Source organism: Halomonas sp. G11, from assembly GCF_001663515.1.
In the GTDB taxonomy this organism is placed as follows: Bacteria; Pseudomonadota; Gammaproteobacteria; order Pseudomonadales; family Halomonadaceae; genus Vreelandella.
Genome location: NZ_LYXG01000019.1, coordinates 56,620 through 114,137 on the forward strand (window position 1 = coordinate 56,620; position 57,518 = coordinate 114,137).

The window sequence follows — 57,518 nt, forward strand, 5'->3', positions numbered from 1 at the left end:
ATTGGATGGCTCATGGGGAGGCCGTGGCTAGTGATAATGCAATTTTGGGTCGCTATTTGGTCAGGACTTTTTATTCTCAATGATGAAGATGAACTGCAGTGGCGATGGCAAAAAACCTCCGCAAATGACTCATTCGATGGCGAAATCTAGGGGATATGTAGTATGTAGTAGTATGCTACTACATACTACACCAAACCAAAAAAGTAGAGTCGTGCTTAAGACTGTAGAGATGCGGTTTTAGCAGCTAAAATTTCTCTCTTATGGCGCGGCCTAACCCCGACGTCACCCCATCTTCAGTAACACCCGGGTTTAGAGTCAGAAGTAACTTTATCGTGTTTTACCACCAGTTGCTCGGCATAGGCTGACGGTGTCAGCCCTCCAAGACGCTTCTTCGGCCTTTCTTCGTTGTACTCCCGCTTCCATGCCTCGATGACAACCTGGGCGTGATGAAGGCTAGTGAACCAATGCTCATTCAGACATTCATCTCGAAAGCGCCCATTGAACGATTCGATGTAGGCGTTTTGGTTGGGTTTTCCAGGTTCGATTAAAAACAGGGCAACGCCCCGTAGATGAGCCCATGACAGCATGGCGCGCCCACAGAATTCCTTTCCATTATCCGTGCGAATGGCGCCAGGTAGGCCACGCTGTAAAGCCAGATGATCCAGAATACGTGTTAAAAACAGTCCGCTAATGGCACGTTCAGGCACGATCGCCACGGCTTCATGGGTAGCGTCGTCGACAATGGTGAGGCTCTTTATCACTCGCCCATCTGCCGTCCGGTCAAACACAACATCCATTGACCAGACCTGATTGGCGGCACCAGGGCGGCCAAGGGGCATCCGCTCAGACGTGGGAACCTTCTTGCGTTTGCGGCGTTTTACCTACAGCTGAGCCGCCGCGTAGAGGCGTTCGACGCGCTTATGATTGACCTGTTCACCGGCTTGACGCAGTTTCAGGTAGATCATGCCAGCGCCATAGCGACGATGCCGATGTGCCAAGGCAACAATGCGTTCACGCAATGCCTCATTGCGATCAGGGGCCGATTGATAGCGCAATGCACTAGCACTCATACGGATGACACGGAGCGCTCGGCGCTCGCTCAGGCCACGTGACACCATAAAGTGCACCACGTCTCGGCGTGCAGGGGCACTCACCACTTTTTTCTCAGCGCCTCGCGAGTGACCTCCATTTCCAGTAGCGACTCCGCGAGCAGCTTTTTCAAACGTGCATTTTCGGCTTCGAGTTCTTTGAGTCGCTTGGCATCGGGCACGCTCATACCACCAAACTTGCTCCGCCATAGATAGTAACTGGCTTCTGAGAAACCGTGCCGACGGCACAGCTCCTTGATGGGCAACCCCGCTTCGGCTTCGCCTAGGAAACCAATGATCTGTTCTTCGCTGAAACGCTTCTTCATGTCCAATCTCCTTACCCATAGGATCGGACTCTAAAGTGTAGCGCTACTCAATCAGGGGGTGACGTCGAAGGCATTCTGCAAGTTGTTCCATACCTTGCTCTGAACCGAATATGCCAATGTAATACTCAACTGTTTCTTCAAGCTTAGAGCGTGCCCGACTATGCATTTCTTGTGTTACTTCATCTCTTAAGCTAAGGAGCTCCATGTCAGTCATTTTTTCTAAATACATAACTTTCTCTTAAATAAGGTGATCTAAATTATTGCTGGTGACCAAGGCTCTTTGAGTAGGCTTTCACTACAGAACCAGAGCATCTTAGTCACCCGATATTGACAGCCCTGCTCAGACTCTTGCCCTGGTTCCGATAGTCCCTAAATGTAACTACTTCTTAAGTTTTCCGGTGGAGCGCTCGATAATTTGCAAATCATCTTCCGGTATACTGTCTATGTAACCAGAGTCAAGCACGACATTTTTGAGACCGAATGGAGTGCAGACTTTGGCAAGTTGCGCCTTTCTATCTAGCTTCGTAACCTCGGAAAAGACAGACAATACGCCCTCGCATAAAGCCCGGCGTTGATCATCGGTCCTGAATTGTTCTGCTGCAAGATCCTCTAAATTCCTTACAAGGGTGTCTGCCGTTTTCTCTCTGCCTTCTTGAGCAGACAAGATCTGCTGGAGGAGAGTGATGAACTGCTTATCAGAGATATACTTGATACTCTCGCGAATGCGATGATATAGGCGAACAGCCTGCTCATCGTTAGTACTTTCGCTGGCAAGTACGTCGAGTAAAAGCTGGGGGTCATGCTCTAATACTGCATTAGACCATCGCGCCAAAACCGAGTCCGAGGAGCCTTCGGCTTCCTGTGGAGGCTTTGCGAGAAGGTTCATAGTTGCTGTTTGAACGGCTTCCACATCGGCGAACTCAATTTCCTGTACAAGGACAATCCGTGAGTGGCCCGTATCATTATCATCGTTTGCGATGATCGTTTCGACCAGCTCTGTGAGCTGCTCAGGCGTACGATCGGCATCGGGATGGTTTCGGAAAAGCATCTCGCTTACTTCGGGATTGTACGCCCATAGCTGATAGGCACAGGCAACGAGTTTATCTTCGTTGTCTGACTGCTCAAGGCGGGCACGATGGTGGAGGCTATCGAGGCTTTCAAGCAAACCGGCGGCCTCGCTATCAGATTTCTCGATTTTGTGGAATACATTGATACCGGCGTTGAAAAGCTCTTGGGCCGCATAGTCGAGACCATCTTCATCAGCTGGTAACGGCCAGGTTTCGGTCAGCACATCATATACGCTTGCCAGGATTTTCGGCTGTGCCTGCAACTGGGCGAAGCTATTGAGCAGCAGCTTCGCCTTTTCAGGCGGTAGCTTTTCCAGTGTTCCAGAGAGCGCCTCCGTTTTTGAAGTAAGGTAATCACCGGGGTTCTGCGTGACAAGTTTGATGGTATCGTCGAGGAATTGTCCAAGCTGCTCGGCAAATGGACTACTCGAAAGTCTCGATTTCTCTAGTGTAGAGAGCAGGCGAGAGAGTGCCTCAATTTTATGGTTGTCAAGCGGTTTGGCGCCACGTAACGATGCGATAGTCGAAGCCAGAGAGGTGTGAAGTTCATCGGGCGCGTTCTTGCTGTTGGCCGTACGAAGGAGGGGCTGCTGGCACGCGGCTGGCAGGTCAGTGAATAAGCGCTTGGACCACTCCTGACCCAAAGCTGTCCGTTGTTCCGGATCAGCTTTGCCGAGAACCGCATAAAGCTGGGATGCGCTGGCGGCCCGCTCGGAAGATTTTGACCATTCCATGGCGAGCTGAAGCATATGCTCGATGCTGTCATCATCAAATGACACGCGTGCTTCGGCAAGGTTGGTAAAAATATTGCGCAATGCCTGTTCGTCATCAAGTGGCCTCGCGTCAGCATCTTCTTCATACCGCATAAGGCGGGCAGCCATAGTCGCAAAGACGGAATGGGCCGCACTGGTATCTGCATAATCATGCCAATCAGCGAATTTCGAGAAAGCAAGTGCTACAAAAGATGGCTCAGGCAAAGCGGCGAAATCCGCAAGATATCTCCACAATCTTTCTCGTGTCTGCGTTCCAAGATCGAAAAAATAAGTGAATACGACATCGAGACGTTTGGTCACAGTGGCCAGATCGATAGACTCTGGCTCCTTGTGTCTCTCAAGAGGGAATGATTAGCTACCATTCTCTCTGGCCAGGAGGGTAACCCGCCTGGCTCCTGATGGGCATTGACCCTGCCCTGTAGATGGGGCCCTTCTGGTTTCTTATCTCGTAAATTTGGACGGTATCCAAAGCCCTTCGCACGACGAAAGAGGCTGTACGAACAAGGCGAGACAACGAGATGGCATATATCGGCATTGATGTTAGCAAACAGAAACTTGATTGCCTGTGGGTGCGCGATCTGAGCAAGGGGAAAGTCAAAACGAAAGTTTTCCCCAACCGCCATCAGGACTACCCAGGTTTGCTCGACTGGCTTGTCAGGCAGACCGGCGAAGATATCAGCAACCTGCATGTCTACCTGGAAGCCACCAGCATTTACCATGAGCCTTTAGCTTACTGGCTGCATGACGTTGGTGTCACCGTGTACGTACTGAACCCTGCCCAGGTGCGCCATCACGCCAAGGGGATGGGCGTCCGCAGCAAGACTGACCGCAAGGACAGCATGATGCTCGCCCGCTATGGGATCGAGCGGAACCCTCAACCGTGGCAACCAGAGCCAACGGAGGTGAGAGAGCTAAAGCGTCTCATCAACCGGTTAGAAGCCGTAGAGGACGATCTGCAACGCGAGCGTAACCGCCTGGAGAAGGCCGAATTCAACACCGACACTCAAGCAAGCGAATCCATTAGCTATATGCTGGTCGCCCTTGAGCGAGAAGTACAGCGGCTACAGCAGGCGATCGCTGACCATTTCGAGGCGCATCCGCCGCTTAAACAGGATCGCAAACTACTCGAGAGTATTCCCGGTATCGGAAACGTCCTGTCAGCTCGCTTGGTCGCCACACTACGCAGTCGAGATTTTCGCAGTGCTCGACAGGCAGCCGCGTTCCTGGGCCTCGTACCGATACTAAAAGAGTCAGGTACATCGGTGAAGTTACGGTCCCACCTTTCCAAGACAGGGGCACCCGGCATCCGCCGGAAGCTTTATATGGCCGCCGTCGTATCGACCCGATGTAATCCTGATATCAGCGAGCAATTTGCACGACTCAAAGCCCGTGGTAAACCAACACTGTCGGCGTTGGGAGCGGCTATGCGGAAATTGGTGCATATCGCTTTCGGCGTGTTGAAGTCACAAAGTGAATATCGGCCGCAAGGGGTATAACCCCCTTGCAGCTGATATCGAGAGACGGTATCTCCTTGCTAAATTCTTCGGCGATGATTTTTGGATAGTCTTCGCGTAATAAGGGAAGCAGGAAGTTTTCGTGGGCAGCCAGCTTCTCCTCGAGCCAAATGAGCGATAGCTGGTCTGATTGCCCATTAATTTTTACCGAGCGGTGTAGTAGCCACTGACCAAAAGCAAATTGCGACTGTGGCGGCAGGTTGGCCTGCTGCATAAGGGTAATGACAAGGTCGGCTGCAGACTTAGTAAGATCACAGCCTTCCCGTAAGCTCGGTGCTTCAAGGCTTGGCAGCTGGACGTTCGTAGGCTCAGCCGTTATATCTTCGATTACCGCTCGCCCCAGTGCACGCAATTCCTCATTCTCTGCATAGGGCGAGAGGGCATGCAGTTTAGACGGGCCGAGACGCCAGCGTAGAGATTCGCTGTCGGCAGCGCGGCGTACGGCAAGTCCCAGGATGCGCCGCTTATCATTCTCGGGAATTCTCTCGTCAAATTGAGCAACGGTAAAGGCGACGTTGTCCTGTATGGTGGGTGTCTCGATACGCAGGTCATCAATAAGGTCGGCAAGCAGGGCACTAAAATCGGGCGGGAACGCTCCTGTGCTTCCTGTAAGGCCGGCCGCATCCAGGAGCGCGACCACATCCGAAGTTCGCAGCGCCTCTTCGACGGGCACCGCCTTGTCTCCATGCTGCCGCGATACCGGATCCTGGGAGAGAGCAAGAAGGGGCTGAAGGCTGTATGGACGCCGGATGTCCTGAATATGCGACATAAATTGGCGAAGGCCGCGGTGCTGAGGTTTAACGTCCCAGCGGCTTTCCTGATTTTCCTCGCCGCCGGTTGAATGGTCTGCTGAAAACTCTCCCAGCTGTTCGCGAACCTCTGCTGGTAAGGGTTCCAGAGGTTCCGGTCGAATGAACCTGTCAATGAAGTAATCGAATACGCGCGGGTTCTGTTGAAGTACCTGATAGAAATCAGGAAAGTCGGTTCTGATCACACATATGATGGCAAGTGTGAGCGGATTCTTTGTAACTACGCCCTCTCCCAACCCGCCTGGGTTGTCGCCACCGACAGCATTGCGTTCGCGTAGGTTGCTGAGCCACCATGATTGCGCAAATAGATTGACAATTTGAATGGCATTGCGTGGGCTTTGCACAGCCGGATGTATCATCCTGTCTACAAGCTCTTGCAGATCGATCCCTCGCTCTTTCAGGTCGGTAAGTAAAGCCGGGTATTCAGTTTCCAGCAAGCTGAGCGCAAAACTACGCATGTCTCGCTTGGGGAAGGGGGGGATTTCAAGGCGGAACTGAAAAATTCGATCAAGATAGCGCCGCGCGTCCTGTATGTTCGATACCGCTGCGGGAAGATCAGCCGTAGCGCGTCGCTTACTCAGGGCGTCAGCCACGCGCTCTTCGTCGCATGAAATAACAAAGACGATACCAATGTTATCGGGCATTTGATGCGAGGCCATCTCGATCAAGCTGCGAATGCCGTCAAGCCCGCTTACCATCTCGTCGGCGGTTAAGCGGTCGAGATCGTCAATGAAGACGACAATACGCCGAATATTCTTTTTGTTACCTTTTTTAAACTTTTGTATTCGGTTGAGAAAGAGGCCTTCGAACTCCTCGATAGTCTGACTCGGTGTCGAAGTTATGTTGACTGGAGTCCTTGAGGATAATATCGGAAGGCTGGAGAAGTATTTTTGGGCGAGTACCCAGATGATGCCGGAGGAGGCAATAAGACTGGCAGCGGCGGTGACCGGATCGTCGAACCCAAACCCCCACGCCATCAAAGCCAAAATGGTCACGAAAAAAGCAGCAAAAACACCAACTACGAGTAGTCCAAGGACGTACTGATCCACAAATTCGGCCCATATTTCTTTAAAGGGCTTTCTCTGTGACTCCGTAGACGAAACAGTCTTAAAAAGATGACGGTCTGCTTCTTCGGGCGTGCCACCGATTTCAAGAAAAATGTGGCGGAAGAGTGATTTTCGAATATCAGTCTCGCCGCCATATTTCCAGGCATTGAATGTGATCGTGTGGATACCATCCCGGCGCTTAACTTTAGCGCCATTTGTCGTCTCGTCAGTACGAAGGTGATCAAGATAAAGGCTTTTGACAGTAGACTTTCCGGTTCCCCATTTGCCGAGCAGGCCGATAGAATAGGGCGGGTAGTGCTTTTCATCTTCAACCAGCCCTTGTAGGGCTGCCGCAAGGTGGGCATGGCCGAATTTGTCCTGATCGACCGATGATATCTCCTTGTCGAGGTATGCGGGCATCTGTGCTTTATGTAATCTAAGGTCAGTCATACTACCCCTTTTTGATAGAAACCCTGCTAATGGTTGTAAGTGTTGCAAGTGATAATTATTGTTGATTATATCTGAGCAGCTAGTCTTATTTAGGTATCATGCTCTCTTCTACCATGTCTATCCCGCGACAATAGATGTATACATTTTAAATTTGCCTTGCCCTGTAATGCCTACTAGTTTCTGCATACCTTAAGCGGCTAGTGCTTGGTTGTTCGAGCCAATTGACTGATGCAGTAATTTTTTCTTTGTTGAGATCGCCCCAGCATTTGCCCCGCCTCGGTTTGGCACGCGACTCGAATCAATAAAGCCAGCCACACCCTTTTGCTCCATAACGGCTGTTCTGGATAGGCGTTCATAGTGTCACAAACTGCTGCACCAGCCCGTAGGTCTTCGCTGTAACAGTATAGTGAAGACTACTGAAGGGCAGGACGTTGTCTGAATCTGCTGAAATTTGAACCACAGCTCTGAATTGATGCACCAGAAGAGGGGGATCCAGGTGTGGTCTCGCAGCCTTCACATTATTCTCCAGCGTTGACATATACCCTGTATGCTCTGGAGGCAACTCTTTCGCCTGAGCTTGTCTCAGCAAATGAATCTGAATATCAAGGGTCTTCCGTAAACATAGGTTACCTGAATGAAAGGTAGCTGTGGGCGCGCCAAGGGTACACCATCGGTACATCCACTAGCTTCGCATGCTATCCTCTAACTTCGCTAAATTACTGATTCTAAACAACAGTACCTTTTTCTAAATTACGGCTACTTTCCTTTATTTGTCAGTAACTTATTGTTATAGTAGCCGACTCATAATCCCTTGGTCGTCCGTTCAAGTCGGACTGGGCCCACCATTCTCCCTCTTTATTGTCAGTAAGATATTAGGCTTTTGCAGCCTTTTTATTTTCGCTGCCGCGGTCAATCCATAGCGCTATTCTCCCCTTTTATTTTTTACTCTCCTATCCTATTAGTGTCGCTACCATCGCGTTATCTTGTTGAAAATTCGTGTGCGTTAATGGATTTCACAACGCTTTCGTGCATGCTCCTGTTGAACACATTAGGAATGTCTGGCCGATGCTGGTCTATAGCTCCACCAAACAGCAATTCATCGATGCCGTACGTGCAAACGCCATTAGCGACATCATAGAGAATGAAGTTTCACGCAAGCTGAGCCGCAACTCGCCCCGCAGCGAGGTGACGTCCTGGGAGAATTCCCTTCGTTTCATGATGAGCGTTCTGCTTGATGAGGGCATTCCCGCATCGGCGGGAGTGGCCATCGAGTACAACATTCCGCTGACCAATCGCCGTGTGGATTTCATCCTTACCGGCAAGAATCATCAGCGGGACGATGCAGCGGTCATCGTTGAACTGAAACAGTGGCAGTCCGTCGAGGTGACGAAGAAGGACGCCATTGTGCGTACCCAGTTGGGCGGCGGAATACGTGAGACTAACCATCCGTCTTATCAGGCATGGTCTTATGGCGCGCTGATAGAGGATTACAACGAGACAGTGCGTTCCGAGTCAATCCGTCTGGTGCCCTGCGCCTACTTGCATAACATGAAGCAGGCGGACGCTATCAATGATCCCTTTTACGAGCACCATACGAGCCGAGCACCGGTTTTCATTTCGCAGGAAGCCTTGAAACTCTCGGAGTTTCTGAGCCAGCACATAAAATTCGGTGACAGTAACAACATCATGTATCGCATCGAACACGGTGTGATCAAACCGAGCAAAAACCTGGCAGATGCGCTGGCGTCGATGATGCGGGGCAGTGCCGAGTTCCTGATGATTGACGAGCAGAAACTGGTCTACGAAACCGCGCTTGATCTAGCCCACCGGGCAGATAGTGGCAACAAGCAGTGCTTGATCGTCAAAGGTGGGCCGGGCACAGGCAAGTCGGTGGTGGCTATTAACCTGCTGGTGGAGCTGACTAACCGGGAGATGATGACGCAGTACGTGTCGCGCAACTCGGCCCCTCGAGAGGTCTTCAAGAAAAAACTGACCGGGACACGCAAGAAGACCCACATCGATAACCTGTTCAAGGGCTCGGGTAGCTACGTCAACGCTGAGCCAGACATCTTCCATGCCTTGATCGTGGACGAAGCGCATCGCTTGAACGAAAAGTCCGGCATGTATCAGAACCTGGGCGAGAGCCAGATCAGGGAGGTAATCGCCGCGTCACGGTTCTCCATCTTCTTCATTGATGAGGCTCAGCGCGTGACGCTGAAGGATGTGGGGACGGTTGAAGAGATTAGGCGGCGAGCAGCGGAGTGCGGAGCCGATGTCCACGAGCTAGAGTTGGCGTCGCAATTTCGCTGCAACGGTTCGGATGGCTACCTAGCCTGGCTTGATCATGCTCTTCAGATTCGCACTACGGCCAACACCGATCTGGATGACATCGACTACGAGTTCCAAGTGTTTGATGACCCGAGTGAGATGCGTCAGGCCATTCTCGACAAGAATCGTAAGGCTAACAAAGCGCGCATGGTTGCGGGGTACTGCTGGCCCTGGGCGAGCAAGAAGGACAAGCAGGCCATGGACATTGTCTTCCCTGAGTATGGCTTCGCGGCCCAGTGGAACCTCGACGATGACGGCATGCTGTGGGCCATCGCCGATGATTCTGTCGATCAAGTAGGCTGTATACACACCTGCCAGGGGCTCGAATTCGACTACGTCGGTGTCATCATCGGCGACGACTTTGTTATTCGTGATGGCCGCGTGGTGACAGATGCGGCTGAGAGGGCAGGTCAGGACCGCTCCGTTCATGGCTACAAGAAAATGCTCAAGGAACAGCCAGAGCATGCCCGTGCCCAGGCCGACCAGATCATCAAGAATACTTATCGCACCCTGATGACGCGGGGCCAGAAGGGCTGCTACGTATATGCCACGGACCCTGAGACTCGTGAGTACTTCGAGTCCTTTGTTCAATCTCAAGAAGCGACCGAGCGACTGGACGTGTCTGAGGATGACGAGATGCTGGATGGCTTGCATCTTTCCATCGTGACGCGTGACGAGGCCGCTCCGTTCGAGCGCCATGTGCCCGTCTACGACTTGAGCATCGCCGCCGGAGAGTTCAGCGATATGCAGATCGCAGAAGCTGAGCACTGGGTCGAGCTGCCGGACTATATAAGAGCGAGTTCTGACCTGTTCGTCAGCCGGGTGGTGGGAGAGTCGATGAATCGGCGCATCCCCAATGGCGCCTGGTGCCTGTTTCGTGCCAACCCAGGCGGCACGCGGCAGGGCAAAGTCGTTGTGGTGCAGCATCGCGCCATCGAGGACCCGGACCACGGTGGCAGCTTTACGATAAAGCTGTACCAGAGCGAGAAGGTCGAGGAGTACGGCGAGTTTGTAAACCAGCGCATCGTTCTGAAGCCCCAGACCAACGCCTTCGGCTACAAGGACATCGTGCTCGAGGACGAGCTTGAAGACCTGAAGGTCATCGGCGAATTCCTATCTGTGCTGTGAGGAGGTGGGCGATCTGATGAACACCTATTTCCTATGTCTGCTGGATAACCAGCAGCAGAGTAGGCATGCTCACAGCAATCCAATGCAGCAGAACCAGGTGAATCCCTCATGTCAGACACATTCAAAAAGCTCCACGACGCCATGGACCAGTTCGCTACTGAGCGAGACTGGGATAAATTCCATTCGCCCAAGAATCTTGCCATGGCGCTGACGGTGGAGGCGACTGAACTGCAGGAATGCTTCCAGTGGCTTACCGAGGCGCAGTCCAAAGAGCTGGACGAGCAGCAACTAGCCGCCGTGCGTGACGAAATTGCAGATGTGCAGCTCTACCTGATTCGGCTGGCGGGCAAGCTTGGCGTGGATATCGAAGCGGCATGCTGGGCGAAGATGGAGAAGAATGCGGAGAAATATCCCGCCGACCAAGTGAAGGGAAGTGCGAAAAAGTACACGCGCTATCAGGATTAATGTGATGTGTGGCCACTTTGTTCTCTGCAGCGGCCTTCTCTGCCTGGCTTCCTCCCGCTGAATTTGGGCTCAAGCAGGAACGGAGACTAAGCTTTCGGTTTAAATTCCTTTCTAAAAGCGGCCATTAATGGCGATTTTGTGTGTGAAGATAAACCGCTTTGGTTTATTATTCACTCTGAAGACGGAATTTAAGGCCGCTTTTTAACGTGAAAATAAACTATCTGCTGCAAAAGATCCCGTATGGCGCTGTCGTGACGACCGCCTGGCTGGCGTCGCACGGCGTCACATCTGATCAGGCGCGTAAGCTGGCCAGCAGTGGCTGGCTGCAACGCGTGGGGCACGGCGCCTACTGCCAAGCGGGGGAGCCTCTTACCTGGGAGAGCGCTGTTTTCGCCCTGCAGGCGAGCGACGGCTCGGGGATGCCACCATTTTGGCCGGGTGGCCAGACGGCCCTGGCCCTGCATGGCTTTGCCCACTATCTGCCCATGGGGGAGCGTACAACGCAACTTTATGGCAAGGAATCCGTTCGGCTGCCCCGGTGGTTGAGTGATGCCGAGTGGGCAGGGCGGATGGTGCTCCACTCTGAAAAGGGTCTGCCAGTGCAGCTTCCCGGTAGCTTCACGGACTACGCGCCGGATGGCAGGGCCTTCAACTTGCAGGTATCGACCCCCGAGCGAGCGGTCCTGGAGTGGATCGCCGTGACGCCGAATGAGCTGCTATTCGGCAGTGATCTGGTGGACACCTTCGGCGGCCTCAATACGCTGCGCCCGCGCCGACTTCAGGTATTGCTGGAGGGGTGCCGCTCGGTGAGAATCAAACGTGCCTTCCTTGTGTTGGCCCGCCACGCCGGGCATACCTGGTACGGTCGACTGGAACCGGGTCGACTGGACCTCGGCAAAGGCAAGCGGCAACTCTGCCAGGGGGGCAGGTTGGACAGGGAATATCACGTTACGGTGCCGGAGGCGTTCCTGCATGCCGATTGAAGCTCGCTACCACGAACAGGTCAGGCTGCTGGTCTCGCTGCTGACATTCCTCAATGACGAGCCTTGCTTCGCCCTGAAGGGCGGCACGGCCATTAACCTTTTTGTGCAGCCATTACCCCGCCGATCGGTCGATATCGACCTAGCTTACCTACCGCTGGAACCCCGCGACGAGGCACTGCGAAGCTGTCGCGGGGCGTTGCAGCTCCTGGCGGAGCGATCAGCATCAGCCGAGAGACGTACCAGAGACTGGCTTAACACCCCAACGCGTATAGTGACTGCAAGGAATGGTCGGATGGTGTGGATAACCGGAAAAAATGGTCCTATAATCCGTATTGCCGAATTCGCTTCCTGAGGAACCGCTGTGAACCAAGAAGAAATCAGTCGCTTCATCTGCCAAGAGCTGCCTCGCCACCACCTGCAGAGCATGCTTGAGAGCATCGAAGCGGCTTTCAACAAGAGTGACCGCCACCTCAAAGCTACCTATCAGAATGTGCCTTTGGCAGGGCCTGGTCCGCAATCCCACCACTACATGGTGCAGGAGGCGCTGCTGGGGTTGTCAGGAGGGGAGGGCTTCGAGGTGATCAACCGAGCCACACGCCCAGCCGGCGGTCACTACGCGCTTATACGTGCCGGTTCTCTACAGATCACAACCAGCATCGTGACGGTAGACAGGGTTCCTCCAGTCCGGGAGGCCAAGTTTCGGCGTGACCTTCGTGTGGAAAACGAGCGGTTGCAGCAGCAACATCCTGATTTTTTTGCTCCCTTTGTGCCACCCTTTGGTCCAAACGAAGACTCGCTTCATGCCTTGTTGTTACCACATTCGGCTAAGTGGACTGAAGGGGATCATAGCAGCCCGTTGGGCTATGTGATCGCCGTTCCTTATAGTGACCACCGGTCACGCTATCACCTATGGGCAGAAGTAGGTCAGCTCTGGCAGTACTATGATGAGGAAGGGGAGCTTCCTGATGTCGCCTACCCGACCCTGCGTGATAGGATGCGCCACGCCGAGTCTGAGGACCAAAGTGAAGAAGGTGGAAGCGAGTAACATGAGAACAGGGGTTGAGGGTTTCCAGGGCCAGCGGTTGAGCCAGTTGCGCACGGTCCACAATTTAACCCTAGCGGAACTGGGAGAGCAGGTTGGCCGCTCTTCCAGTACCCTTTCGGCTTGGGAAAAAGGTGCCCAGCTGCCTGAGGCTGAGTCATTTGATCGCCTGTGTCGCGTGTTTAGTGTTTCTCGCATGTGGTTTTTGAGGCCTGTGCCCACTGCAGTCGAAGAGAAACACCGCCCTTATTTTTTCCGTTCCCAAGCGACTGCTCACAAGCAGGCACGTGAAAGGTCCCAGCTATACTTGAATTGGCTCCAAGAGATCTCTGACTTCTTCCAGGATGCGATGGAGTGGCCGGAAGTCAATGTGCCAATGCTAGATGTTGACGATTGCCAGTTGATTAGCGACGAGGAAATCGAGGAAATCGCACGGGAGTGCCGCGAGAACTGGAAGCTCGGTACGGCTCCTATCCCGAATGTTATCCAAGTGATGGAGAATGCCGGGATCATTTGCACTCGTGCAACGCTGGGTCACGTCAAAATGGATGGTGTTTCCCATGTGTCTGTTTTGGATGGTCGTCCGTATGTGCTTATCGCTGAAGACAAAGCAAATCCGATTCGCAATCGCTTCGATGCAGCGCATGAGCTGGGGCATGTCGTTCTTCACTCCAAAATTCCGGCTGCCCAATATGTAAAAAAAGATCTTTATGACCTTTTAGAAACTCAGGCACACCGCTTTGCTAGTGCCTTTTTGATGCCGCCTGAAAGCTTCTCTCAAGAGGTGGTGTGGCCTACGCTCGATAATTTACTTTCACTTAAGCCGCGCTGGAAAGCCTCGGTAGCTTCAATGATCGTACGCTGCCGAGATTTGTCACTTCTCACTGAACAACTCGAATTAAGGCTATGGAAAGGGCGTTCGGCGCGCAAATGGACGAAAGGTGAGCCAGGAGATGATGCTTTTGCCTTCGAGCAGCCTAAGCTGATGATGCGCGGTGCTCACTTATTGGTTGATAACGGAATTTTTGAACGTGCTGAGCTGGTGCATCAGATTGGATTGCCGCCAGAAACCATTGAGATGCTTTGTAGCCTACGCCCTGGCTACCTGAGCGCGCAGCCTGAGGCTGGAGATAACGTGGTCCCTCTCAAGCTCAAGCATAATGCCGTAAGGTCAGGTCGAGCTACCCGAGCGGATATTCTACCGTTTCAGAAGTAGCATGGTGAATTTTGAGTCCTGAGCTACCGGAGGCACAGCAATTTGGAGCGGGGCATAGCAACGCAGGGGAAAAATTTGGTACACCACCGGTACACACATCAGCTTCGTATGCTATCCCCAACCTTCGTTAACCTACTGATTCCAAAGAACTGTACCTTTCTCTAGATTTCGGTCAGTTTTCCTTGTGTGTCAGTAACTTATTGTTTTAAAAGCGAACTTATAATCTCTTGGTCGTCCGTTTAAGTCGGACTGGGCCCACCATTTCAATATGCATATTCGAAAGCACGGGATTATGAGCCCTTGGTTCGCGGCCACCTGTCGCTCGTTGGACCCCATTCTTTTTTATTTTCCTGCTCTCGCTTCGCTACTGGGTAGCTCGTTGTTGGGTGAAGTGACCTCACCTCCCTTCAGCTTGAACAGCTCCACACTCTAGATTCTGCTCTTTGTATCCATGAGGTTAGACATGGCAAACGTTGCAGCCGACATAAATTCATTGAGCCTATGCTAGGCATCTAAGGAGGCTGGTATGGCATCAATTACCATTCGTAACCTTGACGAACAGCTCAAGTCCCAACTGCGTATACAGGCAGAGATGCATGGTCATTCCATGGAAGAGGAGGTTCGCATCATTCTACGCAAAGCACTTTACCAGCCACAGAATGCAGGGCTTGGGAGTCGCATACGGGATCGATTCGCAGACGCGGGAGGCATCGAGCTCAAAGTGCCTGCTAGAGCTGATAAGCCTCCTAATACGGATGGTTCTTGATAAACGCTTTCTTTCCCTACCCCTGATGCTGCGCACCAATCCCCTGAAAAATCTGGCGAAGATCGACACTCGAGCGCTCGCCGATGGTGTCGAAGTTGTCATCCAGCCAGTGGGTGACGGTTTCGCGGCCGAGGTCACGTAGCTTGGTGAGGAAGCTGCAACAGCACGTCGAGAAGGTGAGCTCGACTATCCCTAATAGTGCGAGCAGCTTCTAACAAATCTCTCCCATGAAGCGTTGAAACCATAAGCAGTAATGCAGCTGGGCTGCCATTGTGAAGCGTAATAAAAATTCGTATCATTCGTCTTACTATAATTATACGCTTCCTCCACATCCCAAGGTCCTCTTCATGCTCCAGAACACTACTCCTTTCGCGCGACGTCCCCTAGCTGTTGCTATGCGACGTTCACTTACCCTATCGCTCGGTAGCGTGCTGAGTTTTGCGCCGCTCGCTGCATTGGCTCAGGAAGAGTCGGTGGATACTGGCACCACCGTGGTTACTGCTACGGCGTTGAAGGTGGATACGCCCCTACTTGAAACGCCTCGGGCTGTGTCCAGTGTTAACCGCGAAGAACTGGAAACCCGTAACGTTCAGCAGTTGGATGAAACTTTCCGCTACCGCTCAGGTGTGCTCTCTGGCCACTATGGGTCGGACAACAACACGGACTGGTTTAAAGTTCGGGGCTTTGACCAAGCGACCTATCTGGATGGCCTTCGTCTCTATCGCACCGGTTACTACCAGTGGTTACCAGAAACGTATGGTTTGGAAAGAGTCGAAGTTTTCAAAGGCCCTGCATCGATTCTGTATGGTGAAGCACCTTCTGGGGGGCTGATTAACGCGGTAAGCAAGCGTCCAACCGATGAGCCGCGTGGTGAGTTCGAGATTCAGGCTGGCAACCGTGATCACCGCCAGTTAGGCATTGATACATCGGGGCCGGTGACAGAGAGCGGCGATGTACGCTACCGTTTCGTGGGGCTGTACAAGGAACGCGATGGAGATCTGAATGACACCGATAATGAGCGTATCTACTTTGCCCCTAGCCTCGAGTGGGATGTTTCGGATGATACGCAACTGACGGTGTTGGCCAGCTTTCAGAAGGACGACGGGGTGCCCGTCAATCCATTCAAGCTTGCCTATGGCACTTTGGAGGACACACCCTTTGGCAAAGTGGATCCTCAGACCAATTACGGTTCGCCCGGCTACGACAAGGACGAGCATACTCAGACGGGCATCGGATACGAATTCAAGCATCGTGTCGATGACACTTGGGAGTTTGAGCAAGACTTTCGCTACAGCCATCTCGATCTGGATCTGCGCAGTACCTACGTAAATTATTCAGTCGGCCGTACCGCTTATCGCGGTCACTTACAGCGTGACGGTGATATCGATAGCTTCACTATCGATAATCGTATGATTGGTAATTGGTATACCGAGCGTACGGAAAATACTCTATTAATCGGGGTGGACTATCAGGATTTGAGTCTGGATGGTAAGGAGTATGACAGTTTCAATTATGGGGCCGCTGATTCGGTCGACCTATTCGACCCACAAGGAGATTTTCCAACGGTTCCGAGCGATCAGTTAACAAAACGTGAGATCGACAAGGATCAGTTGGGCTTCTATGTTCAGAATCAGTTGCGTATTGATGACCGTTGGGTACTGCTCGGTAGCGTCCGCCATGATAGCGCGGATGTGAAGAACTTTGACGGACTAACAGATGTCACGGTTGACGAAACCCAGTCCGAGACAACCTTCTCTGGCGGTGTCATGTACTTAGGGAGTAACGGGGTGAGCCCGTATCTCAGCTACACCGAGTCATTCAGGCCAAGTGCTAATACTAGCGATACTGATGGCGCGATTTTTGAAGCCATCAAAGGTGAGCAATGGGAAGCGGGTATCAAGTACGCACCACTGAACTGGGATGGCTATGTTAGCGCGGCGGTGTTCGACATTGAGGAATCCAACTCTTTTGTCACCCAGCCTGCCGGGGAACAGGAGCAAGGAGGTAAGACAACCTCGAGCGGCTTCGAACTCGAAGGTGTGGGCTATCTCACGGATGCTCTCAAGTTGACAGCGGCCTATACCTACACAGATGCGCGTGATGAAGACGATGACCGAGCTGCGCTGATTCCCCGCTATATGGCGTCCGCGTGGCTGGACTATGATTTCGAAGGGACGTCACTGAATGGCCTAAAAGTGGGCGCGGGTATTCGTCATGTGGGCGAGTCTATCGATGGAACAACCAGAGCCACGGTGTCTGACTATACCGTGGGAGATGCCATGGTGAGTTATGACATCAATGAAAGCTGGACGGCTCAGCTCAACGTCAATAACGTCACGGATGAAGAGTACGTCGCAAGTTGTGACTACTGGTGCTACTACGGCGAATCCCGCAGCGTGATCGGCAGCCTGAAATATAATTGGTAAACCTTTGACGCGTCGCTATAAACCCGGCTTAACCGCCGGGTTTTTTATGCGCTGCTGGGCGCGGTACACAAACCGGGCGCCCAGTTTCCGGGTCCTGGATCACCTGGGCGTCCAGATCAAAAACACGCTTGAGGTTAGCGGCGGTAAAGACCTCGTCAGGCGCGCCGCTGGTGACGATCTGGCCGTCTCGCATCATCACCAGGTGGTCGGCGTAGGCCGCTGCCAGGTTCAGGTCGTGAAGGACCAGTAGCAGGGTGCGGCCTTTTTCGTGGGCGAGGCGTGAAAGCAGCTCCAGCAGGTCAACCTGTACTTTCAGGTCAAGAAAGGTGGTGGGTTCATCAAGTAGCAAGAGGTCGGTTTGTTGCGCCAGTACCATGGCGATCCAGCAACGCTGGCGTTGGCCGCCGGAAAGCGCATCAACGTTACGTTCGGCAAATTCCGTTACGTGGGTATAAGCCATGGCGTCGTTGACCGCGCGGGCATCCTGCTGGGCGTCTTTTTGCCATAGGCTTTGATGCGGAAAACGTCCCATGGCGACCAGCTGCCGCACGCTCAGCCCTTCCGGGGCAATGGGGCCTTGAGGAAGAATGCCCAGTTGCCTTGCCACGTCGCGGGTATTGCGGCGATGAATGTCTTTTCCATCCAGATATACCTGCCCGGCGCTGGGTGTCAGCGTTCGGGCGAGTGTCTTCAGCAGGGTTGATTTACCGCTTCCGTTGGGGCCCAGCAGGGCGGTCAGTTTTCCTTCTGCCACGGCGATATCCACGCCATTGAGTACGCGTTTGGTGTCATAGCCAGCGTAAAGGGCTTCGCCGGTTAATCGAGCATGCGGGGCTGATGCGAGTGGCATGGGCATTCACGGGTTATCAAAACAGCCTGCACCGTAAGACAAAACATTCTCATTTTCAATATTATCAGCATTGTAAGTTAGCGATTACTTCTTTTTTAATGCCCTTTTGAGCGGGTTAGTAGTAAAAATCGTCGGCTAAAGCCGTTGCATGATGCCGAATTGCTTATAGCTGCTTGGTAGACCCAATGCCTTCTTATATGCATAATATAACTATTCTCATTTAGTGTTGAGTTGTATTAGCAAGGGTTCTTCAGGCAAAAAAAGGGGATAAGAAGAAGATGTACGTCAATAAGCATCACGTGCTTTGGCCGACCGTTTCGTTTATCGGTTTGGTGGCTGCCAGTCACGTTTACGCTCAGCAGGCCTCTTCCACCGGCACTGCGATAAGCACTGCGGACGAAAGCCAACCCATGGTCGTCACCGCAACCCGGAGCAAGAGCGAGGCGGGCCAAACGCCGCAAAAAGTCACGGTGATTAGCCGGGAACAGATTGAGCAGCAGATGGCCATCAGTAGTGACCCTGGCCAGGTGCTTAGCAACCTGATTCCGTCTTACTCCCCCAGTCGCCAAAAACTGTCTAATGCAGGTGAGACCTTTCGTGGCCGGGATGCCGCTTTTCTGGTCGACGGTGTGCCGCAGTCCAACCCGTTGCGCGACAGCTCGCGTGATAGCTACACCATTGACTTGTCGATGGTCGAGCGTATTGAGGTGATTCACGGCGCCAGCGCGGAACACGGCCTGGGCGCCACTGGCGGGCTGATTAACTTTGTTACCCGGCGCGCCGAAGGTGGCGGGATAAGTCAACATGCGGGCGTCAGCCTGACGACGGACGACGACTTCGAGTCCGACGGCATCGGCCATAAGCTGGACTACCGCATAAGCGGCCAGCAGGGTGACTGGGATTTCGTCGCTGCTGCCACCCGCCAGGAGCGGGGCGTCTTTTACGATGGCAACGACGACATTGTCGGTATTGCCTATCCCGGCGAGCTGCAGAACTCTGAAAGCTACGATCTATTCGGCAAACTGGGGTACTGGATAGACGACAATCAGAACCTTGAGCTGTCGCTCAACCATTTTGATCTGGAAGAAAGCAACGATTACGTGCCGAAGCCAGGTGATCGCGATGCGGGTGTTCCCACGACGGCGATCAAGGGCACGCGTGATGGTGAGCCTGGCTTCAATGAGGTCACCACGGCGCGGCTTTCCTACGCCCACGCGGACTGGTTTGGCAACGAGGTCGATGCACAGGTTTATCATCAGCGCTTCCGCGCCCGCTTTGCCACAACCCCTTACTTCCCTTACCTGGATAGCGCCGGTGACACCCAGTACGACCAAACGCGCACTGAGTCCGACAAGGTGGGGGCCAAGTTCACCGTCAACCGCGATGGCTTGCTGGGGGATCGGCTGGGACTGACCGCGGGATTGGATATCCTCCGCGACGAGACGCGCCAGATGCTGGTGGAAACCGGGCGTACCTACGTGCCGGAAAGCCAATTCGATAATATTGCGCCTTTCCTCCAGGGCGAGTTTGAACTGGCCAAGTCGCTCACCCTGCACGCTGGGGTTCGCCACGAGCATGCTGATCTTGAGGTGGATACCTATCAAAGCATCGATCGCGACAATGTCACCCAGGATAACGTGACCGTTGAGGGCGGTAAGCCCAGCTTTGACGAGACGCTGTTCAACGCAGGTCTCGTTTATCAGGCCACCGACTGGGCCCAGCTTTACGCCAACTACTCCGAAGGGTTTGGTATGCCCGATGTGGGCAGGGTGCTTCGTGGTATCAGCACGCCGGGGCAGAACGTTGATGATCTGATCCAGCTTCAGCCTATCGTGACCGATAACCGCGAGGTGGGCGCGCGATTCGACTGGGACCGCTACGGCTTGGAGGTCAGTTACTACCAGTCGAACGCGGACTTCGGTCAGCGTCTTACGGAGGAAAACGGCACCTGGGTGGGCAACCGCGAAAAGACCGAGATCCAGGGTGTCGAGATTACCGGCGATATGCAGGTAACGGACAATCATGACCTGTCGCTCTCCTACACCCACGCCGAAGGTGAGTCGGATCAGGACGGTGATGGCCGTGTGGAGACCGAGCTGACCGGTATCAATATCGCACCGGATACGCTCAAGCTGGGCTGGAGCGCTACCTGGAACGATAAAGTGTCGACTCGCTTGCAGAGCCGTTACTACTTCGATCGGAGCGTCGATGACCCGAAACTTGATTTTGACGGCTATGGGTTAGTGGATGCCTCGCTGACTTATCGACTGCCCGCGGGACGCATGTCCGTCGGCGTTGAAAATGTCACCGATGAAGACTACCTCACCTATTACTCACAGTCGGCCCGTGTCAGCGACGAGTATTACTTCACCGGCCGGGGGCGCACCTTCACCTTGGGCTACCAGTTGGATTTCTGAACTGAAATGTTTTCTTAACTAGCAAGCTGATTGGCGGCACCCCATGGGTGCCGTTTTTTTATTCACGAATGGTTGTCTTAATAACGGCGTTGGCGAGTTCTATACAGCAAGTAAACGAAAAAGGGCGCACCAATACCGGAAACGAAAATGCCTGCTGGCAGGTCACGGGGTAAAAAGGCCACCCGTCCTAGCAGGTCGGCGTTGAGCACGATCAATGCCCCGATCAAGCCGGATGTCGGTACCAACCTGACAAAGTGACGGCCCACCAGCTTGGCGGCTATATGAGGGGCCATCAAGCCAACAAAGCTCAAGCCACCCGCAAAGGCAACGGCAGCGCCTGCCAGTGCCACGCTACAGGTCATCAGTATCAGGCGGCTTCTGAGCAGGTTTATCCCGAGTCCTTGGGCGACTAAATCACCCAGCGCCATGGTATCGAGCTGCCTTGCGTAGCCAAGGCATAGCGGAACCGCAACCAGCAACCAGGGCAGCATGCCCGCTACATCCTGCCATTGGGCGGCATAAAGGCTGCCGGTGAGCCACACGTAGGCCACCATGGCGGCCGCGTCATCGCTGATCACGATCAATAGCGTCGTTGCCGCGCCCATGGCGGCGGAAAGCCCGATGCCCACCAGCACCATCCGCGAAGGGCTGACGCCGCCTTTCCAGGCCAGAAAGAACACTAGCAACGCGGCACAAAACGCGCCGCTCAAGGCAGCAAGCGGGAGCCATTGGCTGCCTAGATAGGTACTTAACAGGCTCAGAAACACGACCGCTGCCAGCGAGGCACCACTCGTTATGCCGATAACATCAGGCGAGGCGAGCGGGTTGCGCACAATGCCCTGAAGAATCGCGCCAGCAATCGCCAGCGCGGCACCCACCAAAACGGCCAGCACGATACGCGGCAAACGCAGCTCCCAGATAATAAACGTAATATCGCTTTTTTGCGGTGAAACGAGTGCGTGCAGTACGTTTGCAAACGGTGTCGGAAAACTGCCCAGGCTGAGCGATATCCCCATATTGACGACCAGAAGCAGCGCAAGCAGCCCGGTGATGGCCCAAAAACGATCACTCGTCAGGTTGTGTTGCTGTTGCAAAACACTGGAAGAGGTCATCATTGGGCCTGCTGTCGCCGCGCCAGATAGATAAAGAAGGGCGTGCCAATCAGGGCGGTCATCACGCCGACGGGAATCTCCTGAGGCGGCATCAAAACGCGCGATGCGATATCGGCCAACAGCAGCAAACTCGCCCCCAGTAGCGCGCAGGCGGGTACTAGCCAGCGGTGGTCGACGCCAAACAGGCCACGCGCCATGTGCGGCACGATCAACCCCACAAAGCCGATCATACCCGCCAGTGCCACCGAGCTTCCCGCCAGCAGAATCACTATCAGGCCAAGTAACAGCTTGATGGTGCCTGCCCGCATCCCGAGCCCCGCGACCATGTCGTCTCCCAGCATGAGGGCGTTGGCGTGTCTTACCAGCAAACCACACAGCAACAGGGCAAAGCCGAACAGCGGGAGCAGGGGCGCCACCAGTGAAAGTTCCCGGCCCGCGACGGAACCGGCCAGCCAATACAAGACGCTTTCGAAGCTTTGCTGGTCGAGTATCAATAGCCCCTGGCTGAACGACACAAACATGGCGGTAACGGCCACGCCCGCAAGCAATACGCGTAGCGGGGGAAGTTCCCCCTGACGGCCGCGGCTGAGGACGACCACCAATCCGGCAGCAACCAGGGCGCCCAATAATGCTGCCCAAACATAGCTCGCAGGCGTATGCAGCGGTAGTAACGAGACGGCGACGACGACAAAAAACATCGCCCCGGCGTTAATCCCCAGAATGCCGGGGGAGGCCAAAGGATTGCGTGTCAGGGTCTGCATCAGCGCCCCGGCAATGGCTAAACTTGCCCCCACCAGGGCGGCGATCACCGCGCGGGGCAAGCGTTCGGTGCGCAGGACAATATGGGCCACCTGCGTTGGGTCGTAGTCACTCAGAGAGGTCAACAAGGCGGCTAGCGGTATATCGGTAGGGCCCGACATGAGGCTGGCGATAAAGGCGGTCAGCATGAGTATCCCGCCCGTGCATAGCCCCGCGACTTTGGCAGCTTGCCCGCTCAGCATCGAACGGGCTCCATGTTGTCGTTCAGACGTGCGCGGCATGAGCGCGACGATTGAGATGGCGAAGGCGTGAGGTCGTAATGGGTATAAAGATCATCCAGCATCGCATTGGCGGCCAGAATGCCGCCGCCCATGATCCAGTTCACCGTATCGACTTCAAACACACGGTCGTTTTGTACCGCGTCCAGTCGCTGCCATAGGGGGTGTGACCTCCAGTGGCGGTAGTTCTCCATGATGGCCGGGTCGTCGGGCTCCAGTATCACAAAAATGACGTCGGCGTTGATGACGGGAATGTTTTCCTCGCTGGTCAGCTTCATTCCCCAGCCCTGGGCCTTGAGTGCGTCAGGCTGTTGAAAGCCCAGCTCGCTTAAAATCGAGCCGGCAAACCCCGACGAATAAAGGCGCAGGTGGTCACTCTTGAAACGTGCCACGGCGGCCTTTTGAGGCCAGGCCAGGCCCGAACGACGCATTTTATGGCGAAAATCCGCCACACGCTGATCCCACTCTCTGAGTAAGCGGCGGGCACGGTTTTCCCGGCCGGTCGCCTCAGCGATCAGTGAAAGGCTTGCTTTGAAATCGAACACCGGGCCAGCCACGACGGTGGGTGCCGTTTTCTCGAGTATCGGAAGCACCCGCTCATGACGAAAACGGGTGGCGACGATAAGGTCCGGATCAAGCCAGGCAATCTTCTCCAGATTGGGCTGGGTTTCCAGGCCCACGTAGTCGACATCGGAAAGGGCATCGCGCAGGTAGCGGTACATGGGTTTTTCCAGCCAGGACTCGACAACGCCGACCGGGGTGATGCCGAGCGCCACGGCGCTGTCAGTCGCGCCTTGATAAAGGGTGACAATGCGTTGTGGCGTAGAAGGAAGGGGCACGTCAGTATCATCAACGCTTGGTTGGGCGTCTTGAAGGCCCTGCGCGGCGCAGATATTAACGCCGAGCAATAGCATGCCGAGCAGCCATAGCGGCATGCAACGGTTAGGTGGATGGCACGTCATTCCAGCTTCCTGATGGCCGCAGTTTTCAAGGAGCCCATGCGGGGAGAGAAAGCTACGAATGATGGCATGATGCAGAGTCTAATACAAATCGTTATCAATTGTGGCTTCTGCTTTACTGCCCGCTATCTTTCTTGAAGCGATGCGGTACCATGCTGCGCCTGGTTCGCTTTCTCTATAAGGCATTATTGGCATGAACACATCCCCTTTTCAGGCGCTGGCCTGCCCGTTAGATGGTAAGCCACTGACACCGTCAGATAGCGCATGGTGCTGCCCGGCGGGTCATAGCTTCGACATTGCCAAACAAGGCTATGTGAACCTGCTGCCGGTTCAGCAAAAGCGCTCCAGCGATCCTGGCGATAGCAAGGCGATGGTGGCTGCGCGGCGTCGGTTTCTGGAGGCGGGTCACTATCAGCCGATTGCCGAGGCGGTGAGCCGGGCGGTGTTCGACCACGCAGAACAAAAATTACCTCGCGATACGTTGTTCAGTTGCCTGGATGCCGGCTGTGGTGATGGCTACTACCTCCGGGAGTTAGCCAATGCGGCGGCGAGCCTGAAGTCGCTTGCATTAATGGGGCTGGATATTTCCAAATGGGCCGTGCAGGCGGCGGCTAAGCAGCATAATAAACAGCAACCGCACAACCGTTGGGTGGTGGGCAGCAATGCCAACCTGCCGGTTCAGAGCGGGGCGCTCGATGGTGTGCTTTGCATGTTTGGTTTTCCGGTCTTTGACGAGTTCGCGCGGGTACTCAAACCAGGCGGCCTGCTGCTACAGGTCGAGGCGGGGTCGGATCATCTGCGTGAATTGCGCGATATTATCTACCCGACGTTAAAACCGGAGCGGGCAAGTGATGCTGAACCGCCAGCGGGTTTCGCGTCGCTGGGTTCAGAGACGGTGCGCTATACCCTTGCGCTTGACGATGCAGAGACGATTGCCGATTTGCTGGTGATGACGCCGCATTTTTACCGTGCCACCACTGAAGGCCGCAAGAAGGCCGCTGCACTTGGGGAGATAACCTTGACGGTAGACGTGCGCTTGGTGCGGTGGGAGCGCCTTTAAAGGCGATTTTCATTGATGCCAAACGCAACAAGACCCGCCTAAGCGGGCCTTGTAGTCCAAACCTCGGAAGGTTCGGGCAAACTGCTAACGGATGTTAGGAAGTTTGCTTGATGTTTGAAGCTTGTAGGCCTTTCTTGCCTTGGGTAACGTCAAAAGAGACGCTAGCGCCTTCTTGCAGAGATTTGAAGCCGTCGGCTTGAATCTCGGAGAAGTGGGCAAAAAGGTCGTCGCCGCCGTCAGAAGGAGCGATGAAACCGAAGCCTTTAGTGTCGTTAAACCATTTAACTGTGCCAGTTGCCATGATGTAGATCCTTTCGCGCAAAAGCGCCTTAATTAAGTTCCTGGTATTACCCAGATTTAAGTAGCGGGTGAAACAAGGAATACAATGTCAGGCTGCCGAAATAGATCGTACACTTCTGAAACCATGCTGCTTGCTAACCACTGACGACACATTGCCATGGATCGTTTTGGGTGTCAAAACCTTTCAGGTTTTATTTTTCTAAACCCCATGGCGCTTATTGGTTATTGCCAGCCCATTTTCCACACGCTGTCATCTCTCAAGTGCTGCCACGGCATGACCGTTTCCCGGTGGGAATAGATCGCTTCCACGACAACGTCCACGACGTTCTCATCCTCATCCCGGATCAGTTGGGTAACCATGAAGTGCTTTTCTTTGTTACGCGGCTGAACCGCCGTCCATTTGCTATGGTGCAGCTTGCTCGGATTGATCGTGTTCATTCGTGCTCCAGGTTACCGACGTATTCAGGGCAAATATCGCTATGCCACACTGATATAATAATGAGCGTGCTTATAATGTTAGCATTGCGAACATATTCAATCCTGTAAAGGACATCCAATGAATCGCATATGGAAAGCCTATTCTCAGGCGTCGTTGATTTTACGCGTCACCATCGCGCTGGTGCTGGGTGTCGTGGTCGGGCTTGTGGGTGGAGAAACAGTGGCTGCCTGGCTGGCGCCACTGGGCGATCTGCTCCTGCGGCTGTTGACGTTCCTGATTGTGCCCATTGTGCTGTTTACCCTGATGGTGGGCGTGAACCAGTCCCGGGAGGGCAGTGCGGGCCGCATCGGTGGCAAGGTGCTCGGCTATTACCTGGCGTCGTCGGCACTGGCGATTATGGTGGGTTTGAGCGTTGCGACGCTGTTCAGCCCAGGCAGCGGCATGACGCTGGACGACGATGCCAGTTTCTCGGTGCCGGACAATCCGGGCGTTGTCGATACGCTGCTCAATATCGTGCCGAACAATATTATCGGCGCCTTTTCCGAGCTCAATATGCTGGGGATCATCTTTACGGCGCTGGTATTCGGCATCGCGCTGCTGAAAATGCGCCAGTCAGCGCGCCAGCATGCCATGGGCGAGCGGCTGTATGAGGTGATCGAGTCGCTGAACGAGGTCACCTTGAAAGTCATGTCGGGGGTCTTGCATTACGTTCCCATCGGCGTCTTTGCGATTGTTGCCGAAACGGTGAGCCGCCAGGGCCTGGAAACGCTGCTGTCATTGGGCGATATGGTCGTTGTGCTCTACATCGCGCTGGCGGCGCATCTGTTGATCTACTGCGGCATCATGAGCCTGTTCGGGGTAAAACTGCGCGCTTTCTTCCGCGAAGCGCGCACGCCGATGCTCACGGCGTTTGCCACCCAGAGTAGTTCCGGCACCTTGCCCATTACGGTCAATGCCGCCCGTCGCTTGGGAATTTCCAAAAGTATTTATGGTTTCAGCCTGCCGTTGGGGGCTACCTTGAACATGGATGGCGCGGCAATTCGTATCGCCATTTCGGCGGTCTTTGCCGCCAATGTGATCGGCGCGCCGCTGGACTTTATCAGCATGGTGCAGATTGTGCTGATCGGTACCCTGGTGTCGATTGGCACGGCCGGGGTACCGGGTGCAGGCATCATCATGATTGCCACTGTATTTGCCCAGGTGGGGCTGCCGATTGAAACCGTTGCGCTTTTGACCGCTATCGATGCCCTGGTCGGCATGGGGTGTACGGCGCTCAACGTCACGGGCGACCTGGTGGGCACCTCTGTTATTGCGCGTAGCGAAGGCGAGTCGTTAAGTGAAGAACCCGCTGACGAAACGACAGCAGCGGCGGCAAAGGGGTAGCTTGGAAAACCACGCAAGTTGAGGAGAGCCCATGTTGGATGAGCGAGAGCAGCGCTACCTGGCACGCGCCGTGGCGCTTGCCGAAGAAGCCCTGAAGGCTGGCGATGAGCCCTTTGGCAGTGTGCTTGTCAGTGGCGATGGTGAGGTGCTGGCTGAAGATCGCAACCGGATTGCTGGCGGCGACTCTACCCAGCATCCCGAATTCGCCCTGGCACGATGGGCGGCCCAGCATATGACGCCAGAGGCGCGAGCGGAGGCCACGGTGTTTACCTCCGGCGAGCATTGCCCGATGTGCGCAGCGGCGCATGGCTGGGTGGGGCTGGGGCGTATCGTCTACGCCAGTTCCTCGGCGCAGTTGGGTGCTTGGTTGGCCGAGCTGGGCGTGGCACCGCCGCCGGTGGCAACCCTGCCTATTCAACAGGTGGTGCCAGGCCTTCCAGTGGAAGGGCCGGTCGATGGGTGGGATGAAAAAGTACACGCCTTGCATCTGCGGCGACATGACACTGTTCGCTAGGCATAAAAAAACCGCCTGAGCGCATGCTCAGGCGGTTTTGAGTTACCTGGGAAAAGCTAGTGCTTCAGTATCACATAAAACGCATGGATGATGCCGGGCACGAAACCAAACAGCGTCAAGAGGATGTTAAGCCAGAAATGTCCTTTAAAACCCACCTCAAAAAATACGCCGAGGGGCGGTAAAATGACCGCAAATATCATCTTGATCGGGTCAGTCGCAGTAAACGCCATGAAGCCTCCTTTGCTTTCTGGGTAATAGCTCTATCAAGCACTTTCACGCAAGTGCGGTTACGGAAATGTAACGAGAGCTTTTTCAACTGTAGACATCACCAGCACTTCTAGCGAGGCCAACGGTCGGTTATGACGTGTGCCATAAGAAATCGTTCCATCCAGTCATGCAGCATTGTTGTACACACTCTTTTGATGCCCCGGGAGGGACCCCCTGTGAAAAGACTCACCACCACCTCGGTTTGCTTGGCCAGCTGCTTGCTAACCCCTTCAGTCTGGGCACAGCCCAATGACACAGAAATGGCAACGATTGAGGTCACTGCGCCCCGGTTGGCCCGCGAGCTTTATGCAACCCCCGCGGCCGTCTCAACGCTTGAATCGGATGCCATTGCCCAGGGGCAGCAGCGCGTTCGGCTGGATGAATCGCTGGTAGGGGTGCCCGGCGTGTTCTTGCAAAACCGCGATAATTTCGCCCAGGGCCAGCGCATCTCGATTCGTGGCTTTGGCGCCCGCGCGCCGTTTGGCGTGCGCGGCATCACGGTCATGGTCGATGGTATCCCTTATACGCTGCCGGACGGCCAGGCCCAGCTCGATGCGATTGACCTGGACAGCGCCGAGCGCATCGAAGTGATTCGCGGCCCGTCGTCGGTGCTCTATGGCAACGCGGCAGGTGGGGTGATCGATGTGACCACCGCCGATGGCCGCGATAACCCCGGCTCGAGCCTGCGCGCCGAGGCAGGCAGTGATGGCTACCGTAAAACGTCCCTGCAAACCGGGGGAAGCCAAGGCGACTGGTCGCACCACGTTAGCCTCTCGGCACTCAATGTCGATGGTTATCGCGAGCAAAGCTCGACGGAAAAGTACCTGTTGAATGCCAAGCTTCGACGGGAGCTGGGCAGCGAGCGGGCGTTGACCGCCATCGTCAACCTGTTGGACAACCCGCGCTCGGAGGATCCCGGTGCCTTGAACGCGGATGAAGTAGCGGAAGGCCGTGATCAGGCCGCGCCGAATTCGCTGGCGCTGGATGCAGGACAAAACGTGGACCAGCAACTGCTGGGGTTACAGTACGAAGACCTGGCCGCCGGCCCCGGCGAGTTATACCTCAAGGGGTTTATCTCCCAGCGGGATTTTGAGCAGCAGTTGCCGTACGTCGGTGACAGCCGCATCGGCTACCAGCGGGATTACCTGGGGGCGAGCGCCGAGTACCACCATGAGGTGACCTTGGGGGATCTGCCGCTGAGTTATATCGCAGGCGTCGAGGTAGCCCGGCAGGATGACGAGCGCTTCCGCAAGGATGTGAACCCCCAGGGCGTCGTCGGTGAGCAGTTGGCTGAAGAAACCCAAACGGCCACCTCGACCGGCGCCTTCGTCCAGGGCGACCTGGCCATGACCGAGAAGTTGACCCTTTCCTTGGGCGCACGCTTTGATCAGGTGGAATTAGAGGTGGATGACCGTTATAAGGACGACGGCGACCAGAGCGGCGACCGCCGCTTTAATGAGTGGAGCGGCTCGGCGGGGCTGAGTTATCGCTACCGTCCCCAACATCAGGTCTACGTGAATACCGGCACCGCCTTTGAAACACCGACGTTTTCGGAGTTTGCCAACCCCCAAGGCGGCGGCTTCAATGCGGCGATTGAGCCGCAAAAAGCCTGGAACCGTGAAGTGGGTGCCCGCGGCTATCTGGCGCCGCTGGCGTTGGATTACGACCTGACGCTGTTTTCGGTGCGCGTGCGCGATGAGCTGGTGCCGTATGACGAGGGGGATCGCACTTTCTACCAAAACGCCGGTGATACCGACCGCGATGGTATCGAACTGGCGCTGGGCTGGCAGTTTGCCGACCAATGGCGACTGGATAGCGCCTTGACGCTGGCGCGCTACGAGTTTGATCGCTTCTCTACCCCCACAGAGCGCTTTGGGGGCAATCGTATCCCCGGTTTGCCGGAGCAGACCTGGGTCAACCAATTGACCTGGGAAGGGCGCGATGATCGCTTTGCCACGCTGGAAACCCAGTATACAGGCGACATGGTGGCCGATAATGCCAACGAGACAGAGGTTGATGACTACTGGCTGTTGAACCTGCGCGCGGGCAATGGCTGGCACCTGGGGGAGGATACCCGACTCAACGCTTATGTCGGGGTACGCAACCTGCTTGACGAAGAGCACTACGCCAACGTGCGTTTAAATGCAGGTTTCGGCCGCTACTACGAGCCCGCGCCGGGGCGCAGTGTTTATGGTGGGGTAGAAGTCAGTTTTTAAAGGGCCAAGCATTGAGGCAAAAAACGGGCGGTCCTCGGTCATCGAGGCCGCCCGTGTTCGTCAGGGATACCCGAAATTACTCCGGTAGCGCGTAGCCAATCACGTAGTCACCCATTTGGGTACCGAATGTGCCGTGGCCACCGGCCGTTACCACCACGTACTGGCGGCCGTCTTCCCCGGTGTAGGTCATGGGTGTCGCCTGGCCACCTGCGGGCAGGCGAGCCTTGAACAGCTCTTCACCGGTGGTGATATCGTAACCGCGCAGGTACTGATCCAGCGTACCGCTCAGGAACGACACCCCGCCACCGGTCGTCAGCGGGCCGCCAAGGGCTGGCACGCCTACTTCAAAGCCAATCGGCAAGTCGAAGGGCATGCTGTCCCGGGTGGTGCCATTACGATGCTTCCAGGCTATTTCGGCTTCCTGCAGGTCGATACCTGCCACATCACCCCAGGAGGGCGCTTGGCAGGGCAGGCCGAGCACCGACAGTAGCGGCCCCAGTTTGACGGCGTAGGGCGCACCGGCATTGACCTGCAGCCCCTGTTCGCTGGCCGAGCCCTGGCCCTCTTCGACCTCTTCACGGGGAACCAGCGTCGAGACAAAGGCCAGGTACTTGGCGCCGGTGAACAGCGCCTGGCGTTCGGGGTCAACCGCGACACCGCCCCAGTTCATCACGCCGACATTGCCCGGGTAGACAATGCTGCCCTCAAGCGAGGGCGGTGTGTACTGGCCATCGTAGCGTAGTGAATTGAACTGAATGCGACACATCATCTGGTCAAACGGTGTGGCGCCCCACATGTCGCTTTCGGTGAGCGGCTCCGGCAGCAGGTTAAGTTCGGAGCGCGGCTGCGTCTCGGCGGTCCAGTCGCCTTCAACGGCGCCCAGTGGGGCCGGGACTTCCTCGATGGGCACGATCGGCTCGCCGGTTTCGCGGTTCAACACGTAAAGGCTGCCCTGCTTGGTCGGCTGAACGACCGCTGGCTGGGTGCCGTTCTCGGTGGCGAGGTCAATCAGCACCGGCTGGGCGGGGGTGTCCATATCCCAGAGATCGTGGTGGACAAACTGGTAGACCCACTCGACCTGACCCGACTTAAGGTCGAGGGCTACCAGCCCGGCGCTGTAGGTCTCGTCGTTGGCGCTTCGGTTGGCGCCGTACTGGTCGGGTGTGGCATTGCCCATGGGCAGATAGACCATGCCCAGGTCTTCATCGACGCTGATCGGTGCCCAGACATTGGGCGAGTTGCGGGTGTAGGTTTCACCGGCGTCCAGCGGCTCGGTGTGGTGGGGGTTGCCGCTGTCCCAGTTCCAGACCAGCTCACCGGTGTGCACGTCAAAGGCGCGGATCACGCCGGAGGGTTCATCGGTGGAGCTGTTATCGGTGACGTGGCCGCCGAGGATAATCAGGTTCTCGGTTACCGTGGGGGGCGAAGTAGAATAGTAGCCGCCGGGGTCAAAGTCGCCGATATTGCGCGTCAGGTCGACGTCACCGTCATTGCCAAAGGCTGCGCAGCGCTCGCCGGTATCCGCATTTAGCGCAATCAGGCGCGCATCGGCGGTAGGCAGGTAGAGCCTGCGCGGGCACATCACGTCAGCGGCACTTGGCATACGGGGCGCGACGCCATCCCCGGCGTCGCTGCCTGGGTTCATGAAGAGTAGAAACGCCAGGTCAATATCAAAGGCATCGCGATCGAACAGTTCAGCCGTCTGGCGGGTGCCATCCGTCTTGTTGGCGCCAGTCTCGCGGGTGTTGTTGCTATCGGCATAGCTACCGGCATCGTAATAGGCGAGGCCGCGGCAGGTCATATGCGCCCAGCCGGAGAAATCATCCGCGCCCATGGTGCTGATCTCCGGGTCGAAGGACCAGTTGGTCTCGCCGGTTTCCGGGTCCAGCGACATCGCACGGCTGTGCGAGGTGCAGATGTAAAGGCTATCGTTCACCTTGAGCGGTGTGTTCTGGTTGGTGATTTCCGGCGGCGCGTTAGGGCCTGCCTCGTCGCCGGTCTGAATGCGCCAGACTTCTTCCAGTTCGCCGATGTTGTCCGGCGTGATCTGATCAAGGCTGGAGTAGTGCGTGCCCGCGTTGGTGCCGCCATAGGCGGGCCAGTCGTCACCGGCCACCTGAGCCGGGTTGACGGTCTCCTGATGGTCGCTGCGCTGGGTATCGAGGGTGCCTTCAACGGTGTCCGGGTCGTCAAGCTGACTGGCCAGGGCGACGCCAATCGAGGCGATGACGGCCAGGCCAAGCACCACGCTACCGCCGCGGGAATTGAGGGGTTTTCGCCACCAAGGCAGGAGCAGCACAATGCCGATCAAACAGGGAATGGCCACCCGGGGGACAAGCTGCCACCAGTCCAGGCCGACTTCCCACAGCGCCCATCCCAGGGTGGCGAATAAAACCAGCGCGTAGAGCCACAAGGCGGCTCCCTTGCGCAGGGCCAGCAATACGCCGCTGGTGATAATGGCAATACCCGCTATCAGGTAATACGCACTGCCCCCCAGGCTAAGCAGCTTGCCGCCGCCAATCGCCAGGGCGAGGCCCGCGATGATGAGCAGTAGGCCAAGTAAGATAGCGGGCCATTTTGCCCGCTTGCGGTCTTCCATGAAGGTTCCCCTTTTCGTGAATCCTGGATCGCCGTGCGAACCCCGACATTAATTTTTAAGCGGCTGAATCTTAGCGCGCTAATTATTTTAAGAGTCAATACACCAATGGTCTAGAGAATTCGTGTATTTCTCAACAGCATTAGTCACAAGGGAAAAGAAAAAGCCGCGCTGGTAGGCCAGGCGCGGCTTAAATACACAAGAGGGAGTGACGTTCAATGCAGCATCAATTCAACTTGACCAGCATCTTGCCGGTATTGTCGCCATCGAACAGCGCCAGAAACGCATCGGGGGTGTTTTCCAGCCCTTCTTTGACGGTTTCTTTGTAGTCGAGTTTGCCGGCGACGACCTGGGGGGCGACTTCCTTGAGGAAGTCCGGGTAATGTTGCCAATGATCCGTCACGATGAAGCCCTGCATTCTCGCTTTGCGCACCACAAGCTGGGCCAGGTTGCTGGGGCCGGGTATCGGTGTTCTGGCGTTGTAGCTGTCAATCATGCCGCAGACCGCAATCCGTGCGCCCTCGTTCAACTGGCTTAGCGCCGCTTCCAGGCAGGTGCCACCGACGTTTTCAAACACCACGTCAATGCCTTTGGGGCTGGCCAGCTGGATGGCATTGCCAAGCTCTTCGGCGCTCCGGTCACGGTAGCTCACGGGTTCGATATGCAGCGATTCCAGCCAGGCGAGCTTGTTGGCCGCGCCCGCGATGCCCACCACGTGGCAGCCTTTTGCTTTCGCCAATTGCACCGCCAGTGAGCCGACGGCACCGCTGGCGGCACTGACCAGAACGTTATCGCCAGGCTGACAGTTGGCTATCCGGTTAAGCCCTGTCCAGGCGGTCATGCCCGGCATTCCCAACACGCCCAGGTAGGCCTGTTCGTCCACGCCAAAGTCCGGCAGCACTTGAACACTCTCGGAGGAAATCTGTGCAATATCGCGCCAGCCGCCCATATGGCCGACCAGATCGCCTTCTTTCAGGCGCTCGTCACGCGATGCAATGACTTCGCCAACGGCACCGCCTTCCATGGGCTTGCCCAGCTCAAACGGCGGCACGTAAGTGTACAGGCCGGTCATTCGGCCGCGCATGTAAGGATCTACCGAAAGCCAATGGTTGCGGATGCGGACTTCGCCGGGGGCGAGCTCCGGGAGCGTTTGGGTTTCCAGTTGAAAGAGTTCGCGTTCGGGGCGACCTTCCGGATAACGGCTTAGCGTAAAAAAGCGAGACTGCATGGTGCCTCCAGCGACGATGTTCTTTAAAGCGGTGTTCTTCAAAGCAGTGCTCTTGAAACGGTGTTTTGAATAACGTTCCGTGTTGTTTAAAGACCGTTAGCGTGCTTGATAGTTTCGTCGCGAATCCTGGCAAAGGACGCACAAAAAAACAACGGGCGCTTGAGCGCCCGTTGATGCGAATGCAGTAGATCGTGGTAGGGTGTCGCTAGTTCAGCAGCGTCACCATGACCGGTGCGACGCCGCGCTTCAGCATGCCCAACTCACGCGCTGCGCTTTTGGACAGATCAATGATACGCCCTTGCACATAAGGGCCGCGGTCATTGATCAGGACCTCGACTTCTTGTCCGGTATCCGGGCGTTTTACCAGCACCTTGCTTCCAAAGGGAAGGCTTGGGTGCGCGGCGGTCAGCGCCTTTTGATCAAAGGCGTCACCACTGGCGGTGGTTGCGCCTTGAAAGCGGTCGCTGTAGAAGGATGCAACGCCGCGCTGTGTATCGGCTGGTGTCCCGTGTGCCAGAGCGCTATTCACTGCCGTGGTGAATACGGCTATGGCAAAGCAAAAACTCAATAACGTGTGTTTGATAGCTCCCATAGGAGTACCTCAGTGTGTCGTGTCGCGGGTTTCGCATTCATCGATGAGGTGCCAATCTGGCTATTGGATAGTAACGCTGGACCTTATTCTGGGCAAGCTTTTAGACGATCGGCGCCATTGGCCTCATGTTGGCCTCTCTTGTGTATAATATCTGGCGCCTTTTAATTCAGCGGCTTATCCCGGGCCGTTGTTAACACCGAGGCTGTAAAAAAGCGAAACCGGATGAGACTGCCAACCCAATGGCGGCGATTATGCGCTTATAATGCCGGTTTGAACCCGACGATATCTATCTGCCACAAGATCAAGGATTGCTCATGGCTAAATCTTCTCCGCTTGGTTATCTGCTTGTCGCCGTTGGCGGCGGTGTTATCGGCTTTTTGGCGGCACAGGCCATTACGCTCAATATACCGTCTGAGCTAACACCCGATTCTCAAACCGACCAGGACACTGCTGAGTCGAGCCGTTTGGCAGGTCTTGAGCGCGTTACCTTGGGGGAGCGCTTGAGAGGGGAGGTGACCTCTGAAAGTGCGCTCAACGGCAATGATGGCAGCCGTTTCGAGCGCTATGTCATCGCGCTGGATGAAGACGATTTGGTAGAGGTATCGCTTGCGGGAGCTCTCCAAGGCGTGGTGGCGCTCTATGATGACCAGCTTCAACTGCTGGGTAGCGCCGAGGTATTGCGCCAGCGCATCGAGCAAAGCGGCGACTACATGCTGGTGGTCAGTGGTGCAGACGCCCAAAGCTACGGCCCTTTCACCCTTGAAAGCCGTCGCCTTGAGCTCAGCGATACGGACACCCTGGCGTTGGATACGCCGCTGGATAGCTGGCTTCAGAGCGATGAGCGTGACTATACGTTCACGATTGAAGAGGCGGGCATGTACGACATTGACATGCGTTCCGATGAATTCGACGCCTACCTGGTGCTGGAAGGACCCAATGGCTACTACCGCGAGGATGACGACAGCGCGGGTAATCTGAATGCGCGTATCGCCGATTTTCTGGCGCCCGGCGAATACCAAGTGACAGCACGTTCGGCCTACGGCGACGGCGAAGGTGTCTTTACCCTGGCGCTGACGCCCCGTGAGTTGCCCAGCGATACTCAACTGCGTAATGCGGGTGAGTTGACCCCGGGCGAGTCGCTCAATGGCTGGTACAGCGGTGAGTCGTTGACCTATGAACTCACCCTAGACGAGACATCCAGCGTCACGCTCGACATGCGTTCCAGCGATTTCGATACGTATCTTGAGCTTGAGGGCAACGGCGTTGCGTTAAGCGATGATGACGGCGCAGGTGGCACGGACTCGCGAATCACCGAACAGCTGCTACCCGGTACCTACACGGTCACCGCCCGGGGCTACAGTCATACCGCCAGCGGTCTATTTGAGCTTAGTACTCGCGTTGAGCCAAGCGAGGGAGAGCCTCAGCTGTAAGCGGGATGTGCCTTGCATCAACGACCAGCTTTCAGACAGCCCACGACCACCAGGGCGCCAGCCACCGGCAGGCGCCAGTCCAGCGTGCTCATGCCGGCCAATACCAACAGCAGCGCTGCCAGAATGGGAACACCATAGGCGAGGCTGCCCACCAGGCTGGTATGCCCCCAGCGCAGCGCTTTATCCCAGGCCACCATGGCGATGCCGTAAGGGCCAAGGCCCAGCGCCATGCCGGTCAATACCGCTTCACTGCTGGGTAATGCAACCTCTCCTTCGAGTAGCGCACTCGCGGCCGCGGCTATTGCACAGGCAATCAGCAGTAAACGCGGCAGCAACGGCGTTAGCGGTACCGGTGCTACTTGGCTAAGCCAGGAATAAAGTGCCCAGCAGCAGGCGGCTAAAAGCGCCAGCGCATAACCGGTTAGCGCAGTGTCGCCCCCACCCCCAGACGTCTGCGGGATCAGCAGCAGGGCCGCACCGGAAAAGGCAATCAGTGCACCGACCAATCCGCCCATCCGCAAACGACCCAACCGGCTCCACTGGCTGAGCAGCACGAACAGCACCGGCCAGGTATAGGTGATCAATGCCGCTTCAGCCGCGGGGGCCAGCCGCATGCCGATAAAATACGTGCTGACGGCACCAATGATCAGCAGCGGAATACCCAGCCAAATGCTTAGCTGCCAGGTGTGGCCACAGCTGGCAACGTTAACCCGTCGACTCAGCGGAAGCGTTGCCAATGCGCCCGCCAGCAGCGTCAAGGCCGTGAGCTGAAGCGGCGGCGTGGCGCGGGCATAATCGGCCAGAAGGGGGGCGGCACTCCAGAGCATCACGGCCACCAGCGCCGCGCCAACACTGTAGCTACGTGGAAACACAACGAGTGGATTGACGGGATGCATGAGCGGTCTCCTGACTTGCCTTGAAATGACCTGCACAGCATACTCATCGGCAACACATCACAATATCGATCTTTTTTGATCATTTTTATCAAGGAATATGATGTATGAGGGCGCCGACGCTGGATCTGACGTTACTCCGCACGCTAGTGGCAATCGCCGACACCGGCAGCGTGACGGCGGCTGCAAAACGCTTGGCCTATACCCAGTCGACCGTCAGCATGCAGCTTCAGCGTCTGGAAACCCAGCTGGCGCTGACCCTTCACGAGCGTGAAGGGCGCAAACTCCGCTTTACCCCGGATGGAGAACGGTTGCTTAATCATGCCCGCCGCTTGTTGATCCTCAATGACGAAGCCTGGAGCGACATGCAGGCGCGCCAGGTGGGCGGGGAGCTGACCCTGGGCATCCCGGAAGACTACGCCTCATTATTGCCTTCCGTGTTTGCCTACTTTCACCAGCTATACCCGGGCGTGGGGCTTCAGGTCAGGTGCGGTACCAGTGGCGACCTGGTGGAACGCGTAAAACGTGCCGAGCTGGATCTGGCGCTGGTGACCCGGCAGCGTAATTCGCCAGGCGGCGAGATCATTCGGCGCGAGCCTTTGATATGGGCGGTAGGCGTTAACCAGCAGCCATCGTTAACCGACCCGCTGCCACTGGCACTGTATTCCCCCGGTGCGGATGTGTTTCGTGAGATAGCCGAACAGGCGCTGAAAAACTCCGGACGTGACTGGCGCGTCGCCTATACCAGTCAATCCATGGCAGGGCTGGCGCCTATCGTGACGGCCGGGTTGGCGGTAGTGGTGGTGACGCGGAGCATGCTGACGCCGCTGTTAAGGCCACTCGACGAGGCCAGTGGCATGCCGTCGCTGCCGATGATTGAACTGGCCCTCCATCGCGCACCGCATCGCCCCTCGGAACCCGCACGTCGGCTGGGCGAACTGATTCGGGAGCAATTGGCCGCGCCGGTTGATGGCTGGGCGCCCTGACGGCAAGCGTTGACGGTGACAAGTCGGCTTTATCAGCGAAGTTGCCCAGAACTCGCTAAACTAAGCGCAACTAAGCGAATTCTGGGCGGTTGTAAGGAGTACAGCATGCACGAGTTAGACCACTATATTTACCCGCACCGGGTACTCCACTGGCTGGTCGCGGGGGCAGCGCTACTCTCGCTGGCGAGCGGTTTGACGCTGGGTTTTCTGGGTTTTGAACGGACGGTAGAGCTGGTCGGTACGGGGGTTACCAACCTGCTTTACACCAGTCATAAAACGCTGGGCGTGACCATACTGCTGCTGATGACCCTGCGTATCATCACCCGGATCGCGTTCGTGGTACCCGACCACGACCCGCCCTTGAACGCCTTCGAGCGCATCGTCAGCACCAGCGTGCATCATTTGCTCTATGCGGCCTTGGTCGTGATGCCGCTATTGGGCTGGGCGGCAACGGCCAGCGGCGGTTTCCCGGTAGAGTTCTTTCATTGGCATCTGCCAGGGCTGATTGGCGAACGTCCGGCGCTTTCCGAGCGGCTCTTTACCTGGCATGGTTGGCTCGGCTGGGCCATTGTGGTGCTGGTAACCCTGCATGTATTGGGCGCGCTTTATCACTGGCGCATCAAGCGCGACAACGTGATGACGCGGATGAGCCTGTTTGACTAACGCCTTACGGCTTTGCTGAATAATAGCGAGCACCACTGTCGGCTCGGCTGGCTTTAACGTCGTACATTTTTCCATCGGCTTCGTAGATAAGTTTCTTCAGGCAATAGTGATCACCTTGGCTGATGCTCATGCCGATGCTGACGTCAATGCTGACCAGCTCACCACAAGGGAGTTTGATGGGCTTGCGTATGGCGGCATTGAGGCGTTGACGGATGTCGTTGAGGACGGTGACGTCGTCAATGCCCTCAATCAACAGAATGAACTCGTCCCCGCCAAAACGGGCGCAGCGGTCATGCGCACGGGCCAGGTGTTCGATACGCCTGGCGACTTGCTGCAGCACAAAATCCCCGGCTTCATGCCCATATTGATCGTTAATGGGCTTGAAACGATCCAGGTCGAGCATGAAAAGCGCCACGGGTTGCCCGATATGCTGACTGCGCTGGAGGGCCTTTTCGGCGCAGTCGGTGAGGCCTTTACGGTTCAATAGCCCGGTCAGCATGTCGCGAGTGGCGAGATGCTCGAGCGCTTTTGTGCGGTCGGCAACCTTTTGTTCCAGAATCGCTTCCTGGCGTTTCAGCGTCGTCAGCATGTCGTTCTGAGCGCGTTCTTTTTGTCGCTTCAGCTTGTTGAAGCGAGCCGCCAGCGCAAACGATAACAAGAGCATTTCCATCGCCGAGCCAATCTGAATGCCGTGCAGGGTAATAAAATTGGCCGGCAAAATGCCGAGATTGCGCAGTGCAAACACGCAGGCGCCAACCAGAAACAATGACCACGCCAAGACAAATATCCGCGCGCTGGGCACGTGTTGCGTGACGCAGTAGATGCCGCATATCAGGATCGTCAGCGCGGCCATGAATCCGGTCACGTCCATCAAGCGCAGGGCCGGTTGAATAGGTAACAGCACAGTTGCCACGAGTGCGAGCAAGCAGTAGACGCGGAAATAGCTCAACAATCGGTGCCAGCGGGGCGTGAATCTTTTCGTTTCAAGAAAGCTTTGGGCAAAAAACGTACCCATGGTAGAGGCAAAGATGAAGCCGATTGCGACCAACCGTGACGTGTTTTCGCCCAGGAAGCTCCAGAACATCAGGGTGCCGATGCCGTTGAAGGTTAAAATCGCGATGGTAAAGCCCAGCGTAAACAGCGAGTAATATAAAAATACGCGCTCTTTGAGACCGAAAAATAACAACAGGTTATAAAGACCCAGGCCCAGCAATATGCCGAAATAGGTCGCGAGCCAGAAGTTATGCCGGTCATTCTGCTGGTAGAACGCCTGCTCGGAGAGCAGGTTATAGTTCAGCATCTTGCTGCCCGCCGCATTGACCTTGGCGTATAGGGTGACCGTTTCGCCCGGTGCCAGATTTAACGGAAATACCGCCTGACGATGGGCAAGTTCTCGTTGCTCTATGGGCACGGCGCTGCCGCTTATTTTTTGTTCATTATAATGCTCACGCATTACATGCAGCGTGACGCGATCCAGAAAGGGGTATTCAAACTCAACGATCCAATGCTGGGAATGTTCCGTTGGGTTTTCGACCTGGGTGCGCAACCATACTTCGTTGGGTGTATAGCCAAAATTCAAGTCGCTTTTGTGCTGAACCTGAGTGAATGGTGGGTCGCGTTCAAGCAGCTGGTTGAGCGTAAGAGACTCATTACTCTGCCAGAACTGGGTGTGGTCGGTAAGTGAATAGCGAGACTGATCAGGAGAGGTGACCAGCGAGGCGACAGCTGGTTGCCAGCAGGTTATCCAGATCAGCAGCAGCAAGCCCACGCAAACCTTGCGGTGCAAAAAACATGAATACATAAGAGGTCGCTTTGGTTATGTTCTTCTGCTCCCCGCGCTGATGTCCCTTTAAGCTGTTACTAATGCCGGGGTATTGTCTTCGTTATCGCCAAACCTCTATGTATGGCGTCAGTATAACGCTGTAAATACAAGTACAAAGAAAGCTTAAGATACTATGGCCGTTACGTCGTTTTGATGACATGGATTGCGTCAACGATAATTCAGCCTTTCACCGTGGGACTGCCGAACTCGGATGGGCTAACGCCATTGTAGAACGGTTTTGTGGTGGCATAGGAAAAATGGATGGTCTAGGTCAACGAGACTTGCGAAAGTCGGTCGGTGAGGCGCTGCACCAGGTTGCCGCTATGTCGCCAGTAGTGCCAATGGAGTGGAACGCTGAGTGTTTGCCCTGGCGCAATGCTGACCAGCTGGCCGCTTTCGATCAGTGCATGGGTTTGTAGCTGGGGCATCATGCCATAGCCAATGCCAGCCGCAGCCAGGCGAATAAACCCCTCCGACGAAGGGCATAGATGGTAGGGAAAGCGGCCATGGTAGCCGCACTGGGCGAGAAATTGGTGCTGCAGCTGATCATGGGGGCCGAAGACGATAGCCGGGGCCTGTTGAAAAGCGTCATCGTTGGGGCCGTCAGGGAAGTGCCGCTCCACATAGGCGGGTGAGGCGAGCGGATGGTAGTGCATTTCGCCCAGCGCCAGACTGCGTGCCCCGGCAATCGGCTGCGGTGTGGCGCACAGGCAGGCCGCGACATCGCCATCGCGCAAACGTTTGAGGCCGACGTCCTGATCCTCGATAACAAGATCCAGCAAAAGCCCCTCAGCCTGGCAGATGTCGGCAATCGCCTCGGCCCACCAGGTCACGACGCTATCCGCGTTAATCGCAATGCGCAGACGCGGAGCGGGATCATCCAGCGTGGGCAATGAACCGCGCAGGTCGCGTTCTAACAGCTGGACCTGCTGGTAATGGGTTAACAGCCGCTGGCCTGCCGGGGTCGGCGCCAGGTGTGGGTGGCGGATCAACACGGGCTGCCCTAACCGCACTTCCAGGGCTTTCAAACGTTGGGAGACGGCCGACTGCGATAGCCCCAGCACGTCCCCTGCGCGCTCAAAACCGCCGCATTCCACCACGGTTGCCAGGGCATGGAGCAGTTTGTAATCGAGCATAGTGATGTTCCCGGAGCAGCAGACAATGACGCAGGGCAAACAATGGCGATTGTATCCAGCAATACGCGTTATAGGGCACCAAATAAGATTGAATCCCATGGGCCAATGGATTACATTTCATTTTGAGGCTCAATAACAACCCTAGCATTTTACTTTAGCCGTTTCTGTAAGATATTAACCTAAAAGGATACTGTCATGCCCGCCACCATGCCCCGTCGCCCTCTTGCAGGCATCGTTGCGCTTAGCGCGCTGATGCCTTTTGCCTCGGTTTTTGCCGACACCGCCGCTGACGATACCGTTAGCGCCGATGCGGTGGTGACCCACTACGCCGACCTGGCGCATGCCAATTACGCCGATGCGCTCAACGCCGCCGAGGTGTTGAACGAGCGCATCGACGAATTGCTTGCCAACCCCACCGCCGAAAACCTGAAGGCCGCCAAGCAAGCCTGGCTGCAAGCGCGTATTCCCTATCAGCAGAGTGAAGTGTTTCGTTTCGGCAATGCCGTCGTGGACGATTGGGAAGGGCAGTTGAATGCCTGGCCTCTCGATGAGGGCATGATCGATTACGTCGAAGGCGATGACTACCAGCACGAACTGGGTAACGAAGGCGCCACCGCCAATATCATTGCCAACGAGCAAATCAATGTTGGGGGCGAGAGCCTGGACGTCAGCGAGATCACCCCGGAACTCCTCGCCGACCTGAATGAAATCGGCGGTTCGGAAGCCAACGTTGCCAGCGGCTACCACGCCATCGAGTTTCTGCTTTGGGGCCAGGATCTGCACGGCTTTGAGGCAGGCAACGGCGAGCGCCCGGTGAGCGATTATCAAACCGGCGATGACTGCACCCATGGTCACTGCGATCGCCGCCGTACTTATCTGGATGCAGTATCCGATCTGCTGGTCGACGATCTTGAGTGGATGGTGGCCCAGTGGGCGCCGGACAGCGACGACAACTATCGCCAGGAACTGCTGGCGGAGAGCGATCAGGAAGGCCTGCGGCGCATGCTGTTTGGCATGGGGTCGCTGTCCCTGGGAGAACTGGCGGGTGAGCGCTTGAAGGTGGCGCTGGAAGCCAACTCTTTTGAAGATGAGCACGACTGCTTCAGCGACAATACCCACAACTCCCACTACTACAACGGTCAGGGTATTCAGAATATCTACACCGGCACCTATCAGCGCCTTGACGGCAGCATGGTCGAGGGGCCGTCCCTCGAAGACCTGCTGGCGCAGGAAGACAGCGAGTTGGCCGATGAGCTTCGTCAGCAGCTCGACGCCACGATGGCGCGCCTTGATGCGATCAAGCAGGCGGCTGAGGCGGAAAGCTCGCCAATGGCCTTCGATATGATGATTGCCCCTGGTAACGAGCAGGGCAGCGAATTGATCAACGACGCGATACTCACCCTAGTGGCACAAACGGGATCCATCGAACAGGCTGCCGGTGAGCTGGGCGTGACGTCCTTGCAGCCCGATGACGCTGGCCATCAGTTTTAATTCAACCTGTTGATGCCCATGAGCCGCCGGTGGCTTCGTCACCGTGCGGCTTTTGCGCTTCGTGTCACGCGACATCCGTCTCAAGGTATTCCCATGTACCGCTTATTCCGTGTCTCGCCAATCCGGTGTTCGCTAACCGGTCTTCTGCTGGTGCTGATGACCATGTCCGCACAGGCAGCCGAATCACCTGACCAGGATTATCCCATTCAGACCACGCCCATGAGCGGCGGCGACGGGTCGGTAGAGCAGTTCGACCACAACGCCTACTCGCTGCCGCTGGGTAATATGTCGATGACCAAGCGGCTGGATTTCAGCGTCGGCAATAGCTTCTTCCGCAACCCCTGGGTGGCGGCCCCCGCCAGTACCGAGGCCCGTGATGGCCTGGGGCCGCTATTCAATACCAATAGCTGCCAGGGCTGCCATATAAAAGATGGTCGGGGGCATCCACCGACCGGCGACGAAAACCCTATCGCGCTGTTTCTGCGCCTTTCGCTGCCTGCGCAGCAAGCAGAACCCGAGGTTCTGGAACAGCGCGGCGCGCTCCCCGTGCCCAACTATGGCCTGCAGCTACAAACGGCGGCCATCAGCGGTGCCGAACCGGAGGCCAAGATGCTGATCGACTATCGCCCTCGGGAAGTGACGTTTGCCGATGGCACCAGCGTTAGCCTGCAGGAACCGGTCTACTCGATTGCCGAGCCCGCCTACGGCGAGCTGCCCGAGGATCTGCAGACCTCGCCCCGGCTGGCGCCTCCGATGATTGGGCTGGGGCTGCTGGCGGCGATTCCCGACGCCGATCTGCTGGCCGCCGCCGACCCTGACGACGCCGATGGCGACGGTATTTCCGGTCGCGCCAATCAGGTCTGGGATCTGCGTACAGGCAGCACCGTTATGGGGCGTTTCGGCTGGAAAGCCGGTGAGCCCAGCATCGAACAGCAGGGCATGCACGCCTTTGCTGGCGATATGGGGCTGACGTCCAGTCTGGTACCGCAAACCGACTGCATGCCAAGCCAGGGCTGCGATAACTTCCCTAACGGCGGTAACCCCGAAGTCAGCGACGACGTGGCCGACTTCGTGACCTTCTACGCTTCCAGCCTGGCGGTGCCGATGCGCCGCAACATGGACGACCCGGCGGTTCAGCGAGGGGCCGAACGCTTCAATGCCCTGGGCTGCGCCAGCTGCCACACGCCCCGTCATCGCACCGCGGCGGACGCGCCACGCCCGGCGCTGGCGGATCAGATAATATGGCCCTATAGCGACCTGTTGCTCCACGACATGGGCGATGCCCTGGCGGACAAGCGCAGCGAGTTCAAGGCCGATGGCCGCGAGTGGCGCACCCCGCCGCTTTGGGGCATCGGGCTGGCGCAAACGGTCAATCCCAGGGCGGGATTTCTTCACGATGGCCGCGCCCGCACCCTGGAAGAAGCGATTCTCTGGCACGGGGGCGAAGCTGATGAGGCCACCGAGGGCTACCTTGAGCTGCCCGAAGACCAGCGCGCTGAGCTCATTCGTTTTCTTGAATCCCTGTAAAGGGCGTTGAATGGTTGAAAGGCTTGATTGCCAAGGAGTTTAGATGATGGCTGCGTTTCGACGACTGGGGTTGCTGGCCTGTGCGTTTCTGGCGGCACCGCTTTCTTTTGCTACGGAGAACACCTCACCGCGGGAGATGTGGCACAGCGCCGTGGAGATGCAGTACGCCGAGCTGAGCGCCGCCTCCGAGCGACTGGAGACTAGCGCCGCGCGTTTCTGTCAGGGCCCCGACGATGCACTCAGGCAGCGGCTGGAAGATGACTGGCTGAGTGCCTATCAGGCCTGGCAGGCGGTGCGCTTTATCCAGTTTGGCCCGGTGGAGCAGAACAGCCGGGGCTGGCAGCTGCAGTTCTGGCCGGATCGCAAGAACCTGGTGGGCCGCAAGGTGAACGGCTGGCTGAAAGCTCCCGACGCACCGGATGCCCAGGCGATTGCCCGGGACAGCGTGGCCATCCAGGGCTTTCCCGCCCTGGAGTACCTGCTTTATGACGACGCCATGGATCAGCAGGCCCTTGGCGAGCCGAATGCCTGTGCACTCATGCAGGCCATCACGACCCATCTCGCGGATACCACCAGTGCGCTGCATCGCGACTGGCAGGCCTTTGGCGAGCACTATCTTGATACCGCTGACTACACCGAAACCACCCTGGCCAGCGCTATCCAGGCCCTTGAACTGCTCGAAGATAAGCGCCTTCGTGAACCCATGGGCCTCAAAGGGGCTCCCGCCAACGGCTATCTGGCGGAAGCTTGGCGCAGCGACAACTCGATCCGCTTGGTAGAGAGCAGCCTTGAGGGCTTGCGTACTGGCTTCCTGCCTGGCCTTACCGCGTTGCTGCGCGAGGCTGATGCGCTGCCGCTCGCCGAGGCGTTTCGTGACCAGTTGGACAAGACGCTCGCCCAGGCCAGCGAACAGCCGTCCGGCTTGGTGCCTGCCCTGGACGACGAAGCGGCGTTTCGCGGCCTGCAGTCGCTCTATCTGGATATCAGCCAGTTACGCCACCTGCTGGGCAACGAGATAGCCGCTGAACTGGGGCTGGTGCGCGGCTTCAATTCCAGCGATGGGGATTGAGCCATGCAGCGACGCCAGGTACTCAAGGTAGGCTTGGGCAGCGTGGCCATGGCGCTGACCCCGCTGAGCTGGGCGCTGCCCGCTCGTGAGGAAGTGGATTGGCTGTTTAGCGCGGTGGATGCCCCCAGCGGTGGGCATTTTATCGCCGGAGTGGCGCTGGATGGCCAGGCTCGCTTTATGATCGAGGTACCCGAGCGCTGTCATGGAGGCTGTTTACGGCCAGATTCCCGCCAGGTAGTGCTGTTCGCCCGCCGCCCTGGTACGCGGATGCACGTGATTGACGGCGACAGCCGCCAACTCGCCCACACCATCGACGCCGGGGAGGGTTACCACTTCTACGGGCATGGCGTCTTCGACCTGATCGGGCGCTACCTGTATGTCACCGCCAATCGCTTGGCGGATAGCGCCGGGCTGGTGCGGGTTTACGACGCTGCCAACGGCTACGCCCATGTGCGTGATATGCCGCTGGACGGTATTGGCCCTCACGAGCTTCGGTTGATGCCGGATGGTGACACTCTGGTGATTGGCTTGGGCGGCATTCAGACCCACCCCGACTACGGCCGGGTAAAGCTCAACCTGGACACCATGGCCCCGGCACTGGTGCTGATGGATCGCCATAGCGGCGAAATTCTGGCCCGTCACGAGCCCTCGCACCACCAGCTAAGCTGCCGTCATCTGGATGTGGCAGCAGACGGCACGGTGATTGCGGGCTACCAGTTCGAAGGCCCCGAGTGGGAGACCCATCCGCTGATCTGCCGCCTGGATGCCGCCGGGCATTTTTCAGAACTGGCGCTGCCCGATGAGGTCACTGCCAGCCTGCACCAATATACCGCCAGCGTCGCGTTTAGCCGTGTTTCGGCAAACGTTCTGGTAACCGCACCCCGCGGCAACCGGGTGCTGCTGCTGGACGCTGAACAAGGTCGTCTAAACGCCAGCCTGGCACTGCCCGACGCCGCCGGCGCCCGCTGCGATGGCAACGGCGGCTTTCTGGTCTCCTCCGGCCAGGGCGGGCTTTACCGGGTAACCCCTGGCTTGGCAACGCCCGAGCTGCTGGCCAGCCTGGAAATCCGCTGGGATAACCACCTCACCTGATCAGCGCTGACCTGTTTAGTGCTGGCCCAGGTAGCGCACGCCTTGCATGGCGATCGTCGAGAGCAGGAAAAATCCAGCGGCCAGGGTGACAATGGTCGGGCCAGTCGGGGTGTCGAAGAGGTAAGCCGCTTTAAGCCCCGAGGTGACGGCCAATGACGCAATGCCTGCCGCTACCAGGGCCATTATTTCGGGGGTTCGGCAGAAAGGCCGGGCCGTTGCGGCGGGGATAATCAGCAGGGCGGCAATCAGTAAGGCACCCACAACCTTGAGCGCCACCGCCACGACCATAGCGAGAGAGAGCGTGAGAACTAATTGCTCCCGGCGGGGCTGAATGCCGCTGGCGTGGGCGAGTTCATCGCTGAGCGTGGCGGTCAGCAGCGCCGACCAGCGCCAGCCGAGTAACGCCAACACCATCAGCGTGCCGCCCCCGATGACCCATAAGTCGTCTTTGCCAACGGCCAGAATATCGCCAAATAGATAGGCATTGAGGTCGACACGTACGCCCGATATAAACGAAACGGCAACCAAGCCAATCGCCAGGGCCGAGTGCGCCATGACCCCGAGCAGGGTATCCATGGCATAGCCACGTCCGCTGAGCAACGTCACGCAGGCGGCCATGGTCAGGGCAATCATTAACACCCCTGCAAAAATAGAGATATTAAGCAGTAACGCCAATGCAACGCCGAGAATGGCAGCGTGAGAGGTTGCATCGCCGAAGTACGCCATGCGCCGCCAGACCACAAAACAACCGAGCGGCGCAGCGGCAAGGGCGACGAAAAGGCCTGCCAGGGTCGCACGCCACATGAAATCATCCAGCATGGGCAGTCTCCTCGTGTTGGTGGCGATAAACGGCGAGCATTTGGGCTGTCTGCTCGCCGAATAACGCCTGATAGTCGGGGGAGGATGCAACCCGCTCGGGTTTGCCCTCGCAGCAGATGTGGCCGTTCAGGCACAACACATGATCAGCGGTGCGCATCACCACATGCAGGTCATGGCTCACCATCAAAATCCCGCAGCGATAGGATTGGCGTACCTCTTCGATCTTTTTATAGAAGTCAGCGACGCCTCGATAATCAAGCCCCTGTGTGGCTTCGTCGAGAATCAGGATGTCGGGCCTGTTGATGAGCGCACGGGCCAGCAACACGCGTTGCAACTGCCCGCCAGACAGCTGGCTCATCGCCGCATTGTGTAACGTCTCGACGCCCGCGTTCGATAACGCTTGATGCACATCGTCACGACGATGGCGACGGGGCAGGTTCATGAAACGCGAGACGGTGATGGGGAGCGTCGGGTCTAGATGCAGCCGCTGGGGCACGTAGCCGATGCATAGGTCCGCGTCGATTTCCACACGGCCTGACGTTGGCTTGATGGCGCCCACCAGCGTTTTGACCAGCGTGGATTTTCCCGACCCGTTGGGGCCAATTAACGTGACGATTTCTTCGCGATGCAGCGCCAGGTGGATGTCTTCAAGAATCGGTTTTCCCCCGATGCGCACGTTGAGCTGGCAGGCACGCAAAATGGGGGCGCTAGGGGTAATGGATTGGAGCATCAGCAGGCAAACTCTGGCTTACGTATTTATTGTTATGTTATAACATATTTGGCGGAGGGCGCCTAGCGTTACGCGTGGACGAAAGCGCCTGACCAGAAGACGACGATTATTTACCTGCTGTTGACCATTAGGAGAGAGCAATGACGTATCGCTTGGCACATTACGCCTTACCGCTGTTGGTGGGCCTTCCCTTGACGGCCTCGGCCGATGTTCCCCGTGTGGCGGTGGATATCCCGCCGGTACATTCACTGGTGGCCAAGGTGATGGGCGATCGTGGGTCACCAGAGCTTTTCATACAGCCCGGCGCACCCCCCCACGGTTATTCACTACGGCCCTCGGAAGCAGACGCCTTGGATAAGGCCGATCTGGTTGTATGGGTAAGCAACGATCTAACGCCATGGCTATCAGGTCCGGTGGAGAATCTGGCCAATGATGCCAGGCATCTGGAGTTGATGCGCGTCTCCGACATCAATACCTTTGCCTATCGCGAAGGCGCGACGTTCGATGTCGCTGACCACGACCACGACCACGACCACGACCACGACCACGACCACGACCACGACCACGACCACGACCACGACCATGGTCATGATCATGCCCACCATCACGACGGACAAGACCCGCATGGTTGGATGGACCCCGACAACGCCCAGCGTTGGCTCGACGCCATTGCCCGGCAGCTTGGTGAACTGGATCCGGAAAACGCAGATTATTACCGTGACAATGCGGCGAAAGGTCGACAAGCGCTTGAATCACTTGAGCAAGACATCGAAGAGCGCTTGGCCAACAGCGAGAGTACTCGCTTTATCGTGTTCCACGACGCCTACCAGTATTTTGAGAAGGCGTTTAATCTGTCGGCAGCGGGCGCGATTTCCATCGGCGATGCCTCTTCACCCAGCCCCGCCCGCATTGAGGCCATTCAAGCGCTGGTCAACGACGAGGGCATTCACTGCGTCTTCAGCGAACCACAGTTTAACCCGCAAATTGTCGAATCGGTCTTTGGCGATACCGATACCTATATCGGCGTCATGGACCCCCTGGGCGTTGACCTAGCGCCTGGTCTCGAGCTTTACGACGCGCTGCTCAACCAGATGGCGGATGAAATTCAGCATTGCACAAACGCCATGTGACTGACTGGAAAGGCTGGCGCGTCACTGCGCCACGGCGATATTGTGCTCCCCGTTCGGGTGCTTCATGACCTGCATGGGGAGCCCGTAAATCGCTTCCAGGGTGCTGTCGCACATCATGTCATTGGGGGAGCCGCAGGCCAGCAGGCGGCCGCTGTGCAGCGCCATCAACTCATCGCAGTAGCGCGAGGCCATGTTGATATCGTGCAGCACGATAATCACCCCGAGGTTTAGCTCATCGCACAGCTTGCGAATCAGCGCCAGGACTTCGATCTGGTGGGCGATATCCAGCGCTGCAAGTGGCTCATCAAGGAGTAGAAAACGGCTGCCCTGTGCCAGTAGCATCGCCAGCCAGACCCGCTGGCGCTCGCCGCCAGAGAGTGTATCGACCAGGCGGTCGGCGAAGTCCTCGGTGTGGGTGAGGGCAATGGCGCGATCAATGGCGTCCTTGTCTTTCTGGGTGTGGCGCCCCAGCAGGCCGTGCCATGGATAGCGGCCAAAAGCCACCAGCTCGCGCCCGGTCAGGCTCTCGGCGCTGGGCAGGTGTTGAGGCAGGTAGGCGACTTGACGCGCGAACTCGCGGTTGCCCCAATCACTCAGCGGGCGCTGATCAAAGTAGATCTCTCCCTGGCTGGTGGGCTGCTGCTGGGCCATGAGCTTTATCAAGGTCGACTTGCCCGAGCCATTGTGGCCAATCAGGCCGTAAATCCTGCCTTCCTGAAAGCTATGTTCAATGGGCGTTAGAATCGGTTTGCCATTGATTTCGAAGGTGGCCCCTTTGACCTCGAACATGAATCCCTCCTAGCGATGCGTTGATGACCGTGGCTCCATTCTAGTGCTAATAGTTCTCATTTTTAACAAAGAAATGAAAAAAAATCACGCGGGAGTGAGCGCGCTCTGTGCAAGCGCGCTATCGGTAGGCAGAAGGAGAGTTGTCGATCAGGCATGGCAATGCGGTTTAGTCGTTTTTCATCAACGTCAACAGTTGGCCATGCCGCTCGGGGTGGGCCACAAGCAGGCTATTCCATTCGCCGGGATGCGCCTCACCAGCGAGGTCGGTAACGGTGCAGCCTGCTTCTCGGGCAATCACAATGCCCGCGGCGATATCCCAGAACTCGAGCTTGGCGCCCTGGGACCAAAAGGCATCAAAACGGCCCAGACTGACGTAGGCGATCTCGAGCGCCGCCGAGCCAGGGCTGCGGATGCCAGCCACTTGAGGCATCAGCACGGTAAGCTGGTTGAGGGCCGTGGCGCAGTCGCCTTTGGCATGGTAGGGCAGACAAGTGCTCACCAGCATTTCGGTCATTGGGCGAGGCGAGGGTGTGGTGAGCTTTCTATCATTGAGAAAAGCCCCCATGCCCTGGGCCGCCCAAAGCATTTCATCAAGCAGCGGTTGATAGACAACGCCCATGACGAGCTCATTACCTTTGGTGACCGCGATCGACACCGAAAAATGTGGCACGCCGTGCAGGAAGTTGTTGGTGCCATCCAGCGGATCAATCACCACGGTATAGTCGCTATCGGTACTGGGCGTCAGGCCGCTTTCCTCGCCAAGAAAGGCAATATCGGGAAAAGCGCTGCCGATACAGTCGATAATGATATTTTCAGCCGTTGTATCGTAGTAAGTCACGAAATCAGACGCGCCCTTTTGCTCAAAGGCAATCCGCCCCTTTTGCGAATACCCCTCGCGCAACAAAGTACCCGCTTCATAAGCGGCTTGCTTGAGCGTTTCGAGCAGGTCATTGCTATCGAGCATCGTTTCTCCCCTGGGCAGAACGGCTGATGCGCCTTGCTGGGCGTATGGTGGCGTCAATATAACTCGCTATCCATGACGCGCCGGTGACAGTGGCTACTAGCCGCTGGCTACGCCAAGGTCTCCATGTCAAACGCGACAATCTGGCGCTGGGCGCTGGAAAACTCCACGCCGATCAAGTGGATGGGCTTGCCCGAAGCGCGGTGCTTATCGGCATAGCCCTTGTATTTGATCTGCGCCAGGGCCGTGCCTTCCGGCAACTGTTCCACCACCTTGAACTCGAACAGGTAGATATGGCCACCAAAATCCACGCTCATATCCACCTTGCCGAGGTGGCTGGCGTCCTCCACCGTCACATCCAGCCCCAGGGCTGCAAAATGGCTGTAAAAGACACTCGCATAATGCCCTTCGTAGCGGGCAATTGGATTGTTGCGGTACCAATCGTGAGGGAGTCCAGCGTAAAGGGCTTTGAGGTGACCTTCTAACCCGGCAAGGTCGTGCTGACTTAAATGACGGAACAGCGTTCTGCGCTCACGCGGGGCGTTTTCGACGCCCAGCGAAGGTAGTAGCGCATGGTTGAGGCTGGTTTCGACTTCGCGGTTCGGGAAGCCCAGGGTGTACTGCCGATAACCCACAATGGGCTCTTCTACCTGTTGAATGGTCAGGTAGCCGGTTTGAAACAGCAGGCCTTCGGTGCTGATCTGGTCAACATCAAACTGGCTGAGCAATTCATATTCGGTTTCCCAGTGATCTAACGAGGGGGTAAATACCCCGCGCTGCTTGAGGATGTCGACCAAGAACGTGGTGGGTGTCGCGGACTCAAACCAGTAAGGGCCGAACTCTTGTTCCTGGAACAGCAATAAAACATCGAAGGGATTGTAGACGGACGCTACCTCGCTGCCACCCCAGCGGTAGCCGTTGTACCACCTGCGGATTTCCTCACGATCCAGCCCAGACAGTTCCGGGGCGAACACCGTATCGATGTCGTCATCGGTATAGCCACAAAGGGTCGCATAGTCGGGCGACAGGGTAATATCACGCAGGTTATTCAACCCCGAAAACAGACTGGCCTTGCTGAATTTGGAAACGCCGGTCAGTAGCACGAAGTGCAAGTGTGGGTCGGCGTCTTTAATAACGCTGTAAAGGTTCTTCAAGCCCTCGCGCAGCTCCCGGGCACGCTCCGGCGCCAGGATATTGTCCAGAATCGGCTTGTCGTATTCGTCGATCAGCACAACCACGCGCTGGCCACTCTGCTGGTGGGCGGCGCGAATGAGGGCGGAAAATTCACCCGGTATATCGGTTTTATGGTGCTGGGTAATGCCGAGTTGCTCACGTTGAACGCGTAGCTGCTCACGGATGCGCTCATCCAGCTCTGCACGACTTTGCATCACGCCATCGGCAAAGCTAATCCGAATCACCGGGTAGCGCTGCTGCCAGTCCCACTTATCGTGGATATACAGCCCTTCGAACAGCGCCTGGCGACTTTCAAACAGGCAACGCAGGGTGTCCAGCAACAGGCTTTTACCGAAGCGTCGTGGCCGCGAGAGGAAGTAGTACTTGTTCTGGTTAACCAGGCGCTCGATATGCGGGGTTTTATCGACGTAGTAATAGTCGCCCTCGCGGATATCCGAGAACGTCTGAATCCCGATGGGGAGCTTACGGCGGTGGGCATCCGTCACGGTGGGTCTCCAGAGCAAAAACAGCGTTATAACCAACAGTCTAGCATGCTCACCGATTGCTTTCTGTCAGCTGGTTGGCAAGGCTATCGGCAAAGCGCCGGGCGGCAGGGAACCCTCCCCAGGACCAGTAATTGACGGGAATAATCGTATAGTTGCCCTGTTTAACGTTTGGCAAGTGTCGCCATTGGCCATCCGAGATGAGTTGTTCTACACCCCCGTCGGGGCCGTAGGGGCTGTCGAGAAACACCAGCTTGGCATCAATATCAAACAGTGGCGTTGCGCTGACGGTTGTCATTCCCCATTGGCCTAGGTCTTTCTGCCATGCGTTCTCGAGACCCAGGCGATTCAACATCATGCCTTCCACACTGCCTGCCCCATACACCCGGGCATGGCGCTCATCCATCAGGCGCACCACCAACAAAGGCGAGTCGATATCCACAAGCGCTTGTTTAAGAGATGTGAAGTGGCGACGGGACTGCTCGATATAACGTTCCGCCGCGTCAGGGTCTTCCACTAGATCGCCAAGCTGACGCGTCAGCCCTTCGATGGTATCCCAGTCGTTATGACCATCTTCAACATCAGCATACTTGTACAGCGGGTACTCCATTACATCAGCAATGTTTCTGAGCCTAGGAAGTAAACTGACATGAGCAGGCGGTGAAATCAGAATATGTTGTGGGGGATCGCTTGAAAGCAGTTCAAGGTTAGGGAAGTGACGATAACCAAGGTTAATCACATGAGGCAGAATTTCCTCTTGCCGTGAATATCTTTCGTACCCCTCCAGGCCAGACAGAAATCTAGGTGGATGACCTATTGCATTGAGGGTCTCCGCGATGGCGAAATCAAACGTCGCTAATGGCGCTACGCGGTCTTCCTCGCTGGCCATGGATGCGTTGCTCATCCATAGGATGAGCAACGCGATCGACCAGGCGATGCAAGGGTGACGTAAAGAGCGATAAAACGTCTTTTGTTGATATGTCACGATTATTCCTGTGTTTTGAACCGGAGTGCCTGATCGGTTCGTCCCCCGAATTTCTCGGGCGTTGCTGCGCACTTCGCCCATCTGTGTCTGGATGTTGGTGTTGAGCGGCCCATCGACCACAATGCGCGCTGTTCGGCATTCTGAGCAACCACCACTGTTGGCGTGCTGCAGGTAGCCGTAGCAACAGCAGCCGTCAGTGACTGCTTGTAGAAAGTGGTTTGGTAGCCGGTGCGGCATTGCAATGGAATTCATTTAAAAATCAATGATAATCATTGTTATTTATAATATCGGCTCGTTTAGCGCGGTGTCAATGTTGCTTAATGACTGGAGGCAAACCTGCTCAAGCGGGTGAAAACCACGTCTTTTAAAAATAACGTCAACAAGCATATCGTTATAAAAAGTGGGTTGGCTCTAGCAGGTTGACTTGTCCGGCGCTAACGCAAATAATAATTATTGCTTTTTATTCCGTAGTGTCAATCAAGGCAGGAGGCCGAGCTATGGATGTCCATCCCTGGAGCGCTGAATTAGAGGATATTTTCGTCAATCAGCGCCCCCGGCTCCGCTGTGTCGCTGCAAGGGTCCTGGGCAATACCGATCAAGCCGATGACGTATTGCAGGATGCCTACCTGAAAATTTCAGAGGCCACCACGCTGTTTGAGATGAAGCAGCCCATATCCTACGTGTCGCGTGTGGTGCGCAACCTCGCCATTGACCGCTGCCGCCGTTCGGCCTTTGAGTCAACGCTGTTTGCAAAAGAGGAGGAGGGGGATAACGCTTCCTGCGCCTCACACTCCCCCGAAGTGATTGCCATTGATCGCCAGTCTCTGGCCCAGGTGGTGGACGCACTGGATGAGCTGCCCGAGCGAACGCGGCGCGCCTTTGAGCTCTACCGTTCGGGAAGCCATACGCAACGGGAAGTGGCTCAGTTGCTGGGGGTTTCCACCACGTCAGTCAACTTCATGATTCGTGATGCGCTAACTCATTGCCGTCAGTCGCTGCGAGGCACGTCGTTGCCGGGCAGATAAGCAGGCGTTCGCTGTGCCGCTTTTATTGTCGCTTTGTTACACTGCCAGCACATAGTGAAAGCGTTGTTAGTAGCAGGCGCTTTCCGGTCCAATGATTGATCGGGCAGCAGTAGCGAGGCTAGACGGTAACGATGAATAACGACAGCGGCGATGAAGCCGTGTGGCAAACAGCCCTGGACTGGCTGATGCGCGAGCATGAAGAAACGTTGAGTGATGCGGATCGCGAGGCGCTCCATGCATGGCTAGCGGCGTCTTCCCAGCATCGCCGGGTATTCCGTGAAGCCGAACAGCTATGGTTGCTGACGGGGATGATCCCGCGTAGTGATGAGCGTCGCTGACATACGGTTATTTTCTCTCCTCCCTGTTTCCTTTTCCACGCTTGCTCCCCCTCTACGATGGTTTAGCGCCTTGTGCGCACCAGGACAGCCTTAAGTCCGACAGGCTGCTGGTCCCAGCCTGATTGATTTTCTTTCCCGTTAAATTTTCTGGTGCCTCACTCGTCATTATGTAATGAGAAGCAATTGCGTTTTATTTCTCATTCCTTATGCAACGGTGAGGTTAGTCCCATGACAAGCTGTTTTGATCGTGAAGATGCCGTCTTCTGCGTATTGGTCAACCACGAAGAGCAGTACTCCCTCTGGCCCGAGTGGAAGGCGATTCCCCCTGGATGGACCGACACTGGGGTGCTCGGCGATAAGCCAACCTGCCTCGACTACGTGGAAAAGACCTGGACCGATATGCGGCCCTTGTCGCTGCGTCAGTGGATGGATGAGCAGGCCAACAGCGAGGCGGAGCAGGTGAATGCCGGTTAAGCGCTTGAGACTGCTCTGCCTGCCCTGTGCCGGGGCCAGCGCCACCATGTATCTGCGCTGGGAGCGTCAGTTGCCCGCCTGGGTCGAGGTCTATCCCGTCGAGCTGCCTGGGCGTGGCGAGCGCCTGGGTGAGCCGCTCATCGATGATTTTGAGACTCAGGTCGTGCGGCTGTGCGAAGAGCAAGCAACGCGGATGCGCGGCGACTTTGCCCTGTTCGGCCACAGCATGGGGGCGCTGCTGGCCTACGGCATGGCCGCTCGCCTGCGCGATGTGGGGCGCCCTCAGCCGCGGATGCTGTTCGCCTCGGGCAGCCCGGCGCCCTCAATGCGCGACTCAGACCGCTTGGCGGGCCTTGATAACGACAAAGCCCTGATCGCGGATCTTCGCCAGCAGGGTGGCACACCGCAAGAAGTGTTCGAAAGCCCTGAACTGCTGCGTCTTACGCTCGATGTGTTGGCGGCGGACTATCGTCTCTGCCGCAGTTTCCGCTATCGCGGCGGGGCGACGCTTGCTTACCCCCTACAGGTACTCGCCGGTCGCGATGACGATATCGAAAGCGAGCGCCTGGACGCGTGGCAGCGGGAAGCGGGTGGGGCGTTCGCGTTGAACTGGTTTGACGGCGGCCACTTCTTTATTCGTCAGCAGCAGGCCCAGGTGCTGGCGACCATCGAGCGCGCGCTGACCCGACGGCTTGAGGAGGTGCCCCATGCAGCGCCTGCGGTTAGCTGAAAGCACCCCTGAGGGCCTTGAAGTCTGGCGCTTGGCGCTTGACTTGGACGCCCCGGTGGCCGTCGACGACGAGCGGCTGCTGAGCCAGGCCGAGTGGCAGCGCGCCCAGCGGCTTCGCCGTCACCCCGATGTCGTCCGCGCCGTGGCGACACGTGCAGCCCTGCGGCGACTGCTATCAGCCCACACCGGCGTGGCGCCAGACAAACTGATGTTTACCCACAACATCTTCGGTAAGCCACGCCTGAAAAGCGCTAATGGGCCGACCTTCAATATTTCCCACTCTGGCCATGTCGCCCTGATCGCGCTTGCTCCCGGCGGCGCGGTGGGGGTCGATATTGAGCGCTGCCGGCCGGAGGCCGAACTTGCACCGCTGAGCGAGCTGGTGCTATCGCCGAGCGAGCAGCTCGACCACGCACTGCCCTTCATGGAGCGCTGGGTAGTTAAAGAGGCGGTGCTCAAAGCCCTGGGCCTGGGCATTGCAGAGCATTTGCAGGCGCTCTCGGTTATGCCCGCTCCTGGGCCATCAGGCACCTATCACCTTGAGCACTCAATCCCTGTTTCATCCCCTTTGCAAGCATGGTCGCTGGCTGCGCCGAGTGGCTATGCCGCTGCCCTGAGTTATTTCGACGCGGACTGTACCTGCTATGCCCATGTCGACCAGGGCCAACGCGACTCAACGACTTTTCAGGAGACCCATTATGGATAATCAAAGCGCAACCGCAACGCAACCCACCAACGCCATTCCCGAACGTCAGGGGCCTGCTGACTCGGAGCTGCCCATCATGATATCCCCCGCCTACCCGGGGCAGTCACTGCTGGAGGCCTTTGGCGAGTTGCGTGGGGATATTGAATCCCTGGTGACCCGGGTCGGCGGCGTGCTGCTAAGAGGCTTTGATGTGCCCACCGTGGACGATTTTCAGCAGTTTGCCGCCGCCTTTGGTCATCCGCTGCTGAGTTATGAGTTCGCCTCAACACCGCGTTCAGCAGTGTCATCGGGTATTTATACCTCGACCGAATACCCCGCCCATCAACATATTCCCCTCCACAATGAGCAGGCTTATACCCGCGAGTGGCCGATGAAAATCTGGTTCCACTGCGTCACCGCCGCCCCTGAAGGGGGAGAGACGCCGATCGCCGATAGCCGCGCGATTTACCGTCGCATGCCGTTAGAGATTCGTGAGCGCTTCGAACCCGGCATTCTCTACGTGCGCAACTACGGCGATTTCGATATGCCTTGGCAACAGGTGTTTAACACCGAAGACCGCGCTGAAGTGGAGGCATTCTGCCAGCGCGCGGGTATTCGCTGTGAGTGGAAGCCTGATGGCGACCTGCGTACTACCCAACTGTGCCAAAGC

At 56.7% G+C, this 57,518-nt stretch carries 50 protein-coding genes and 1 pseudogene (2 of these 51 only partly in view); 29 read left to right on the forward strand and 22 right to left on the reverse strand.

The window, feature by feature from the left end:
- On the forward strand, window positions 1-150 hold the 3' portion of the coding sequence (locus tag ADS46_RS10120; protein WP_066319613.1) for a hypothetical protein. The gene continues 687 nt to the left of window position 1, outside the view; only the last 150 of its 837 coding nucleotides appear in the window; its start codon lies off the left edge, out of view; the stop codon is at window positions 148-150.
- 143 nt (window positions 151-293) lie between these two features.
- On the opposite strand, the pseudogene ADS46_RS18750 reads toward ADS46_RS10120, so the two are convergent.
- Window positions 294-1,414, reverse strand: a pseudogene (locus ADS46_RS18750) (IS3 family transposase).
- Between the two features lie 379 nt (window positions 1,415-1,793).
- Window positions 1,794-3,554, reverse strand: coding sequence for a hypothetical protein (locus tag ADS46_RS10140; protein WP_066319625.1), 1,761 nt, complete (start codon window positions 3,552-3,554; stop codon window positions 1,794-1,796).
- 218 nt (window positions 3,555-3,772) lie between these two features.
- On the opposite strand from ADS46_RS10140, the gene ADS46_RS10145 reads away from it, so the two are divergent.
- The gene (locus tag ADS46_RS10145) at window positions 3,773-4,750 is read left to right on the forward strand and encodes an IS110 family transposase (protein WP_066319626.1); all 978 of its coding nucleotides are present in this window, start codon (window positions 3,773-3,775) and stop codon (window positions 4,748-4,750) included.
- Here ADS46_RS10145 and ADS46_RS10150 read toward each other — a convergent pair.
- Window positions 4,677-7,073 (reverse strand): KAP family P-loop NTPase fold protein, encoded by a 2,397-nt coding sequence (locus ADS46_RS10150; RefSeq protein ID WP_066319627.1) that lies wholly within the window; start codon window positions 7,071-7,073, stop codon window positions 4,677-4,679. The genes ADS46_RS10145 and ADS46_RS10150 overlap by 74 nt on opposite strands.
- A 1,065-nt stretch (window positions 7,074-8,138) precedes the next feature.
- On the opposite strand from ADS46_RS10150, the gene ADS46_RS10155 reads away from it, so the two are divergent.
- The 8 genes from ADS46_RS10155 to ADS46_RS10190 all read left to right on the forward strand — a co-directional run bounded on the left by ADS46_RS10155 (window position 8,139) and on the right by ADS46_RS10190 (window position 17,427).
- Complete coding sequence (locus tag ADS46_RS10155) at window positions 8,139-10,529, forward strand: DNA/RNA helicase domain-containing protein (RefSeq protein ID WP_066319629.1); 2,391 nt, start codon at window positions 8,139-8,141, stop codon at window positions 10,527-10,529.
- A gap of 108 nt (window positions 10,530-10,637) precedes the next feature.
- On the forward strand, window positions 10,638-10,994 hold the full coding sequence (locus ADS46_RS10160) for a nucleotide pyrophosphohydrolase (protein WP_066319630.1): 357 nt from the start codon (window positions 10,638-10,640) through the stop codon (window positions 10,992-10,994).
- Window positions 10,995-11,200: 206 nt separating this feature from the next.
- Entirely contained in the window at window positions 11,201-11,977 is a 777-nt protein-coding gene (locus tag ADS46_RS10165) for a type IV toxin-antitoxin system AbiEi family antitoxin domain-containing protein (RefSeq protein WP_066319632.1), read from the forward strand.
- Window positions 11,967-12,329: a nucleotidyl transferase AbiEii/AbiGii toxin family protein gene (locus ADS46_RS19085; protein ID WP_066319633.1), complete on the forward strand. Its 363-nt coding sequence runs from the start codon at window positions 11,967-11,969 to the stop codon at window positions 12,327-12,329. Before ADS46_RS10165 ends, ADS46_RS19085 begins: the two co-directional genes overlap by 11 nt.
- Window positions 12,330-12,338: 9 nt before the next feature.
- Window positions 12,339-13,022: a hypothetical protein gene (locus ADS46_RS10175; RefSeq protein WP_066319634.1), complete on the forward strand. Its 684-nt coding sequence runs from the start codon at window positions 12,339-12,341 to the stop codon at window positions 13,020-13,022.
- Window positions 13,000-14,235, forward strand: a complete 1,236-nt coding sequence (locus ADS46_RS10180; RefSeq protein WP_199825215.1) for a helix-turn-helix domain-containing protein — start codon at window positions 13,000-13,002, stop codon at window positions 14,233-14,235. Before ADS46_RS10175 ends, ADS46_RS10180 begins: the two co-directional genes overlap by 23 nt.
- A gap of 526 nt (window positions 14,236-14,761) precedes the next feature.
- Complete coding sequence (locus tag ADS46_RS18535; protein ID WP_082926047.1) at window positions 14,762-15,001, forward strand: FitA-like ribbon-helix-helix domain-containing protein; 240 nt, start codon at window positions 14,762-14,764, stop codon at window positions 14,999-15,001.
- 347 nt (window positions 15,002-15,348) lie between these two features.
- Complete coding sequence (locus ADS46_RS10190; RefSeq protein ID WP_082926048.1) at window positions 15,349-17,427, forward strand: TonB-dependent siderophore receptor; 2,079 nt, start codon at window positions 15,349-15,351, stop codon at window positions 17,425-17,427.
- Window positions 17,428-17,455: 28 nt separating this feature from the next.
- Here ADS46_RS10190 and ADS46_RS10195 read toward each other — a convergent pair whose 3' ends face one another.
- Entirely contained in the window at window positions 17,456-18,283 is an 828-nt protein-coding gene (locus ADS46_RS10195; protein WP_082926049.1) for an ABC transporter ATP-binding protein, read from the reverse strand.
- A gap of 272 nt (window positions 18,284-18,555) precedes the next feature.
- Here ADS46_RS10195 and ADS46_RS10200 point away from each other — a divergent pair, with 272 nt between their 5' ends.
- The gene (locus ADS46_RS10200; RefSeq protein WP_066319648.1) at window positions 18,556-20,694 is read left to right on the forward strand and encodes a TonB-dependent receptor; all 2,139 of its coding nucleotides are present in this window, start codon (window positions 18,556-18,558) and stop codon (window positions 20,692-20,694) included.
- 77 nt (window positions 20,695-20,771) lie between these two features.
- On the opposite strand, the gene ADS46_RS10205 is transcribed toward ADS46_RS10200, so the two are convergent.
- Genes ADS46_RS10205 through ADS46_RS10215 form a run of 3 tightly spaced genes read right to left on the reverse strand, consistent with a single transcriptional unit; the run spans window position 20,772 to window position 23,805 of the window.
- Window positions 20,772-21,806 (reverse strand): FecCD family ABC transporter permease, encoded by a 1,035-nt coding sequence (locus ADS46_RS10205; protein ID WP_066319649.1) that lies wholly within the window; start codon window positions 21,804-21,806, stop codon window positions 20,772-20,774.
- Complete coding sequence (locus ADS46_RS10210; RefSeq protein ID WP_066319652.1) at window positions 21,806-22,807, reverse strand: FecCD family ABC transporter permease; 1,002 nt, start codon at window positions 22,805-22,807, stop codon at window positions 21,806-21,808. The genes ADS46_RS10205 and ADS46_RS10210 overlap by 1 nt, the downstream gene beginning before the upstream one ends.
- On the reverse strand, window positions 22,801-23,805 hold the full coding sequence (locus tag ADS46_RS10215) for an ABC transporter substrate-binding protein (protein WP_234346807.1): 1,005 nt from the start codon (window positions 23,803-23,805) through the stop codon (window positions 22,801-22,803). Before ADS46_RS10215 ends, ADS46_RS10210 begins: the two co-directional genes overlap by 7 nt.
- A 190-nt stretch (window positions 23,806-23,995) precedes the next feature.
- Between ADS46_RS10215 and ADS46_RS10220 the strand changes: the two genes are divergently transcribed.
- Window positions 23,996-24,862 (forward strand): putative RNA methyltransferase, encoded by an 867-nt coding sequence (locus ADS46_RS10220; protein ID WP_066319654.1) that lies wholly within the window; start codon window positions 23,996-23,998, stop codon window positions 24,860-24,862.
- 94 nt (window positions 24,863-24,956) lie between these two features.
- Here the strand turns inward: ADS46_RS10220 and ADS46_RS10225 are convergent, their stop codons facing one another.
- Both ADS46_RS10225 and ADS46_RS10230 read right to left on the reverse strand, forming a co-directional pair.
- Window positions 24,957-25,163, reverse strand: coding sequence for a cold-shock protein (locus ADS46_RS10225; RefSeq protein ID WP_027336479.1), 207 nt, complete (start codon window positions 25,161-25,163; stop codon window positions 24,957-24,959).
- 221 nt (window positions 25,164-25,384) lie between these two features.
- Window positions 25,385-25,600 carry a TIGR02450 family Trp-rich protein gene (locus ADS46_RS10230; RefSeq protein WP_066319656.1) on the reverse strand — a complete coding sequence of 72 codons (216 nt, stop codon included), beginning with the start codon at window positions 25,598-25,600 and terminating at the stop codon, window positions 25,385-25,387.
- Window positions 25,601-25,718: 118 nt separating this feature from the next.
- Between ADS46_RS10230 and ADS46_RS10235 the strand changes: the two genes are divergently transcribed.
- Window positions 25,719-26,984, forward strand: a complete 1,266-nt coding sequence (locus ADS46_RS10235) for a dicarboxylate/amino acid:cation symporter (RefSeq protein WP_066319661.1) — start codon at window positions 25,719-25,721, stop codon at window positions 26,982-26,984.
- 31 nt (window positions 26,985-27,015) lie between these two features.
- Window positions 27,016-27,498, forward strand: a complete 483-nt coding sequence (locus tag ADS46_RS10240) for a nucleoside deaminase (RefSeq protein WP_066319663.1) — start codon at window positions 27,016-27,018, stop codon at window positions 27,496-27,498.
- Between the two features lie 56 nt (window positions 27,499-27,554).
- Here ADS46_RS10240 and ADS46_RS10245 read toward each other — a convergent pair whose 3' ends face one another.
- Entirely contained in the window at window positions 27,555-27,728 is a 174-nt protein-coding gene (locus tag ADS46_RS10245; RefSeq protein ID WP_066319665.1) for a YqaE/Pmp3 family membrane protein, read from the reverse strand.
- Between the two features lie 192 nt (window positions 27,729-27,920).
- Here ADS46_RS10245 and ADS46_RS10250 point away from each other — a divergent pair, with 192 nt between their 5' ends.
- On the forward strand, window positions 27,921-29,981 hold the full coding sequence (locus ADS46_RS10250; protein ID WP_066319666.1) for a TonB-dependent receptor family protein: 2,061 nt from the start codon (window positions 27,921-27,923) through the stop codon (window positions 29,979-29,981).
- A 76-nt stretch (window positions 29,982-30,057) separates the two neighbouring features.
- On the opposite strand, the gene ADS46_RS10255 is transcribed toward ADS46_RS10250, so the two are convergent.
- From ADS46_RS10255 to ADS46_RS10265, 3 genes are all read right to left on the reverse strand, one after another.
- Entirely contained in the window at window positions 30,058-32,580 is a 2,523-nt protein-coding gene (locus tag ADS46_RS10255) for a glucose/quinate/shikimate family membrane-bound PQQ-dependent dehydrogenase (protein WP_066319669.1), read from the reverse strand.
- 223 nt (window positions 32,581-32,803) lie between these two features.
- Window positions 32,804-33,805 carry an NADP-dependent oxidoreductase gene (locus ADS46_RS10260; protein ID WP_066319670.1) on the reverse strand — a complete coding sequence of 334 codons (1,002 nt, stop codon included), beginning with the start codon at window positions 33,803-33,805 and terminating at the stop codon, window positions 32,804-32,806.
- A gap of 205 nt (window positions 33,806-34,010) precedes the next feature.
- A complete protein-coding gene (locus ADS46_RS10265) occupies window positions 34,011-34,397 on the reverse strand; it encodes a septal ring lytic transglycosylase RlpA family protein (RefSeq protein ID WP_066319673.1) in 387 nt (128 codons plus the stop codon).
- 314 nt (window positions 34,398-34,711) lie between these two features.
- Between ADS46_RS10265 and ADS46_RS10270 the strand changes: the two genes are divergently transcribed.
- Window positions 34,712-35,827 carry a hypothetical protein gene (locus ADS46_RS10270; RefSeq protein WP_066319675.1) on the forward strand — a complete coding sequence of 372 codons (1,116 nt, stop codon included), beginning with the start codon at window positions 34,712-34,714 and terminating at the stop codon, window positions 35,825-35,827.
- Window positions 35,828-35,844: 17 nt separating this feature from the next.
- Here the strand turns inward: ADS46_RS10270 and ADS46_RS10275 are convergent, their stop codons facing one another.
- A complete protein-coding gene (locus tag ADS46_RS10275; protein WP_066319677.1) occupies window positions 35,845-36,723 on the reverse strand; it encodes a DMT family transporter in 879 nt (292 codons plus the stop codon).
- 104 nt (window positions 36,724-36,827) lie between these two features.
- On the opposite strand from ADS46_RS10275, the gene ADS46_RS10280 reads away from it, so the two are divergent.
- Together ADS46_RS10280 and ADS46_RS10285 are read left to right on the forward strand one after the other, a co-directional pair.
- Entirely contained in the window at window positions 36,828-37,706 is an 879-nt protein-coding gene (locus ADS46_RS10280) for a LysR substrate-binding domain-containing protein (RefSeq protein ID WP_066319679.1), read from the forward strand.
- A 105-nt stretch (window positions 37,707-37,811) separates the two neighbouring features.
- Entirely contained in the window at window positions 37,812-38,369 is a 558-nt protein-coding gene (locus ADS46_RS10285) for a cytochrome b (RefSeq protein WP_066319680.1), read from the forward strand.
- A gap of 4 nt (window positions 38,370-38,373) precedes the next feature.
- Here ADS46_RS10285 and ADS46_RS10290 read toward each other — a convergent pair whose 3' ends face one another.
- Both ADS46_RS10290 and ADS46_RS10295 read right to left on the reverse strand, forming a co-directional pair.
- On the reverse strand, window positions 38,374-40,170 hold the full coding sequence (locus ADS46_RS10290; RefSeq protein ID WP_066319682.1) for a sensor domain-containing diguanylate cyclase: 1,797 nt from the start codon (window positions 40,168-40,170) through the stop codon (window positions 38,374-38,376).
- A gap of 287 nt (window positions 40,171-40,457) precedes the next feature.
- Window positions 40,458-41,327 (reverse strand): LysR family transcriptional regulator ArgP, encoded by an 870-nt coding sequence (locus ADS46_RS10295; protein WP_066319685.1) that lies wholly within the window; start codon window positions 41,325-41,327, stop codon window positions 40,458-40,460.
- A 195-nt stretch (window positions 41,328-41,522) separates the two neighbouring features.
- Here ADS46_RS10295 and ADS46_RS10300 point away from each other — a divergent pair, with 195 nt between their 5' ends.
- The 4 genes from ADS46_RS10300 to ADS46_RS10315 all read left to right on the forward strand — a co-directional run bounded on the left by ADS46_RS10300 (window position 41,523) and on the right by ADS46_RS10315 (window position 46,506).
- Window positions 41,523-42,818, forward strand: a complete 1,296-nt coding sequence (locus tag ADS46_RS10300) for an imelysin family protein (RefSeq protein WP_199825216.1) — start codon at window positions 41,523-41,525, stop codon at window positions 42,816-42,818.
- 156 nt (window positions 42,819-42,974) lie between these two features.
- Window positions 42,975-44,345, forward strand: a complete 1,371-nt coding sequence (locus ADS46_RS10305) for a di-heme oxidoredictase family protein (RefSeq protein ID WP_420706122.1) — start codon at window positions 42,975-42,977, stop codon at window positions 44,343-44,345.
- A 43-nt stretch (window positions 44,346-44,388) separates the two neighbouring features.
- Window positions 44,389-45,414, forward strand: a complete 1,026-nt coding sequence (locus tag ADS46_RS10310; protein WP_066319688.1) for an imelysin family protein — start codon at window positions 44,389-44,391, stop codon at window positions 45,412-45,414.
- A gap of 3 nt (window positions 45,415-45,417) precedes the next feature.
- Window positions 45,418-46,506: a DUF1513 domain-containing protein gene (locus tag ADS46_RS10315; protein ID WP_066319690.1), complete on the forward strand. Its 1,089-nt coding sequence runs from the start codon at window positions 45,418-45,420 to the stop codon at window positions 46,504-46,506.
- Window positions 46,507-46,521: 15 nt separating this feature from the next.
- Here the strand turns inward: ADS46_RS10315 and ADS46_RS10320 are convergent, their stop codons facing one another.
- Both ADS46_RS10320 and ADS46_RS10325 read right to left on the reverse strand, forming a co-directional pair.
- Entirely contained in the window at window positions 46,522-47,325 is an 804-nt protein-coding gene (locus ADS46_RS10320; RefSeq protein ID WP_066319694.1) for a metal ABC transporter permease, read from the reverse strand.
- Window positions 47,315-48,055, reverse strand: coding sequence for a metal ABC transporter ATP-binding protein (locus tag ADS46_RS10325; protein WP_066319701.1), 741 nt, complete (start codon window positions 48,053-48,055; stop codon window positions 47,315-47,317). Before ADS46_RS10325 ends, ADS46_RS10320 begins: the two co-directional genes overlap by 11 nt.
- A 140-nt stretch (window positions 48,056-48,195) precedes the next feature.
- On the opposite strand from ADS46_RS10325, the gene ADS46_RS10330 reads away from it, so the two are divergent.
- Window positions 48,196-49,185, forward strand: coding sequence for a zinc ABC transporter substrate-binding protein (locus ADS46_RS10330; RefSeq protein WP_066319703.1), 990 nt, complete (start codon window positions 48,196-48,198; stop codon window positions 49,183-49,185).
- A gap of 21 nt (window positions 49,186-49,206) precedes the next feature.
- On the opposite strand, the gene ADS46_RS10335 is transcribed toward ADS46_RS10330, so the two are convergent.
- From ADS46_RS10335 to ADS46_RS18540, 4 genes are all read right to left on the reverse strand, one after another.
- Window positions 49,207-49,974, reverse strand: a complete 768-nt coding sequence (locus ADS46_RS10335) for an ABC transporter ATP-binding protein (RefSeq protein ID WP_066319705.1) — start codon at window positions 49,972-49,974, stop codon at window positions 49,207-49,209.
- Window positions 49,975-50,140: 166 nt separating this feature from the next.
- A complete protein-coding gene (locus ADS46_RS10340) occupies window positions 50,141-50,938 on the reverse strand; it encodes an inositol monophosphatase family protein (protein WP_066319707.1) in 798 nt (265 codons plus the stop codon).
- Between the two features lie 107 nt (window positions 50,939-51,045).
- On the reverse strand, window positions 51,046-52,614 hold the full coding sequence (locus ADS46_RS10345; RefSeq protein ID WP_066319710.1) for an ATP-binding protein: 1,569 nt from the start codon (window positions 52,612-52,614) through the stop codon (window positions 51,046-51,048).
- Between the two features lie 49 nt (window positions 52,615-52,663).
- On the reverse strand, window positions 52,664-53,596 hold the full coding sequence (locus ADS46_RS18540) for an ABC transporter substrate-binding protein (protein WP_199825217.1): 933 nt from the start codon (window positions 53,594-53,596) through the stop codon (window positions 52,664-52,666).
- Between the two features lie 497 nt (window positions 53,597-54,093).
- Here ADS46_RS18540 and ADS46_RS10355 point away from each other — a divergent pair, with 497 nt between their 5' ends.
- The 6 genes from ADS46_RS10355 to ADS46_RS10380 form a co-directional block, all read left to right on the forward strand.
- Entirely contained in the window at window positions 54,094-54,621 is a 528-nt protein-coding gene (locus tag ADS46_RS10355) for an RNA polymerase factor sigma-70 (RefSeq protein ID WP_066319714.1), read from the forward strand.
- Window positions 54,622-54,752: 131 nt separating this feature from the next.
- Window positions 54,753-54,959: a FecR/PupR family sigma factor regulator gene (locus ADS46_RS10360; protein ID WP_066319716.1), complete on the forward strand. Its 207-nt coding sequence runs from the start codon at window positions 54,753-54,755 to the stop codon at window positions 54,957-54,959.
- 228 nt (window positions 54,960-55,187) lie between these two features.
- Complete coding sequence (locus ADS46_RS10365) at window positions 55,188-55,433, forward strand: MbtH family protein (RefSeq protein ID WP_066319719.1); 246 nt, start codon at window positions 55,188-55,190, stop codon at window positions 55,431-55,433.
- Complete coding sequence (locus tag ADS46_RS10370; protein WP_066319722.1) at window positions 55,423-56,163, forward strand: thioesterase II family protein; 741 nt, start codon at window positions 55,423-55,425, stop codon at window positions 56,161-56,163. The genes ADS46_RS10365 and ADS46_RS10370 overlap by 11 nt, the downstream gene beginning before the upstream one ends.
- Window positions 56,141-56,869 carry a 4'-phosphopantetheinyl transferase family protein gene (locus ADS46_RS10375; protein WP_066319724.1) on the forward strand — a complete coding sequence of 243 codons (729 nt, stop codon included), beginning with the start codon at window positions 56,141-56,143 and terminating at the stop codon, window positions 56,867-56,869. The genes ADS46_RS10370 and ADS46_RS10375 overlap by 23 nt, the downstream gene beginning before the upstream one ends.
- Window positions 56,862-57,518, forward strand: the 5' portion of a protein-coding gene (locus ADS46_RS10380) for a TauD/TfdA family dioxygenase (RefSeq protein WP_066319725.1). The gene runs 351 nt beyond the window's last position; the window shows 657 of its 1,008 coding nt (coding positions 1-657); its start codon is at window positions 56,862-56,864; the stop codon falls past the right edge of the window. The genes ADS46_RS10375 and ADS46_RS10380 overlap by 8 nt, the downstream gene beginning before the upstream one ends.

Coding starts and splice junctions, on each gene's coding strand:
- ADS46_RS10290 (WP_066319682.1), bottom strand. CDS start 40,170: ATGTATTCATGTTTTTTGCACCGCAAGGTTTGCGTGGGCTTGCTGCTG.
- ADS46_RS10155 (WP_066319629.1), top strand. CDS start 8,139: ATGCTGGTCTATAGCTCCACCAAACAGCAATTCATCGATGCCGTACGT.
- ADS46_RS10300 (WP_199825216.1), top strand. CDS start 41,523: ATGCCCGCCACCATGCCCCGTCGCCCTCTTGCAGGCATCGTTGCGCTT.
- ADS46_RS10265 (WP_066319673.1), bottom strand. CDS start 34,397: ATGGGAGCTATCAAACACACGTTATTGAGTTTTTGCTTTGCCATAGCC.
- ADS46_RS10240 (WP_066319663.1), top strand. CDS start 27,016: ATGTTGGATGAGCGAGAGCAGCGCTACCTGGCACGCGCCGTGGCGCTT.
- ADS46_RS10355 (WP_066319714.1), top strand. CDS start 54,094: ATGGATGTCCATCCCTGGAGCGCTGAATTAGAGGATATTTTCGTCAAT.
- ADS46_RS10360 (WP_066319716.1), top strand. CDS start 54,753: ATGAATAACGACAGCGGCGATGAAGCCGTGTGGCAAACAGCCCTGGAC.
- ADS46_RS10320 (WP_066319694.1), bottom strand. CDS start 47,325: ATGCTGGATGATTTCATGTGGCGTGCGACCCTGGCAGGCCTTTTCGTC.
- ADS46_RS10220 (WP_066319654.1), top strand. CDS start 23,996: ATGAACACATCCCCTTTTCAGGCGCTGGCCTGCCCGTTAGATGGTAAG.
- ADS46_RS10325 (WP_066319701.1), bottom strand. CDS start 48,055: ATGCTCCAATCCATTACCCCTAGCGCCCCCATTTTGCGTGCCTGCCAG.
- ADS46_RS10370 (WP_066319722.1), top strand. CDS start 55,423: ATGCCGGTTAAGCGCTTGAGACTGCTCTGCCTGCCCTGTGCCGGGGCC.
- ADS46_RS10280 (WP_066319679.1), top strand. CDS start 36,828: ATGAGGGCGCCGACGCTGGATCTGACGTTACTCCGCACGCTAGTGGCA.
- ADS46_RS10255 (WP_066319669.1), bottom strand. CDS start 32,580: ATGGAAGACCGCAAGCGGGCAAAATGGCCCGCTATCTTACTTGGCCTA.
- ADS46_RS18535 (WP_082926047.1), top strand. CDS start 14,762: ATGGCATCAATTACCATTCGTAACCTTGACGAACAGCTCAAGTCCCAA.
- ADS46_RS10205 (WP_066319649.1), bottom strand. CDS start 21,806: ATGACCTCTTCCAGTGTTTTGCAACAGCAACACAACCTGACGAGTGAT.
- ADS46_RS10200 (WP_066319648.1), top strand. CDS start 18,556: ATGTACGTCAATAAGCATCACGTGCTTTGGCCGACCGTTTCGTTTATC.
- ADS46_RS10305 (WP_420706122.1), top strand. CDS start 42,975: ATGACCATGTCCGCACAGGCAGCCGAATCACCTGACCAGGATTATCCC.
- ADS46_RS10260 (WP_066319670.1), bottom strand. CDS start 33,805: ATGCAGTCTCGCTTTTTTACGCTAAGCCGTTATCCGGAAGGTCGCCCC.
- ADS46_RS10270 (WP_066319675.1), top strand. CDS start 34,712: ATGGCTAAATCTTCTCCGCTTGGTTATCTGCTTGTCGCCGTTGGCGGC.
- ADS46_RS10275 (WP_066319677.1), bottom strand. CDS start 36,723: ATGCATCCCGTCAATCCACTCGTTGTGTTTCCACGTAGCTACAGTGTT.
- ADS46_RS10160 (WP_066319630.1), top strand. CDS start 10,638: ATGTCAGACACATTCAAAAAGCTCCACGACGCCATGGACCAGTTCGCT.
- ADS46_RS10210 (WP_066319652.1), bottom strand. CDS start 22,807: ATGCTGAGCGGGCAAGCTGCCAAAGTCGCGGGGCTATGCACGGGCGGG.
- ADS46_RS10225 (WP_027336479.1), bottom strand. CDS start 25,163: ATGGCAACTGGCACAGTTAAATGGTTTAACGACACTAAAGGCTTCGGT.
- ADS46_RS10150 (WP_066319627.1), bottom strand. CDS start 7,073: ATGACTGACCTTAGATTACATAAAGCACAGATGCCCGCATACCTCGAC.
- ADS46_RS10310 (WP_066319688.1), top strand. CDS start 44,389: ATGATGGCTGCGTTTCGACGACTGGGGTTGCTGGCCTGTGCGTTTCTG.
- ADS46_RS10340 (WP_066319707.1), bottom strand. CDS start 50,938: ATGCTCGATAGCAATGACCTGCTCGAAACGCTCAAGCAAGCCGCTTAT.
- ADS46_RS10195 (WP_082926049.1), bottom strand. CDS start 18,283: ATGCCCATGCCACTCGCATCAGCCCCGCATGCTCGATTAACCGGCGAA.
- ADS46_RS10145 (WP_066319626.1), top strand. CDS start 3,773: ATGGCATATATCGGCATTGATGTTAGCAAACAGAAACTTGATTGCCTG.
- ADS46_RS19085 (WP_066319633.1), top strand. CDS start 11,967: ATGCCGATTGAAGCTCGCTACCACGAACAGGTCAGGCTGCTGGTCTCG.
- ADS46_RS10335 (WP_066319705.1), bottom strand. CDS start 49,974: ATGTTCGAGGTCAAAGGGGCCACCTTCGAAATCAATGGCAAACCGATT.
- ADS46_RS10245 (WP_066319665.1), bottom strand. CDS start 27,728: ATGGCGTTTACTGCGACTGACCCGATCAAGATGATATTTGCGGTCATT.
- ADS46_RS10190 (WP_082926048.1), top strand. CDS start 15,349: ATGCTCCAGAACACTACTCCTTTCGCGCGACGTCCCCTAGCTGTTGCT.
- ADS46_RS10285 (WP_066319680.1), top strand. CDS start 37,812: ATGCACGAGTTAGACCACTATATTTACCCGCACCGGGTACTCCACTGG.
- ADS46_RS10235 (WP_066319661.1), top strand. CDS start 25,719: ATGAATCGCATATGGAAAGCCTATTCTCAGGCGTCGTTGATTTTACGC.
- ADS46_RS10295 (WP_066319685.1), bottom strand. CDS start 41,327: ATGCTCGATTACAAACTGCTCCATGCCCTGGCAACCGTGGTGGAATGC.
- ADS46_RS10230 (WP_066319656.1), bottom strand. CDS start 25,600: ATGAACACGATCAATCCGAGCAAGCTGCACCATAGCAAATGGACGGCG.
- ADS46_RS10250 (WP_066319666.1), top strand. CDS start 27,921: ATGCCCCGGGAGGGACCCCCTGTGAAAAGACTCACCACCACCTCGGTT.
- ADS46_RS10315 (WP_066319690.1), top strand. CDS start 45,418: ATGCAGCGACGCCAGGTACTCAAGGTAGGCTTGGGCAGCGTGGCCATG.
- ADS46_RS10215 (WP_234346807.1), bottom strand. CDS start 23,805: ATGACGTGCCATCCACCTAACCGTTGCATGCCGCTATGGCTGCTCGGC.
- ADS46_RS10375 (WP_066319724.1), top strand. CDS start 56,141: ATGCAGCGCCTGCGGTTAGCTGAAAGCACCCCTGAGGGCCTTGAAGTC.
- ADS46_RS10365 (WP_066319719.1), top strand. CDS start 55,188: ATGACAAGCTGTTTTGATCGTGAAGATGCCGTCTTCTGCGTATTGGTC.
- ADS46_RS10330 (WP_066319703.1), top strand. CDS start 48,196: ATGACGTATCGCTTGGCACATTACGCCTTACCGCTGTTGGTGGGCCTT.